This window comes from Streptomyces sp. NPDC005925 (assembly GCF_040638805.1).
In the GTDB taxonomy this organism is placed as follows: Bacteria; Actinomycetota; Actinomycetes; order Streptomycetales; family Streptomycetaceae; genus Streptomyces.
On record NZ_JBEXVL010000016.1, the window covers coordinates 1 to 57,671 of the forward strand.

At 71.2% G+C, this 57,671-nt stretch carries 38 protein-coding genes and 3 pseudogenes; 20 read left to right on the forward strand and 21 right to left on the reverse strand.

The annotated features are described in order from the left end of the window. The 9 genes from ABZ354_RS19265 to ABZ354_RS19305 form a co-directional block, all read left to right on the forward strand. A partial coding sequence (locus tag ABZ354_RS19265; protein WP_358658219.1) for an acyltransferase domain-containing protein occupies window positions 1–3,777 on the forward strand: 3,777 nt, incomplete at its 5' end. A 51-nt stretch (window positions 3,778–3,828) separates the two neighbouring features. Next, a complete protein-coding gene (locus ABZ354_RS19270) occupies window positions 3,829–14,916 on the forward strand; it encodes a type I polyketide synthase (protein WP_358658221.1) in 11,088 nt (3,695 codons plus the stop codon). Between the two features lie 89 nt (window positions 14,917–15,005). Then, window positions 15,006–15,899 (forward strand): arylamine N-acetyltransferase, encoded by an 894-nt coding sequence (locus tag ABZ354_RS19275; RefSeq protein WP_358658223.1) that lies wholly within the window; start codon window positions 15,006–15,008, stop codon window positions 15,897–15,899. 190 nt (window positions 15,900–16,089) lie between these two features. Beyond that, window positions 16,090–17,136: a 3-dehydroquinate synthase family protein gene (locus ABZ354_RS19280; protein WP_358658225.1), complete on the forward strand. Its 1,047-nt coding sequence runs from the start codon at window positions 16,090–16,092 to the stop codon at window positions 17,134–17,136. A 333-nt stretch (window positions 17,137–17,469) separates the two neighbouring features. Beyond that, a complete protein-coding gene (locus tag ABZ354_RS19285; protein WP_358658227.1) occupies window positions 17,470–18,312 on the forward strand; it encodes a shikimate dehydrogenase in 843 nt (280 codons plus the stop codon). A 360-nt stretch (window positions 18,313–18,672) separates the two neighbouring features. Then, window positions 18,673–19,908: a DegT/DnrJ/EryC1/StrS family aminotransferase gene (locus ABZ354_RS19290; RefSeq protein WP_358658228.1), complete on the forward strand. Its 1,236-nt coding sequence runs from the start codon at window positions 18,673–18,675 to the stop codon at window positions 19,906–19,908. Further along, window positions 19,905–21,017, forward strand: coding sequence for a Gfo/Idh/MocA family oxidoreductase (locus ABZ354_RS19295; RefSeq protein ID WP_358658229.1), 1,113 nt, complete (start codon window positions 19,905–19,907; stop codon window positions 21,015–21,017). Before ABZ354_RS19290 ends, ABZ354_RS19295 begins: the two co-directional genes overlap by 4 nt. 189 nt (window positions 21,018–21,206) lie before the next feature. Beyond that, entirely contained in the window at window positions 21,207–21,839 is a 633-nt protein-coding gene (locus tag ABZ354_RS19300; RefSeq protein ID WP_358658231.1) for an HAD-IA family hydrolase, read from the forward strand. Window positions 21,840–21,854: 15 nt separating this feature from the next. Then, window positions 21,855–22,757, forward strand: a complete 903-nt coding sequence (locus tag ABZ354_RS19305; RefSeq protein WP_358658233.1) for an ROK family protein — start codon at window positions 21,855–21,857, stop codon at window positions 22,755–22,757. Window positions 22,758–22,976: 219 nt separating this feature from the next. On the opposite strand, the gene ABZ354_RS19310 is transcribed toward ABZ354_RS19305, so the two are convergent. Next, a complete protein-coding gene (locus ABZ354_RS19310) occupies window positions 22,977–23,867 on the reverse strand; it encodes a S1 family peptidase (RefSeq protein ID WP_358658235.1) in 891 nt (296 codons plus the stop codon). 698 nt (window positions 23,868–24,565) lie between these two features. Here ABZ354_RS19310 and ABZ354_RS19315 point away from each other — a divergent pair. After that, window positions 24,566–25,810 carry a cytochrome P450 gene (locus ABZ354_RS19315; protein ID WP_358658237.1) on the forward strand — a complete coding sequence of 415 codons (1,245 nt, stop codon included), beginning with the start codon at window positions 24,566–24,568 and terminating at the stop codon, window positions 25,808–25,810. Window positions 25,811–25,971: 161 nt separating this feature from the next. Here the strand turns inward: ABZ354_RS19315 and ABZ354_RS19320 are convergent, their stop codons facing one another. Further along, window positions 25,972–27,756, reverse strand: coding sequence for a bifunctional 3-(3-hydroxy-phenyl)propionate/3-hydroxycinnamic acid hydroxylase (locus ABZ354_RS19320; RefSeq protein WP_358658238.1), 1,785 nt, complete (start codon window positions 27,754–27,756; stop codon window positions 25,972–25,974). A gap of 318 nt (window positions 27,757–28,074) precedes the next feature. Here ABZ354_RS19320 and ABZ354_RS19325 point away from each other — a divergent pair, with 318 nt between their 5' ends. After that, on the forward strand, window positions 28,075–29,349 hold the full coding sequence (locus tag ABZ354_RS19325; protein WP_358658240.1) for a cytochrome P450: 1,275 nt from the start codon (window positions 28,075–28,077) through the stop codon (window positions 29,347–29,349). Window positions 29,350–29,628: 279 nt separating this feature from the next. On the opposite strand, the gene ABZ354_RS19330 is transcribed toward ABZ354_RS19325, so the two are convergent. The 3 genes from ABZ354_RS19330 to ABZ354_RS19340 all read right to left on the reverse strand — a co-directional run bounded on the left by ABZ354_RS19330 (window position 29,629) and on the right by ABZ354_RS19340 (window position 32,089). Next, window positions 29,629–30,699: a methyltransferase gene (locus ABZ354_RS19330; protein ID WP_358658244.1), complete on the reverse strand. Its 1,071-nt coding sequence runs from the start codon at window positions 30,697–30,699 to the stop codon at window positions 29,629–29,631. A gap of 176 nt (window positions 30,700–30,875) precedes the next feature. Continuing rightward, a complete protein-coding gene (locus tag ABZ354_RS19335; RefSeq protein ID WP_358658247.1) occupies window positions 30,876–31,679 on the reverse strand; it encodes a methyltransferase domain-containing protein in 804 nt (267 codons plus the stop codon). A gap of 212 nt (window positions 31,680–31,891) precedes the next feature. Then, the gene (locus tag ABZ354_RS19340) at window positions 31,892–32,089 is read right to left on the reverse strand and encodes a ferredoxin (RefSeq protein WP_358658249.1); all 198 of its coding nucleotides are present in this window, start codon (window positions 32,087–32,089) and stop codon (window positions 31,892–31,894) included. A gap of 215 nt (window positions 32,090–32,304) precedes the next feature. On the opposite strand from ABZ354_RS19340, the gene ABZ354_RS19345 reads away from it, so the two are divergent. Then, entirely contained in the window at window positions 32,305–33,060 is a 756-nt protein-coding gene (locus ABZ354_RS19345) for an alpha/beta fold hydrolase (protein ID WP_358658251.1), read from the forward strand. Here ABZ354_RS19345 and ABZ354_RS19350 read toward each other — a convergent pair. Then, window positions 33,054–34,352, reverse strand: coding sequence for a LuxR C-terminal-related transcriptional regulator (locus ABZ354_RS19350; protein ID WP_358658253.1), 1,299 nt, complete (start codon window positions 34,350–34,352; stop codon window positions 33,054–33,056). The genes ABZ354_RS19345 and ABZ354_RS19350 overlap by 7 nt on opposite strands. Before the next feature lie 968 nt (window positions 34,353–35,320). Between ABZ354_RS19350 and ABZ354_RS19355 the strand changes: the two genes are divergently transcribed. Next, window positions 35,321–36,028: a response regulator transcription factor gene (locus tag ABZ354_RS19355; protein WP_358658255.1), complete on the forward strand. Its 708-nt coding sequence runs from the start codon at window positions 35,321–35,323 to the stop codon at window positions 36,026–36,028. A 4-nt stretch (window positions 36,029–36,032) separates the two neighbouring features. Here the strand turns inward: ABZ354_RS19355 and ABZ354_RS19360 are convergent, their stop codons facing one another. The 4 genes from ABZ354_RS19360 to ABZ354_RS19375 all read right to left on the reverse strand — a co-directional run bounded on the left by ABZ354_RS19360 (window position 36,033) and on the right by ABZ354_RS19375 (window position 41,156). Then, entirely contained in the window at window positions 36,033–36,521 is a 489-nt protein-coding gene (locus tag ABZ354_RS19360) for a type II 3-dehydroquinate dehydratase (RefSeq protein ID WP_358658257.1), read from the reverse strand. Window positions 36,522–36,630: 109 nt separating this feature from the next. Continuing rightward, on the reverse strand, window positions 36,631–38,682 hold the full coding sequence (locus tag ABZ354_RS19365; RefSeq protein ID WP_358658365.1) for an AAA family ATPase: 2,052 nt from the start codon (window positions 38,680–38,682) through the stop codon (window positions 36,631–36,633). Window positions 38,683–39,275: 593 nt separating this feature from the next. Then, window positions 39,276–39,605 (reverse strand): hypothetical protein, encoded by a 330-nt coding sequence (locus tag ABZ354_RS19370; protein ID WP_358658259.1) that lies wholly within the window; start codon window positions 39,603–39,605, stop codon window positions 39,276–39,278. Window positions 39,606–39,869: 264 nt separating this feature from the next. Beyond that, window positions 39,870–41,156 (reverse strand): MFS transporter, encoded by a 1,287-nt coding sequence (locus ABZ354_RS19375; RefSeq protein ID WP_358658261.1) that lies wholly within the window; start codon window positions 41,154–41,156, stop codon window positions 39,870–39,872. 462 nt (window positions 41,157–41,618) lie between these two features. Here ABZ354_RS19375 and ABZ354_RS19380 point away from each other — a divergent pair, with 462 nt between their 5' ends. Together ABZ354_RS19380 and ABZ354_RS19385 are read left to right on the forward strand one after the other, a co-directional pair. Further along, on the forward strand, window positions 41,619–43,310 hold the full coding sequence (locus ABZ354_RS19380) for an ISAzo13 family transposase (protein ID WP_358658367.1): 1,692 nt from the start codon (window positions 41,619–41,621) through the stop codon (window positions 43,308–43,310). A 96-nt stretch (window positions 43,311–43,406) separates the two neighbouring features. Further along, window positions 43,407–43,742, forward strand: a complete 336-nt coding sequence (locus ABZ354_RS19385; RefSeq protein WP_358658376.1) for a hypothetical protein — start codon at window positions 43,407–43,409, stop codon at window positions 43,740–43,742. Window positions 43,743–43,751: 9 nt separating this feature from the next. On the opposite strand, the pseudogene ABZ354_RS19390 reads toward ABZ354_RS19385, so the two are convergent. The 5 genes and pseudogenes from ABZ354_RS19390 to ABZ354_RS19410 all read right to left on the reverse strand — a co-directional run. Then, a pseudogene (locus ABZ354_RS19390) lies at window positions 43,752–44,169 on the reverse strand (transposase); the annotation flags it as partial. A 48-nt stretch (window positions 44,170–44,217) separates the two neighbouring features. Then, complete coding sequence (locus ABZ354_RS19395; protein ID WP_358658263.1) at window positions 44,218–44,622, reverse strand: recombinase family protein; 405 nt, start codon at window positions 44,620–44,622, stop codon at window positions 44,218–44,220. 82 nt (window positions 44,623–44,704) lie between these two features. Continuing rightward, a complete protein-coding gene (locus tag ABZ354_RS19400; protein WP_358658265.1) occupies window positions 44,705–46,099 on the reverse strand; it encodes a tannase/feruloyl esterase family alpha/beta hydrolase in 1,395 nt (464 codons plus the stop codon). Window positions 46,100–46,894: 795 nt separating this feature from the next. Further along, window positions 46,895–47,782, reverse strand: coding sequence for a hypothetical protein (locus ABZ354_RS19405; RefSeq protein ID WP_358658267.1), 888 nt, complete (start codon window positions 47,780–47,782; stop codon window positions 46,895–46,897). A 148-nt stretch (window positions 47,783–47,930) separates the two neighbouring features. Then, entirely contained in the window at window positions 47,931–48,224 is a 294-nt protein-coding gene (locus ABZ354_RS19410; RefSeq protein WP_358658268.1) for a hypothetical protein, read from the reverse strand. Window positions 48,225–48,326: 102 nt separating this feature from the next. Between ABZ354_RS19410 and ABZ354_RS19415 the strand changes: the two genes are divergently transcribed. Beyond that, the gene (locus ABZ354_RS19415) at window positions 48,327–49,223 is read left to right on the forward strand and encodes an oxygenase MpaB family protein (RefSeq protein ID WP_358658270.1); all 897 of its coding nucleotides are present in this window, start codon (window positions 48,327–48,329) and stop codon (window positions 49,221–49,223) included. A gap of 208 nt (window positions 49,224–49,431) precedes the next feature. Here ABZ354_RS19415 and ABZ354_RS19420 read toward each other — a convergent pair whose 3' ends face one another. Next, window positions 49,432–50,031 carry a methyltransferase domain-containing protein gene (locus ABZ354_RS19420; protein WP_358658369.1) on the reverse strand — a complete coding sequence of 200 codons (600 nt, stop codon included), beginning with the start codon at window positions 50,029–50,031 and terminating at the stop codon, window positions 49,432–49,434. Window positions 50,032–50,337: 306 nt separating this feature from the next. Next, window positions 50,338–50,737: pseudogene (locus ABZ354_RS19425) on the reverse strand (pyridoxamine 5'-phosphate oxidase family protein); the annotation flags it as partial. A gap of 109 nt (window positions 50,738–50,846) precedes the next feature. Here ABZ354_RS19425 and ABZ354_RS19430 point away from each other — a divergent pair. From ABZ354_RS19430 to ABZ354_RS19440, 3 genes and pseudogenes are all read left to right on the forward strand, one after another. Continuing rightward, window positions 50,847–51,260 (forward strand): roadblock/LC7 domain-containing protein, encoded by a 414-nt coding sequence (locus tag ABZ354_RS19430; protein ID WP_358658272.1) that lies wholly within the window; start codon window positions 50,847–50,849, stop codon window positions 51,258–51,260. Then, window positions 51,257–51,598 carry a hypothetical protein gene (locus ABZ354_RS19435; RefSeq protein WP_358658378.1) on the forward strand — a complete coding sequence of 114 codons (342 nt, stop codon included), beginning with the start codon at window positions 51,257–51,259 and terminating at the stop codon, window positions 51,596–51,598. The genes ABZ354_RS19430 and ABZ354_RS19435 overlap by 4 nt, the downstream gene beginning before the upstream one ends. Further along, a pseudogene (locus ABZ354_RS19440) lies at window positions 51,579–51,830 on the forward strand (DUF6397 family protein); the annotation flags it as partial. The gene ABZ354_RS19435 and the pseudogene ABZ354_RS19440, both read left to right, overlap by 20 nt. 128 nt (window positions 51,831–51,958) lie before the next feature. Here the strand turns inward: ABZ354_RS19440 and ABZ354_RS19445 are convergent. Further along, window positions 51,959–52,825: an acyl-CoA thioesterase II gene (locus ABZ354_RS19445; protein ID WP_358658274.1), complete on the reverse strand. Its 867-nt coding sequence runs from the start codon at window positions 52,823–52,825 to the stop codon at window positions 51,959–51,961. Between the two features lie 37 nt (window positions 52,826–52,862). Then, the gene (locus tag ABZ354_RS19450) at window positions 52,863–55,376 is read right to left on the reverse strand and encodes a DUF3516 domain-containing protein (protein WP_358658276.1); all 2,514 of its coding nucleotides are present in this window, start codon (window positions 55,374–55,376) and stop codon (window positions 52,863–52,865) included. 145 nt (window positions 55,377–55,521) lie between these two features. Here ABZ354_RS19450 and ABZ354_RS19455 point away from each other — a divergent pair, with 145 nt between their 5' ends. Next, a complete protein-coding gene (locus tag ABZ354_RS19455) occupies window positions 55,522–56,316 on the forward strand; it encodes a metal-dependent hydrolase (RefSeq protein WP_358658278.1) in 795 nt (264 codons plus the stop codon). Window positions 56,317–56,444: 128 nt separating this feature from the next. Here ABZ354_RS19455 and ABZ354_RS19460 read toward each other — a convergent pair whose 3' ends face one another. Both ABZ354_RS19460 and ABZ354_RS19465 read right to left on the reverse strand, forming a co-directional pair. Next, window positions 56,445–56,708 (reverse strand): type B 50S ribosomal protein L31, encoded by a 264-nt coding sequence (locus ABZ354_RS19460; RefSeq protein WP_358658280.1) that lies wholly within the window; start codon window positions 56,706–56,708, stop codon window positions 56,445–56,447. Between the two features lie 111 nt (window positions 56,709–56,819). Next, window positions 56,820–57,290 carry a DUF5709 domain-containing protein gene (locus ABZ354_RS19465; protein ID WP_358658282.1) on the reverse strand — a complete coding sequence of 157 codons (471 nt, stop codon included), beginning with the start codon at window positions 57,288–57,290 and terminating at the stop codon, window positions 56,820–56,822. Between the last annotated feature and the right edge of the window lie 381 nt (window positions 57,291–57,671).

Below are 57,671 nucleotides of genomic sequence, written 5' to 3' on the forward strand. Positions count from 1 at the left end.
GACCAGTGGGTGGACTGGTCGCTGCTGGAGGTGTTGCGGGGCGAGTGCGATCCGGGGTTGTTGGCTCGGGTTGATGTGGTGCAGCCGGCGAGTTTCGCGGTGATGGTGGGGCTGGCGGCTGTGTGGGGTTCGGTCGGTGTCCGGCCGGATGCGGTGCTGGGGCACTCACAGGGGGAGATCGCGGCGGCGTGTGTGGCGGGTGCGTTGTCGCTGGAGGACGCGGCGCGGGTGGTTGCGCTGCGCAGCCAGGCCATCGCGGCGCGACTGTCGGGGCGTGGAGGTATGGCGTCCGTCGCGCTGAGTGAGGAAGAGACTGTCCGGCGGCTGGAGCCGTGGGCGGGCCGGGTGGAGGTCGCCGCGGTCAATGGTCCGTCGTCGGTGGTGATCGCCGGTGATGCGCAGGCGCTGGACGAGGCGCTGGGGGCGCTGTCCGGTGACGGGGTTCGGGTGCGGCGGGTGGCGGTGGACTACGCCTCCCACACCCGGCATGTGGAGGACATCCGGGACACCCTCGCCGAGGTGCTCGCACCCATCAACGCGCAAGCTCCGACGGTGCCGTTCTACTCGACCGTGACGGGCGGCTGGGTGGAGGACGCGGGCGTGCTGGATGCCGCGTACTGGTATCGCAACCTGCGTCATCAGGTGCGCTTCGGCCCGGCTGTGACGGAGCTCCTGGGCGGCGGGCATGGAGTGTTTGTCGAGGTCAGCGCCCATCCGGTGCTGGTCCAGCCGGTCACCGAGATCGTTGACGACGCTGGCGCTGATGCTGTGGTGACCGGGACGTTGCGCCGGGAGGATGGTGGCCTGCGGCGGCTGTTGGCCTCGATGGCGGAGCTGTTCGTCCGAGGGGTCCGTGTGGACTGGGCGGCCGTGTTGCCCCCCGGCGCCGGAGCCGCTCGGGTCGAGTTGCCGACGTATGCCTTCGACCACCAGCACTACTGGCTTCAGCCGGCCGAGTCGACCTCTGACGCGGCCTCGTTGGGGCAGACGGCGGCTGATCATCCGTTGTTGGGTGCGGTGGTGCGGTTGCCGCAGTCGGACGGGTTGGTGTTCACGTCGCGGTTGTCGTTGCGGTCGCATCCGTGGCTGGCCGATCACGCGATCGGTGGGGTGGTGGTCGTGCCGGGGACGGTGTATGTCGACGTGGCGGTGCGGGCCGGGGACGAGTTCGGCTGTGGTGTGCTGGAAGAGCTGGTGATCGAGGCGCCGTTGGTGCTGCCGGAGCGTGGCGGCGTACGGCTGCAGGTGTCGGTCGGCGGTGCGGGTGAGGACGGGTCGCGCACGGTGGAGGTGTACTCGCTGCGCGAGGACGCTGCCGGTGAGGGTGATGAGGCGTGGACGCGGCACGCCACCGGCCTGCTGTCGGCGGCCACGGTTCCGGCGGGTGGTGACGCGGGCTTCGATTTCGCCGCCTGGCCGCCGTCGGGTGCACGGCCGGTCGAGGTCGGGGACTTCTACGGTGGCCTCTCCGAGCGGGGTTATGACTATGGTCCGGCCTTCCAAGGCATCCGGGCCGTGTGGCAGCGCGGGGAGGAGACGTTCGCCGAGGTTGTCCTGCCGGAGGAGCAGCGGGGGGAGGCCGGCAGGTTCGGCATTCATCCCGCCTTGCTGGATGCGGCTCTGCAGGCCGGGACGATTGGTGCCGGGCCGGACAGGGGGGCCGGGGAGTCCGGTGAGGCCACGTTGGCGTTCGCGTGGAACGGGCTGGTGCTGCATGCCGCGGGTGCTTCGGCGTTGCGGGTGAGGGTCGCACCGTCCGGTCCGGACGCGCTGTCGTTTCAGGCGGCGGACGCGACCGGTGGCCTGGTCCTGACGCTGGACTCGTTGGTGTCCCGGGCGGTGTCGGCGGAGCAGTTGGGGTCGGCGGGGGCGGCGGACGCGGTCGTCGCCGACTCGCTGTTCCGCGTCGACTGGACCGAGCTGCCTCCGGGACAACAAGAGGTTGCCCCTTCGCCCTCATGGGTGTCGGTGACTACTGCCGACGACGTGACCGCTCTGGCGGGGAGCGGCGACGCACCGGAAATGGCCGTCCTGGAGGCCGTACAACACGGGGGAGAGGGTGCCGTACTGGCGTTGTCCTCCCAGGTGCTGGGCGTCGTACAGGCGTGGCTGTCGGAACCCGGGCTGGAGGAGTCGCGGCTGGTCGTGGTGACCCGGGGTGCCGTGCCCGCCGGCGGTGACGGCGCGGTGACCGATCCGGCCGGGTCGGCGGTGTGGGGTCTGGTCCGTGCCGCCCAAGCGGAGCACCCGGACCGGATCGTTCTGATGGATGCCGATCCTGCCGCCGAAGTCAGTGCCGGAGACGGAGGCTTGGGGCCGTTTCCGGGCGCCGCGGTGGTCGGTGAGGAGCCGCAGCTCGCCGTACGCGGAACGACCCTCTTCGTCCCCCGGCTCGCCCGCGTCACCGATGAGGCGTCGGACGCGCCGCACGCGTTCGGGCCGGAGGGCACGGTCCTGGTCACGGGCGGCGGGTCGTTGGGTGCGCTGGCGGCCCGGCACCTCGTGGTCCGGTATGGGGTGCGGCATGTAGTGCTGGCGAGTCGGCGTGGTCGGGATGCCGTGGGTGTGGCGGAGTTGGCCGTCGAACTGGCCGAGCACGGGGCCGTTGTGTCGGCGGTGGCCTGTGATCTGTCCGATCGTGACCAGGTGCGGGTTCTGCTGGGGTCGGTGTCGGAGGAGCGTCGGCTGAGCGGTGTGGTGCACACGGCCGGGGTGTTCGATGCGGGTGTGATCGGGGCGTTGACGCGGGAGCGGCTGGGCAGGGTGTTCGCGCCGAAGGTGGACGCGGTGCGGCATCTCGATGAGCTGACCCGTGGCCTGGACCTGGACGCTTTCGTCGTGTACTCGTCCGCGTCGTCCGTGTTCCTGGGCGCCGGGAGTGGTGGTTACGCGGCGGCGAACGCGTACCTGGACGGGTTGATGGCGCGTCGCCGTGCGGCGGGCCTGCCGGGACTGTCGCTGGCCTGGGGCACATGGAAGTACGCGACCAACATGACCGGTCACCTCAGCGGCGTGGACCAGGAGCGCATGAGCCGGCGCGCGAACCGTGACGGGGTCGTGGTGCTCGAACCCGCCGAGGGCATGGCGCTGTTCGATGCCGCTCTGGGGTCCGGCGAGGCGTTGCTGGTGCCGGTCAAGCTGGACCTGCGGGCGCTGCGCGGTCAGGCGGTGACCGGGGGCGGGGTGCCGCATCTGCTGCGCGGCCTGGTCCCGGTGGGCCGGCAGCTCGCGCACACGACGGACGCCGGGGGTGAGCATCGGCGACTGTCGGAGAGGCTTGCCGGACTCGACACGTCGGAACAGGAATCACTCCTGCTCGACCTGGTCCGTACGCAGGCCGCGGCCGTGCTGGGGCACAACGGGCCGGACGGTGTGCGGGCGGAGACGGCGTTCAGGGACGCCGGGTTCGACTCGCTGACGTCGGTGGAGCTGCGCAACCGGATGCGTGCGGCGACCGGTCTGAGACTTCCCGCCACGCTGGTCTTCGACCACCCGACCCCGCGGGCCCTCGCCGCCCACCTCCTCGGCGAGCTCGGGGTCACCGACGACGTGCTGTCCCGTGTGCACGCGAAACTGGAGGACGTCGAGTCGCTCATCGCGGTGCTGAATCTCGACGATTCCATGAAATCCAGTATCGCGCTCCGCCTTCAGGCTCTGGTGGCGAGGTGTAACGGAATGATCGACCGGACGGACCTTTCCACGGTGGCGGACCAGTTGGAATCCGCGTCGGCCGACGAGGTTTTCGAATTCATCGACGACGAACTCGGGCTCGTTTGATTTTCAGTTCGGGTAGTGACGTTTCCGGCACACTTTCGTGAGGACTGAAGAATGGCCACGGACGAGAAACTCCTCAAGTACCTCAAGCGCGTCACGACCGAGTTGCACAACCTGCGGAAGCAGGGTTCGCGGCATGCCGACGAGCCGGTGGCCATCGTCGGAATGGCGTGCCGTCTGCCGGGTGGGGTGGCGGGGCCGGAGGATCTGTGGCGGCTGGTGTCCGAGGGCCGGGACGCGGTGTCGGGATTTCCCGAGGACCGGGGCTGGGATCTGGAGAACCTGTTCCACCCGGACCCCGACCACGCGGGTACTTCGTACGCCGACGAAGGCGGATTCCTTCACGAGGCCGGTCGGTTCGACGCCGGACTCTTCGGGATCTCACCGCGTGAGGCGCTGGCGATGGACCCTCAGCAGCGGCTCCTGCTGGAGACGTCCTGGGAGGCTCTGGAACGCACGGGCGTCGACCCGGTCTCCTTGAAGGGCACCGATGTCGGGGTGTTCGCCGGGGTGTCCGGTCTGGGTTACGGGGCCGGTGCGGGCGCGCTGGCGCCCGAGCTGGAGAGTTTCGCGGGCACCGGGGTGGCGCCGAGTGTGGCGTCCGGACGGGTGTCGTACGTCTTCGGCTTCGAGGGTCCCGCCGTCACCGTGGACACGGCCTGTTCGACGTCCCTCGTCGCCATCCACCTGGCGGCGCAGGCGCTGCGGCAGGGCGAGTGCTCGATGGCGCTGGCCGGCGGTGCCACCGTGATGTCGTCCCCCGGCACCTTTGTGGCGTTCTCCCGCCAGCGGGGGATGGCCGCGGACGGCCGGTGCAAGGCGTACGCGGACGGCGCGGACGGAATGGGGCTGGCCGAGGGCGTCGGCGTGGTGGTGCTGGAGCGGCTGTCGGTGGCGCGGGAGCGCGGGCATCGGGTGCTGGCGGTGCTGCGGGGCAGCGCCGTGAACCAGGACGGTGCGTCGAACGGGTTGACGGCTCCGAACGGTCCGTCGCAGCAGCGCGTGATCCGCAAGGCGCTGGCCAGTGCCGGGCTGGTCGCGGCCGATGTGGACGTCGTGGAAGGGCACGGGACCGGTACGGCCCTCGGGGACCCGATCGAGGCGCAGGCGCTGCTGGCGACGTACGGACAGGGCCGGGAAGCCGGACACGCCCTCTGGCTGGGCTCGTTGAAGTCGAACATCGGTCACGCCCAGGCGGCGGCGGGCGTGTCCAGCGTGATCAAGATGGTGCAGGCACTGCGGTACGGCGTCATGCCCCCCACACTGCACGCGCGGCAGCCCACGACGGAGGTGGACTGGTCGGCGGGCGAGGTGAAGCTGCTGACCGAGGCCCGGGACTGGCCGCAGCACGGCCGTCCCCGCCGGGCCGGTGTCTCGTCGTTCGGCATCAGTGGCACGAACGCGCACCTGATCCTGGAGGAAGCACCCGCCGAGGACCAGGACCGGCGGCAGGACCAGGACAAGAACCAGGGTCAGGACCAGGACCGGGAGCTGGAGCGGGATCCGGGGCTGGACGGGGATCGGGAGTGGGACGTGGCCCCCGGCGGGGCACCTTCCGCCGGTGTGGTGGTGCCGCTGGTGGTGTCGGCGCGGAGTACGGCGTCCCTGGCGGGCCAGGCCGAGCGGCTGGCGGCGTACCTCAAGAGGTCGGGCATCGAGGGGCCGGACATCGAGGAGGGGCCGGGCAGGGAGGGGACGGGCGCCGAGGGCCCAGCCTTGGAGAGGCCGGGCGTCGCGGGGCCGGGCATCGAGAACGCGGACGGCAAGGGCGCCGGTGGGGTGTCGCCGGCGGCTGTGGCCGGGGCGTTGCTGTCGGGCCGTGCGGTGCTGGGTGAGCGTGCGGTGGTGGTGGCCGGTTCGCGGGGGGAGGCGCTGGCCGGTCTGACGGCGCTGGCGCGGGGGGAGAGGGCTCCGAACCTGGTGTCCGGCAGTGCGGCCGGTTCGGGCGGGCCTGGCAAGGTGGTGTGGGTATTCCCTGGGCAGGGCTCGCAGCGGGTGGGGACGGGACGGGAACTGTACGACCGGTACCCGGTGTTCGCACAGGCCCTGGACGAGGCGTGTGAGCGGCTGGACGCGTGCCTGGCCGGGTGGGTGGACCACTCGGTACGGGACGTGCTTCTGGGCCTGGTGCCCCGAAGCGCCGAACTCCTGGACCAGACGGTGTTCACACAGACCGGCCTGTTCGCCGTACAGAGCGCCCTGTTCCGGCTGGTGGAGTCCTGGGGCGTACGGCCCGGCATGGTGATCGGGCACTCGGTGGGCGAGATCACCGCCGCGTACGCGGCGGGCGCGTTGTCGTTGCGGGACGCGGCACGGGTGGTCGCGGCCCGGGGCCGGCTGATGCAGGCCCTGCCCCCGGGCGGGGCGATGGTGGCGGTCGCCGCCGGCGAGGAGGAGATCGCCGGGCTGATGGGCGAGAGCGTCGAGATCGCCGCGGTCAACGGCCCGTCCGCGGTGGTGCTCTCCGGCGAGCGGGACGCGGTGCTCGCGGCAGCTGCCCGGCTGCGGGAGCGGGGACACCAGACGAAACGGCTGACGGTCTCGCACGCGTTCCACTCCCGGCGCATGGAACCCATGACGGCCGAGTTCACCGCAGAGCTGGACGGCGTGGAGTGGCGGCAGCCGGTGATCCCGGTGATCTCGAACGTGACCGGCCGTCCGGCCGGTCACGGTGAGCTCGCCGACCCGCGGTACTGGGCCGAGCACGTACGCCGGCCGGTGCGGTTCGCCGAGGGGATCGCCGCAGCGGTGGAGTGCGGCGGCACGCTGTTCGTGGAACTGGGCCCGGGCGCGGCCCTGACCGGACTGGTCGCCGAGACCGTCGACGGGGCGGTCGAGGCGGGCGGTACGAGCGGCACGGCTGACACAGCCACTGCGGTCGGTCCGGTCGGTCCGGTCGGTCCGGTCGGCCCGGTCGGCCCGGCGGCGTGCTTCGCGGCGCTGCGGGACGGCCGTCCGGAGGAACAGACATTGCTGGCCGCGATGGCGGAGCTGTTCGTGCGGGGCGTCGCCGTGGACTGGGCCAGGGCCCTCCCCGTGGCCGCCACGCCCATACCGGTGGACCTGCCGGACCTGCCGACGTACGCCTTCGACCACCGGCGCTACTGGCTGGAGCCCGCCGGCGCGGTGACCGACGCGGCGTCGCTGGGGCAGGAGGCCGCCGACCATCCGCTGCTCGGTGCGGTGGTGCGGTTGCCGCAGTCGGGCGGGATGGTGTTCACGTCGCGGTTGGCGCTTCGGTCGCATCCGTGGCTGGCGGACCACCGGGTCGGTGGCGTGGTGCTCGTCCCCGGCACCGCGTTGGTGGAGTTGGCGGTGCGGGCCGGCGACGAGGCCGGGTGCGGGGTGCTGGAGGAGCTCGTCATCGGGGCGCCGCTGGTGCTGCCCGAGCGCGGCGGGGTGCGGTTGCAGGTCGCGGTGGGCGGCCCGGGTGAGGACGGGTCGCGCACGGTGGAGGTGTACTCGCTGCGCGAAGACGCCGGGGGAGGTGACGAGGTGTGGACGCGGCACGCCACCGGCCTGCTGTCGGCGGTCACGGTTCGGACGGCTGATGACACGGGCTTCGACTTCGCCGCCTGGCCGCCGCCCGGTGCGCAGCCGATGGACAGGGACCCCGGAGACTTCTACGGCGACCTGCTCGAGCGTGGTTACGGCTACGGCCCGGCGTTCCAGGGCGTACGGGCGGTGTGGCGGCGCGGCGAGGAACTCTTCGCCGAGGTCGCCCTGCCCGAGGAGCAGCGGGTGCAGGCCGGGAGGTTCGACCTCCACCCCGCGCTGCTGGACGCCGCCCTGCACACCGGGATGTTCGGTGCCGACGCGGACTCCCATGCGGAGGAGCCCGGCGAGGCGGTGCTGCCGTTCGCGTGGAACGGGCTGGTGCTGCATGCCGCGGGTGCCGCGGCGCTGCGGGTACGGCTGGTGTCCGACGGACCCGGCGCGGTATCGCTGCAGGCGGCGGACGAGGCCGGTCGCCCGGTCCTGACGCTGGATTCGTTGGTGTCCCGGGCAGTGTCGGCGGAGCAGTTGGGGTCGGCGGGGGCGGCGGGCGCGGTGGCCGCCGACTCGCTGTTCCGGGTCGACTGGACCGAGCTGCCTGCACCACGGGAGGTCGCGCTCTCGCCTGCCTGGGCGGCGGTGGCCACGGCGGAGGACGTGACGGCTCTGGCCGGTGGCGCCGAGGTCCCGGCGGTGGCGGTGATGGAAGCCGTCGGCTCGGACGAGCAGCCGGATGCCGTCCTGGCCCTGTCCTCGCGGGTGTTGGGGGTCGTGCAGGCGTGGCTGTCCGGGGCGGGGCTGGAGGAGTCGCGGCTGGTGGTGGTGACGCGGGGTGCGGTGCCCGCGGGCGGTGACGGCGCGGTGACCGATCCGGCCGGGTCGGCGGTGTGGGGTCTGGTCCGTGCCGCCCAGTCCGAGAACCCCGACCGGATCGTCCTGCTCGACATTGACCCGACCACCGACGCCGAGTGGGGACCCGTACTGGGTGCGGTGCTGGGTGGAGACGAGCCGCAGCTCGCGGTGCGGGGGACGGCTCTGTTCGCGCCGCGGCTGGTGCGTGCGCGGGGTGAGGTTCCGGAGGGGCCGGTTGTGTTGCGGCCGGGTGGGACTGTGCTGGTCACGGGTGGTACCGGGTCGTTGGGTGCGTTGGTGGCCCGTCACCTTGTCGCTCGGTACGGGGTGCGGCGTTTGGTGCTGGCGAGTCGGCGGGGTCCGGATGCCGAGGGTGTGGCGGAGTTGGTGGCCGAGCTGACCGGGCTGGGTGTTGCGGTGTCGGTGGTGGCGTGTGATGTGTCCGAGCGTGCGCAGGTGGAGGCGTTGCTGGGGTCGGTGCCGGACGCGTATCCGCTGTCCGGTGTGGTGCACATGGCGGGTGTGCTGGACGACGGTGTGATCGGGGCGTTGACGCCGGAGCGGCTTGCGAGGGTGTTCGGGCCGAAGGTGGACGCGGTGCGGCATCTGGACGAGCTGACGCGGGGTCTCGATCTCGACGCGTTCCTCGTCTTCTCGTCCGCCTCTGGAGTGTTCGGATCTGCCGGTCAGGGCAACTACGCGGCGGCGAACGCGTACCTGGACGGGCTGATGGCGAATCGCCGTGCGACCGGCCTGCCCGGACAGTCGCTGGCCTGGGGCCTGTGGGAGCAGACCGCCGGCATGACCGCCCACCTCGACGGGGTCGACCAGGCGCGTGCCGGCCGCAGTGGAGTGCTGGCGATCACGCCCACGGAGGGTATGGCGTTGTTCGACGCCGCTGTGGGGTCGGGCGAGGCGTTGTTGGTGCCGGTCAAGCTGGACCTGCGGGCGTTGCGTACTCAGGCCGTGTCCGGGGGTGGGGCTGTTCCGCATGTGTTGCGGGGTCTGGTGCGGGTGGGTCGGCAGTCGGTCCGAGAGGCCGGCGCCGGAGGTGGCGGGTTGGCCCGTCGGCTGGCCGGGCTTGCGGTGGGGGAGCGGGAGGCGTTGCTCTTGGACGTGGTGCGTACGGAGGCTGCGGCTGTGCTGGGGTACGGCGGGCCGGAGGGGGTGCGGGCGGATACGGCGTTCAAGGACGCCGGGTTCGACTCGCTGACGTCGGTGGAGCTGCGCAACCGGATGCGTGAGGCGACCGGCCTGAAACTCCCCGCCACGCTCGTCTTCGACTACCCCACCCCGCTGGCGCTCGCCCGTCACCTGCGTGACGAGCTGGGTGACGCGGCGGTCGCCGCACCTGCACCGGTGGTGACCGTTGTCGCCGACCCGGACGAACCGATCGCGATCGTCGGGATGGCGTGCCGGTTGCCGGGTGGTGTGGCCGGGCCGGAGGATCTGTGGCGGATGGTGTGTGAGGGCCGCGAGGGAATGTCCGCGTTCCCCGACGACCGGGGCTGGAATCTGGAGGACCTGTTCGACTCCGACCCCGACCGCAACGGGACCTCCTACACCGATCAGGGTGGTTTCCTGCGAGGCGCTGGCCTCTTCGACGCGGGCTTCTTCGGCATCTCGCCTCGCGAGGCGCTGGCCATGGATCCCCAACAACGGCTGCTGCTCGAGACCTCCTGGGAAGCGCTCGAACGCACCGGCATCGACCCCGCCTCGCTGAAGGGCACCGACGTCGGCGTCTTCGCCGGAGTGTCCAGCCAGGGCTACGGGACCGGCGTGGTCGCGCCGGACCTGGAGGGTTTCGCCAGCACGGGTACGGCGTCGAGTGTGGCGTCGGGCCGGGTGTCGTACGTCTTCGGCTTCGAGGGCCCTGCGGTCACGGTGGACACGGCGTGTTCGTCGTCGCTGGTGGCGATGCATCTGGCGGCGCAGTCGCTGCGGCAGGGCGAATGCTCGATGGCGTTGGCAGGCGGCGTGACGGTGATGGCCACGCCCGTGACCTTCGTCGAGTTCTCCCGGCAGCGGGGCCTGGCGGGCGACGGTCGGTGCAAGGCGTACGCGGACGGTGCCGACGGCACGGGCTGGTCCGAGGGCGTGGGTGTCGTCGTGCTGGAACGGTTGTCGGTGGCGCGGGAGCGTGGGCACCGGGTGCTGGCGGTGGTGCGTGGGTCGGCGGTGAATCAGGACGGTGCGTCGAACGGTCTGACGGCTCCGAACGGTCCGTCGCAGCAGCGGGTGATTCGCCGGGCGTTGGCGAGTGCCGGTCTTTCGCCGTCGGACGTGGATGTGGTGGAGGGCCACGGCACGGGCACGGTGCTGGGTGATCCGATCGAGGCGCAGGCGTTGCTGGCGACGTACGGGCAGGGGCGGGAGTCCGGGCGGCCTTTGTGGCTGGGGTCGCTGAAGTCGAACATCGGGCACACCCAGGCGGCTGCGGGTGTGGCCAGTGTGATCAAGACGGTGCAGGCGTTGCGACATGGTGTGATGCCGCCCACTTTGCACGTGGAGGAGCCCACGCGGCAGGTGGACTGGTCGGTGGGTGCGGTGGAGTTGTTGACCGAGGCGCGGGAGTGGGTGCGGGGGGATCGTCCTCGGCGGGCGGGGGTTTCGTCGTTCGGTGTCAGTGGCACGAACGCGCACCTGATCCTCGAGGAGGCACCTGTTGAGGAGGTGCAGCGGGCACCTGTGTCCGTGGGCGTCGTGCCGTTGGTGGTGTCGGCGCGCAGTGCGGGGTCGTTGGCGGGGCAGGCGGGTCGGCTCGCGGCCTACGTCGAGAGTCCGGACGGAGTGTCGCTGGGGGATGTCGCCGGGGTGTTGGTGACCGGTCGTGCGGTGCTGGACCGGCGGGCTGTGGTGGTGGCGGGTTCGGAGGGGGAGGCGCTGGCGGGGCTGGGGGCGTTGGCGCGGGGTGAGGGTGCGGCCGGTGTGGTGTCCGGACGTGTCGCTGTTGCGGGGGTGCCGGGCAAGACCGTGTGGGTGTTTCCGGGTCAGGGTTCGCAGTGGGTGGGGATGGGGCGTGAGCTGCTGGACTCTTCGCCGGTCTTCGCCGGCCGGATCCAGGAGTGTGCGGCGGCGTTGGGGCGGTGGATGGACTGGTCGCTGTTGGAGGTGTTGAGGGGCGAGTGCGGTCCCGACTTGCTGGATCGTGTTGATGTGGTGCAGTCGGCGAGTTTCGCGGTGATGGTGGGGCTGGCGGCTGTGTGGGGTTCGGTCGGTGTCCGGCCGGATGCGGTGCTGGGGCACTCACAGGGGGAGATCGCGGCGGCGTGCGTCGCGGGTGCGCTGTCGCTGGAGGACGCTGCACGGGTGGTGGCGCTGCGCAGCCAGGCCATCGCCGCGCGGCTGTCGGGGCGTGGGGGTATGGCGTCCGTCGCGTTGAGCGAGGAGGAGGCGAGCGTACGGCTGGAGCCGTGGGCGGGCCGGGTGGAGGTCGCCGCGGACAACGGTCCGTCGTCGGTCGTGATCGCGGGTGACGCGGCTGCCCTGGAGGAGGCGCTGGAGTCGCTGTCCGCCGACGGTGTGCGGGTGCGGCGGGTTGCGGTGGATTACGCCTCCCACACCCGGCATGTGGAGGACATCCGGGACACCCTCGCCGAAGCACTGGCCGGCGTGACGGCGCAGGCGCCGACGGTGCCGTTCTACTCGACCGTGACGGGTGGCTGGGTGGAGGACGCCGGGGTGCTGGATGCCGGCTACTGGTATAGGAACCTGCGGCAGCAGGTGAGCTTCGGCCCGGCCGTGGAAGACCTTCTCGGCCGCGGACACGGGGTGTTCGTGGAGGTCAGCGCCCATCCGGTGCTCGTCCAGCCGATCACCGAGATCGTGGACGGTGCGCAGGCTGACGCGCTTGTGACCGGGACGTTGCGCCGTGATGACGGTGGCCTGCGGCGGCTGTTGGCCTCGATGGCGGAGCTGTTCGTCCGAGGGGTCGGTGTGGACTGGGCGGCCATGCTGCCCGCCGGAGCCGGAGCCGGAGCCGGAGCCGGAGCCGGAGCCGGAGCCGGAACCGCTCCTGTCGAGTTGCCGACGTATGCCTTCGACCACCAGCACTACTGGCTTCAGCCCTCCGCGCCGGACGCTGACGCGGCGTCGATGGGGCTGGCCGGTGCCGATCACCCGATGCTGGGCGCGGTGGTGCGGTTGCCGCACTCCGACGGGTTGGTGTTCACCTCGCGGCTGTCGCTGCGGTCGCATCCGTGGCTGGCCGATCACCGGGTCGGCGGTGTGGTGCTGGTCCCGGGCACCGGACTGGTGGAGCTGGCGGTGCGGGCGGGAGACGAGTGCGGCTGCGGGGTGCTGGAAGAGCTGGTGATCGAGGCGCCCTTGGTGGTTCCCGAGCGTGGCGGGGTGCGGGTGCAGATCGTGGTCGGCGGCCCGGGAGGGACCGGATCGCGCACGGTGGACGTGTACTCGCTGCGTGAGGACGCAGCCGATGACGGCGGCGCGGACGCGTGGACGCGGCACGCCACCGGCATGCTGTCGACCGTGGTACGGCCGGCCGATGGGACCACCGGGTTCGACTTCGCCGCTTGGCCACCGCCCGGTGCGCAGCCGGTGGACATCGACGGTGGCTACGGGCTGCTCGCGGAAGGCGGTTACGGGTACGGCCCGGCGTTCCGGGGCGTACGGGCGGTCTGGCGTCGCGGGGACGACATCTTCGCCGAGGTCGCCCTGCCCGAGCAGGAACGCGGAGAGGCCGCCAGGTTCGGTATCCATCCCGCCCTGCTGGACGCGGCCCTGCACTCGACCTTGCTCGACGCCATGGCGGCTCTCACAGCGGCGGACGGCGACGGCGACGGGAACAACAGCGGCAAGGGCGAAGCGGACGACGGGCTGGAGCTCCGGCTGCCGTTTGCGTGGAACGGGCTGGCACTGCACGCGGCCGGTGCCTCGGTGTTGCGCGTGCGCGTCGGACGGCCCGAGCCGGACGCCCTGTCGCTCGAGGCGGTGGACGAGGCGGGCGGTCTGGTCGTGACGATGGACTCGCTGGTGGGCCGGGCGGTGTCCACGGAGCAGTTGGAGACGGCTGCCGCCGCTCGTGCCGACTCGCTGTTCCGGGTGGAGTGGACCGAACTGCCCCCTGTTCAGGGACCCCCGCCGTCCTGGGTGGCGGTGTCCACCGCGGAAGAGGTGGCGACTCTGGCCGACGACGTGCTCTCGGGCGCCGACGCTCCGGCCCTGGCTGTCCTGAAGGCCGTCGGAAGCGGGGACTCCGAGGGCGACGAGGACGCCGTACTGGCCCTGGCCACCCGCGTGTTGGATGTGGTGCAGTGCTGGCTGGCCGGGGCCGGGCTGGAGGAGTCGCGGCTGGTGGTCGTGACCCGGGGCGCGGTACCCGCCGGCGGTGACGGCACGTTGACGGACCCCGCCGGGGCGGCGGTGTGGGGTCTGGTCCGTGCGGCCCAAGCAGAGCACCCGGATCGGATCGTCCTGCTGGACATCGATCCCGCTGCTGAAGACAGTGCCGGGGACAGTGCCGCCGACGGGGACGGGGACGGGGACGGGGACGGGGACGGGGATGGGGACGGAAGCCTGGAGGCGGTGCTAAGCGCGGCGATGGCCGGCGACGAACCGCAGCTCGCGGTCCGCGGTACGGCTCTGTTCCTGCCCCGCCTCGCCCGCGCCACCGTCCAGGCCCCGGACGCGGCATCCACGGTGTTCGGACCGGAGGGCACGGTCCTGGTCTCGGGTGCCGGTTCGCTGGGTGCCCTGGCGGCCCGGCATCTGGTCACGGGGCACGGGGTACGCCACCTGCTGCTGGCCAGCCGGCGCGGTCCGGACGCCGAGGGCGTACCGGAGCTGATCGCCGAACTGGCCGAGCACGGTGCCGTGGTGTCGGCGGTGGCCTGCGATCTGTCCGACCGCGATCAGGTGCGGGGGCTGCTGGCGTCGGTGCCGGGGGAGCACCCCCTGACCGGTGTGGTGCACACGGCAGGCGTGACGGACGACGGCGTGATCGGGACGCTGACCCCGGAGCGGTTGGCGAGGGTGTTCGCGCCGAAGGTGGACGCGGTGCGGCACCTCGACGATCTCACGCGGGGCCTGGACCTGAAGGCGTTCGTCGTCTACTCCTCCGTCTCGGCGGTGTTCATGGGCGCCGGGAGCGGCAGTTATGCGGCGGCGAACGCGTTCCTGGACGGGGTGATGGCGCGTCGCCGTGCGGCGGGTCTGCCCGGGCTGTCGCTGGCCTGGGGACTGTGGGAGCAGACGAGGGGTATGGCGGCCGGCACCGACGAGCTGACCAGGGCCCGGATGAACCGGCGCGGCGGTCTGCGGGCCATGTCACCGGCGGAGGGCATGGAGCTCTTCGACGCCGCTGTCGCGTCCGGCCGGGCCCTGTTGGTGCCGGCCAAGCTGGACCTGCGGGGCGTGCGTGCCGACGCGGCCGCCGGTGGTGGAGTCCCGCACCTGTTGCGCGGCCTCGTACGGGCAGGCCGACAGCAGGCGCACACGGGCGGCAGCGGTGACGAGCACCCCCGGCTGCACGAGCGGCTGGCCGGACTGTCGGCCGAGGAGCAGGCGAAGGTCCTGCTGGACCTGGTGCGGGCCCAGGTGGCCGCCGTCCTGGGCTACGGGGCGACGTACCAGATCGACGCGGACCAGGGGCTTTTCGAGATCGGCTTCGACTCCCTCACCGCCATCGAGTTGCGCAACCGGCTCCGCAACATCACCGAACGGAAACTCTCCCCCAGCCTGGTGTTCGACTGCCCGACGCCCGGAATGCTCGCCGCGCATCTGCGGGAACTGCTGTGCGTGGAACAGTCCGCGAATCCCTTGGCAATGTCCGTGTGAATGACATGAATGACATGAATGACATGAGTGCACATGACGGCACGTGACGGCATATGAATGTTCGCATTCGCCTGAAAGAGAGTGATGACGTGTTCGACGTGGGAACCTACCTCGAGCGGATCGGCTGCGGCGGAGAGACCGCTGTGAATGTCGCGACGTTGCGGAAGCTGCACAAGAACCATCTCATGAACATTCCGTACAACGGGGCCGGCCAGGATCTCCGTGACGGAATACGCCTCGTCGGCCTCGACGAGCATGCCCTGTTCGAGACGCGCATCGTGGGCGGCCAGGGCGGCACCTGCTTCGAACTGGCCCGGCTGTTCAACCGACTGCTCCGCGAACTGGGCTACGACGTCACCCTGCTGGCGGGCAGCACCGCCGAAGGCCGGGAGAACTTCGGACTCGACGTGGAGCACATGTTCAACCGCGTCGCCCTGAACGGTCAGGAGTGGCTCGTGGACGTCGGTTATCCGGGCCCCAACTACATCGAGCCCCTGCTCGTCTCGGACGAGGTGCAGACCCAGTACGGATGCCAGTACCGCCTGGTCGAGCAGCGCCGGCCGGAGTCCGGGCAGAGGCCCGGGCCAGGGGCCGGGTTCGCCCTGCAGCGCCGGGGGCGGGTCAGCCGTTGGAGCGTCGTCTACACCTTCACGACGAAGCCCCGGCAGTGGAGTGACTGGCAGGAACTCGAGGACCACCTGAACCGGGAGTACGCGTCGGAGGCGTCCGTCGAGTCCCCGGAATCCGAAGCGTGCCCGATAGCCCGGGGGACGGACCGTCTCTTCCGGGAGATCGAGGAGGACACGCGGAAGCACAACGGTCAGGACGTGCTGTGCGGCCGGGCTCTGGAGAACGGCCAGGTCGTCATGAAAGGGCGCCGGTATCTGACGGTCCGCGACGGGCGTGAGGAAGTGCACACCATCACGGACGACGACGAGCAGCGGAATCTGATCGACCGCATTCTTTCCGGCACATTCGGCTGAATCCCCGGCCCCAAAGCCACGTGCTGCACGCCATCGCGCCCCGGCCCACCGCGCTCCATGCCACAGCCTCACACCCCCAGGCCTCATGCCGATCACGCGGTTCCGTCTCACACAGCCCCACCCCGCAGAGCCCGGTTGCGCACAACCCCGTTCCGCATTCGCACTGATCCATTCCTGTAAGGGGGAAAAGATGGGCGGACCTGCGACGGCCTCCGTTCCGTTGCGGCTCGGAAATCACTCCTACGACGTGCTCATCGGGCCGGGGGTGCGCACGTCGCTTCCCGGCATCGTCCGGCGGCTGGGCGCCGGGCGGGCCGTCGTCGTGTCGGCCCGCCCGGCGGAATGGGTGCCCGACACCGGTGTGGAAACCCTGCTGCTGCCCGCCCGGGACGGTGAGCGGGACAAGACCCTCGCCACGGTCGAGGCCCTGTGCGGCGAGTTCGTCCGGTTCGGGCTCACCCGGTCCGACGTCGTCGTCTCCTGCGGCGGCGGAACCACGACGGACGTGGTGGGGCTGGCCGCGGCGCTGTACCACCGGGGTGTCGCCGTGGTCCATCTCCCCACGTCGCTGCTCGCTCAGGTGGATGCCGGCGTGGGCGGGAAGACGGCGGTGAACCTGCCGGCCGGCAAGAACCTGGTCGGCGCGTACTGGCAGCCCAGCGCGGTGCTGTGCGACACGGACTACCTGTCGACCCTGCCGCCCAGGGAACTGCGGAACGGCCTCGGTGAGATCGCCCGCTGCCACTTCATCGGCGCGCCGGACCTGCGCGGGCTGCCGCTGGCGGAACAGATCACCGCCGGAGTGTCGCTCAAGGCCCGCGTCGTGGAGCGGGACGAGCGGGACACCGGCGCGCGCCACATCCTCAACTACGGCCACACGCTGGGCCATGCCCTGGAGCAGGCGACCGGCTTCGCCCTGCGCCACGGCGAGGCGGTGGCGATCGGCACGGTCTTCGCGGGGCGGCTCGCCGGCGCTCTGGGCCGTATCGATCAGGCGCGGGTGGCCGAACACCTGGAGGTCGTCCGGCACTACGGTCTGCCCACCTCGCTGCCCGACGGAGTCGAGCCCGAGGCACTCGTGCGGCTGATGCGGCACGACAAGAAGGCGTTCGACGGCCTCGCGTTCGTACTGGACGGCCCGAGGGGTGCGGAACTGGTGAGCGACGTACCGCACGACGTGGTCATCCGCGTCCTGGACGGGATGCCCCGCGCGCACCTGGCCGAGCTCGTCGGCTAGACCGCACCCGCACCCACCCCGCACCAACCCCTAATGCGCACCAACCCCCGAATCCGCGCCCGCCCTCAATCCGCACCAACCCCCGAATCCGCGCCCGCCCTCAATCCGCACCAACCCCCGAATCCGCACCCATCCCCGAATCCGCGCCCGCCCCCGAATCCGTGCCCGCTCCCGGACCCGCCCCTGGGTCCGGGGTGCCCACCGTGCTCGTAGGAGGGAGGCCCGCAGTCTCGCACTCGCCCGCTCCGTCGCGCAGATGCCGGCGGCCGGCTCACAGACCGTTCCACAGACCGAGGGGACGCACCGTCCCGGGACCAGTGAGGTAGCCCTGCGATGACGCACGAAGACCCGACCGGACACCCGCCCGCCGGACACCCGCCCGGCATCCCCATCTCGGGCACCACTCGCCTGTACGCCGTCCTGGGGGACCCCGTCGCGCAGGTCCAGGCACCCGCGCTGATGAATCCCGTCTTCGCGAGCCTGCACATCGACGCGGTGCTCGTTCCCGTGCACGCGCGGCCCCAGCACCTGGAACGGGTCGTACGCGGCCTGCAGAGCGTGGCGAACCTGGACGGCATGTTCGTCACCGTGCCGCACAAGGTGGCCGTCCGCCGACTGGCCGACCGGCGCAGCCCGACCGTGGAGATCGTCGGAAGCGCGAACGTCCTGCGACGCGAAGCCGACGGCAGCTGGCTCGCGGAGAACTTCGACGGCTCGGGCTTCGTGGCCGGCCTCGTCGGAGCGGGGCACGACCCGGAGGGCCGGCGGGTGACCCTCGTCGGCGCCGGCGGTGCGGGCAGTGCCGTCGCCGCCGCGCTGCTCACGGCCGGTGTCGACCGGCTCTGCGTGTACGACTCCGACACGGCGAAGCTCGACGCGCTGACCGCCCGCCTCGACACCCGCTGGCCCGGCCGGGTGTGTTCCCTGCCCGGACCGCAGTTCGGGGACGCGGACATCGCCGTGAACGCCACGCCGCTCGGCCTGCGCGCCGACGATCCGCTGCCGTTCCCGCTGGACCAGCTGCCGCAGGGCGCCGTCGTGGCCGACATCGTCATGAAACCCCGCGAGACCCGGCTCTTGCGTGAGGCCGCCGCACGAGGGCACCGCGTCCATCACGGCAATCACATGCTCGACGGCCAACTGGACTCCTACCGGGACTTCTTCGGCCTGAAGTGATCCACGGTGGCGATCGACGCCGGCCGACGCCGGACTACCGAACCGGGGGATGCGGGGCCGTCGGCAGGCCCCTACCTTGGATCTGTTGGTCAGTGATCACTTTTCTCTCCGACTGCGCATGACGCCGTACGGGCGGCCTGTGCGTGTCTTCTGCTTCCGCGAACTCGACGACGAGTGCCCGCGTGCGAGCGGTCGTGCGAGCGGCCCGCGTGCGAGCGGCGGGTGTGCGCGCGGTCCGCGTGCGTGTCCAGGTGCGTGTCCGCGCGCCCGGGTGCGCGTGCCCGTGTTTCCTCCGCGCCACGCCGCCCGCCCCGCCCGTCGCGTACCTCGCGTCGAGTCTGATCCATTCCTTGGAGAAACATGAACGTGCGACAGGCACCGGAATTCCCCGAGTGGCCCCAGTACGACGCGGACGAGCGGGAAGGCCTCATCCGCGCTCTCGAGCAGGGCCAGTGGTGGCGGATGGGCGGGAGCGAAGTCGACTCCTTCGAGGAGGAGTTCGCCGATCATCACGGTGCCGCCCACGCGCTCGCCGTCACGAACGGAACCCACGCCCTCGAACTCGCCCTGCAGTGCATGGGGGTAGGGCCGGGCACAGAAGTGATCGTCCCGGCCTTCACCTTCATCTCCTCCTCCCAGGCCGTGCAGCGCCTCGGCGCCGTCGCCGTGCCCGCCGACGTCGACAGGCACACCTACTGCATCGACGTCGCCTCGGCCGCCGCCGCCGTCACCCCCCGCACCCGGGCGATCATGCCGGTGCACATGGCGGGGTTCATGGCCGACATGGACGCGCTGGACAAGCTCTCCGCCGACACGGGCGTCCCCGTGCTCCAGGACGCCGCGCACGCCCACGGCGCCCGCTGGCGGGGCAAGCGGGTCGGCGAGCTGGGCTCCGTCGCCACGTTCAGTTTCCAGAACGGCAAGCTGATGACCGCCGGCGAGGGCGGCGCCGTACTGTTCCCGGACACGGAGATGTACGAGGCGGCGTTCCTGCGGCACAGCTGCGGCCGTCCCCGCGCCGACCGGCGCTACCTGCATGAGGTCGCCGGCTCCAACCTGCGGCTCAACGAGTTCTCGGCGGCCGTACTCCGTGCCCAGCTGCGTCGCCTGGAGGAGCAGACGGTCACCCGGCAGCAGCGCTGGGCCCTGCTGTCCGGGCTGCTGGACTCGATCGACGGGGTGGTCGCCCAGCGGTGCGACCCGCGCACCGACTTCCCCTCCCACTACATGGCCATGTTCCGCGTCCCGGGCATCGGGGAGGAACGCCGCAACGAACTGGTCGACCGGCTCGTCGCGGCCGGCCTGCCGGCGTTCGCGGGTTTCCGCGCGATCTACCGCACCGACGCCTTCTGGGAGATGTGCGCGCCCGACGCAACCCTGGACGAAATCGCCGGGCGCTGCCCCGTCACCGAGGCCATCAGCGAGGACTGCGTCTGGCTGCACCACCGCGTGCTGCTCGCCGGCGAGCCCGTCATACGGCGCACGGCCGAGATCATCGCGGACACCCTGGCCGCCGTGACCGCCGCGCCTGCCGGCACCGCGGCCAACGCCGCCCCGCCGGCGACCGCCGTCACGGCCGCAGCGACCGACGTATGAGCGTGCGCGTGGCCGTCGTCGGGCTCGGCTGGGCGGGGCGGGAGCTGTGGCTGCCCCGGCTCAGCGAGCACCCCCACTTCGAGGTGGTGGCCGTCGTCGACCCCGAACCGGCGGCGCGCACCGCGTGGGGCGAAACGCCGGGCAGTGTGACCGCGCGCCCGCCCGTGACCGCGTACCCGACGGTGGACGCGCTCACCGCCGGGGAGGTCGACCTCGCCGTCGTCGCCGTACCGAACCACCTGCACGCCGCGGTGGCCGCCGTCCTCCTCGGCAAGGGCGTCTCCGTCTTCCTGGAGAAGCCGGTGTGCCTGACCTCCGAGGAGGCCGGCATGCTGGCCGCCGCCGAACGGGACGGCGGCGGCATGCTCCTGGCGGGCAGCGCCGCCCCCCACCGCGGTGACGTGGCGGCCCTGGCGCGGCTGCTGCCGGACCTGGGGCGGGTCCGGCACGTCGACCTGGCCTGGGTCAGGGCACGCGGCGTTCCCCGGGCCGGCGGCTGGTTCGTCCGGCGCAGCAAGGCCGGCGGCGGTGTGCTGCTCGACCTCGGCTGGCACCTGCTCGACACCCTCGCCTCCCTGCTGGGCCCGGCCGGCTTCACGCAGGTCGTCGGCGTGACGTCGGACGACTTCGTGAACGCCGGTGCCTGGCAGGCGGCATGGCGCCGGGACCGGCACGCCGACGGCGACGACGGCGACGTCGAGGACACCGCCCGGGGCTTCCTCGTCCGCCACGACGGGGTCTCCGTCTCCCTGCGCACCAGCTGGGCCTCCCACGAAGCGCGGGACGTGTCCCGGATCCAGGTCGTGGGCAGTGCCGGAACCGCAGACCTGAGGTGCACCTTCGGCTTCAGCCCCAACCGCCACCCCCACTCGGTGCTGACCCTCACCCGCGAAGGCACCACCACGTCGGTCCCGGTGCCGGACGAGCCGGTCGGCACCGAGTACCGGCGGCAACTGGACGGCCTGCCGGCGGCCCTGGCGGACCCGGGCAACCGCGGCAGGGCCATCGGCGAGGCCCGTACGACGGTCCGCGTCATCGAGGACTTCTACGCCTCGGCCCGCTCCGCGTGCGCCCTGCGGCACGACGCGCCCGCCCCTCGACAGCCCTGAGGAACCGGCCGCGAGGAAGCCGCCACCGGCCTCGACGGAACAGCGGACACAGGCACACACGTAGGCACCGACACCGACAACGTCACCGGCACCAATACCAACACCTACGCACGGGATGGGCGGCACGTGACAGTCCCAGCAGCAGGACCGCCGACGGCGACGCAGACGCTCCCACCGGCCAGGCGTGCCGTGATCTTCGATCTGGACGGCGTGCTCGTCAACAGCTTCGCGGTGATGAACGAGGCGTTCGCCGCCGCCTACCGGGAGGTCGTCGGTGCGGGCCCGGCGCCGTTCGAGGAGTACCGACGGCATCAGGGGCGCTACTTCCCGGACATCATGCGGATCATGGGCCTGCCGCTGGAGATGGAGGGGCCGTTCGTCCGCGAGAGCTACCGGCTCGCCCACCGCGTGCCGGTCTTCGACGGCGTGGTGGAACTGCTGCTGACACTGCGGGCGAGGGGGTTCGGGCTGGCGGTGGCCACCGGCAAGAGCGGGGAACGGGCGCGCTCCCTGCTCGAGACGCTGGGCCTGCTTCCGTTCTTCGCCCACGTGATCGGCTCGGACGAGGTCGCCCGGCCCAAACCGGCCCCCGACATCGTGGAACGCGCCCTGACGCTGCTGGGGCTGCCGGCCGGGCAGGCCATCATGGTCGGCGACGCGCCGACCGACCTCGCCAGTGCCCACGGCGCCGGCGTGGCGTCGGCCGCCGCGCTGTGGGCCGTGTCCGACGACGAGGACGCGCTCCTCGCCGGGCGGCCGTCCGCCGTGCTGCGCCGCCCGTCCGACCTGCTGGCCCTGTGCCCGTCCGTGCCACGCGGCTGAGGGGCACCGAAGGGTATGGAGCGGCCCCATTACCTCGGTGTCGACGTAGGGGGGACCAAGGTCGCCTTCCGGGTGGAGACCGGTACGGAGTGCGTGGACGAGACCATGTTCTCCTGGGCACCCCGGCACAGCGCCGCCCACGATCTCGCCCAACTGGCGTATTACGCACGCGAGTTGAGGGGCAGGTCCATGGTGTCCTTCCGGGCCGTCGGCGTCGCGATGCCCGCCACGGTCGGGCCGGACGGCCGGATCACCGCCTGGCCCAGTCGGCCGGAGTGGACCGGGACGGACCTGAGCGCGTCATTGCGCGCCCTGTTCCCCGAAGCGGCCGTCGCCTGGGCCGACGACGGTGACCTCGGCGCACTCGCCGAGGCCCGGGAAGCGTGCTGCGACGACCTCCTCTACCTGGGCGTGGGCACCGGCGTCGGCGGCGGACTCGTCCTGCGGGGCGAGCCGTGCCCGGGACTCGGGCGTGGATCCTTCGAGATCGGACACATGGTCGTAGGGATGCGAGGGCCGCGGTGCGTCTGCGGGCGCCGAGGATGCCTCCAGGCGATCGCCTCGGGCCCCGCCACCCTGCGCCGTGCGACGCGACTGCGCGGGAGGGCGGTCACCTACGACGTACTGCGGCAGGCATGGGGCGACGGACAGCCGTGGGCCGTGTCCGCGCTGCGGCGGACCTGCCGGGCCCTGGCCGTCGCGGCGGCAGGTGTGCAGGAACTGCTCCACCCGCGACTCGTCCTCATCGGGGGCGGCTTCGCCGACGGCATTCCGGGCTTCGCCGGGCTGGTGTCCGACCACCTCGCGGACCTGGCCCGCCCCGGCGGGCACCCGCTGCCGGTGCGACCGGCCACGCTGGGCGGGCTGTCCTCACTGCGGGGCGCGGTGTCACTGGCCCGCCTGATCGACCCGGCGTAGAAACGGGACACCGGCCACCCCGGCCACACCGGCCACTGGCCACACCGGACCACGCTCCAGTCTTGCCGCCCCCGGCCCCCCTGCGCACGGCCCGTCGGGGACGAACGCCGGGGCGCCGTCGTGGCTGGACGAGCACGAACGAGCACTGCCCCCGCCCGGAGAACCGGACGGGGACAGTGGTCAGGGTCGGCGGAGAACCCACCCCAGTGGGAGGAGGACTCAGATGATGCTCACGCCGTAGGCGCTGAGCGCCTCGGTGACGGGCTGGAAGAACGTGGTGCCACCGGAGGAGCAGTTGCCGCTGCCGCCGGAAGTCAGGCCGAGCGCGGTGGTGCCGGAGAACAGCGAGCCACCGCTGTCGCCGGGCTCGGCGCAGACGTTGGTCTGGATCAGACCGTAGACGATGCCGTCGGCACCGTAGTTGACGGTGGCGTTGAGGGCGGTGACGGTGCCGCCGTGCACGCCGGTGGTGCTGCCGCTGCGCTTGACGGACTGGCCGACGTAGGCGTTCCCGGCGCCGGTGATCTCCTGGTACGTGCCGTTGTAGAGGTAGACGCGACCGTCGGCGGCAGCGCCGTTGGAGTGCCTGATGATGCCGTAGTCGTTGCCGGGGAAGCTGGACCCGGCGGTGGTGCCGATGGACCACGAGCTGCCGATGTTGGTGCAGTGACCGGCGGTCAGCGCGTACTTGGTGCCCGCGCTGTTTTGCACGTTGAAGCCGAGGGAGCACCGGGCCCCACCCGTGGTGATGGCCTCGCCACCGGCGATGAGCTTGGAGAACTTGCCGGGGGTGTGCTTGATCACGAGAGCGTCGGCGTTCGCGCCGGCCTCGTTCTTGATCTTGGCGATCTCGGCCTTGCTGACCGTGCTGTCAACCGTGACGACGACCTTGCCCGACTTGGTGTCGGTGTACCACGCGGTGCCGCCGATGTCGGCGTTGCGCACGGAGTCCGTCGTCTGGTGGAGCTCGGCGGCGCTGAACGCCTTCGGCGCCGGCTGGGCCGACGCGGTGGCGGCGGGGGCCGCCAGCGCCGCGGTGGCCGCAAGACCGGTGGCCACGGCGATCAGCCGTGCGCGTCTCGAGAGGTTGCGGGGGTGAGAGAGTCGCACTGTCGTCCTCCAGGTTGTGGGGAACCGGGGAGGGGGCGTTGGGTGGACGCCCCCTGACACGTCATCGGGAACACGCCGCACTGCTGGCGTGCCCCTGACAAGCGCTGGGCTAATGCTGGACAGGTCGGCGCGTCTGCGCAAGACCCCGGGGGCGGGGACTGGCCACGTAGCGGTCGCCCCACCTGCTCCGATACGCCACCAAACCGGTGGATTGACGGCCATGGGGGAGAAGGGGCATGACGGAAGCCGGGACGCACCCCCCTTGGGGGCACGGGGTGCCGCCCAGTTGCTCCAGTCTTCTTTCTTTGCGGCGCATTCGCGGTCACCGGCCGTCGTCGGCCGCCGCCTTGCGGGCGTATGACCTCCGTCGGCCGGACCACCCGCCGGAACAACACCCCCAACTCGTCCGGCGGCAACCGTTCCACCAGATCCGTCACGCACGGCTCGACGAATCATCACGCCATCAGAAACGGTGTCCTTATCAGGTCGGGGGATGCCCGCCGGTCCGGCCCTCGCCTATCGTCGCGAAGAGTCGGGCCGGCCGCACCACCGGCACGGATCCGGCCGCCGATCGACGGCGCGCCCCGGCCCCGGGGTCCGCCGGTTCCTCTGCCTCACGGGCACAGCCCGCCGCCCCTGCGCGTGTCGTACGGGCGTGGGCCGGCCCCCTGTTGCCCCGACACCGAAGGGGGAGACCCATGACCGCCGCCGCCGAGAATCCGGCCGCCCCGATCGACCTGCTCTCGCCGGACCTCAACGCCGACCCCTTCGCCCAGTACGCGCGGATGCGCGAGCAGTCGCCGATCCTGGCCGGTACGGTCATGGGCTCGCCGATGTGGCTGGTCACCCGCTACGACGACGTGCGCCAGGTCCTCACCGACCCGCGGTTCGTCACCGACGTGGCCTCGGTGACGGGCGCCGACCCGGACGCCCAGCACGCGATTCTGAAGCAGCTCAACATCCCGTCCGACGTGGTCGACCTCATCGAGAAGGCGATGATGAATCTCGACGGCGCCGCACACACCCGGCTGCGCGCCCTGGTCTCCCGGGCGTTCACCGCACGCCGGGTGGCCGAGATGCGCCCGCGGATCGAGGAGATCACCGCGAGACTCCTCGACGGGATGGCCGAGGCGGGACGCGACGGCACGCCGGTCGACCTCGTGAAGGCGTACTGCTACCCCGTGCCGATCGCCGTGATCTGCGAACTGGTCGGTATCGACGAGGACGACCGCCCCCAGTGGCACGCGTGGGGACGCGTGTTGTCCCTGATGCAGGTCGAGCACCTCCCCGTCATCCTGCGCGAGTGCGCCGACCACGTGACAGAGGTGATCGCGCGTCGGCGCGCCGAGCCGCGCGACGACCTGATCTCCGCGCTCATCGAGGTCCAGGAGGACAACGGCGACCGTCTCACCGACCGCGAGATGGTCACGCTCGTCTTCACCCTGGTGACCGCCGGACACGAGTCGACCACGTATCTGCTCGGCAACTCGGTGCTCGCCCTGTTCGAGAACCCGGACCAGCTCGCCCTGCTGCGCGCCGATCCGTCCCGGTGGCAGCCGGCCGTGCGCGAGCTCATGCGCCTCGGGCCCTCCCAGTTCGCACAGCCCCGCTACGCGGCGCGGGAGATGGAGCTGGGCGGCGTGAAGATCCCGGCGGGTTCGGCGGTCACCCCCCTGCTGCTGGCCGCCAATACCGACCCGCGCAAGTACGACGCACCGGAACGGCTGGACGTCGGCCGGGGCGCGGGAAACCACCTCGGATTCGGCATGGGGCCGCACTACTGCCTGGGCGCGCCGCTGGCCTACCTGGAGGCGGAAGTGTCCCTGCGGGCACTGTTCGACCGTTTCCCGGACCTGTCCCTCGCGGTGCCCCGCGAGGAACTCCCCTGGGCACTGCGGCCGGGGTTCACCCGGGTCGAGGAACTCCCCCTTCGCCTGACCTGAGCGCCGCCGACCCCGCTGCCCGCGCCCCCGGGCCGCGCGGTGAGCGCCGTCGCCTGCGCCCGCCGCGAACGTGGCCGCGGGCACGTCCGTGTCGCCGCGCAGACGCAGGACGGTGGCCCCACGGGTCCGCGGGTCGGCGTTGAGGCATACGCCGTGAACCGTCAGCCGGCGCCGTACGGGGCCGCCGACGGCGCCACGGCGCGCAACTGCTCCCGCAGGTCGTCGACCAGCACCCTGATGCCGTCCGGGCCGCCGGCCGCGCCGAACACGTGGTGGTCCGGTCGGACGAGCAGCCAGGTCGCCGTGAACCGGGCCAGATACGGCCGGTAGACGTCGTCCACGTCCACCACCTCGATCACACCGGCCGAGCAGCCGCCGGGTGACGCCGGCCCCGAGGCCGCGGAGCCCGTAGAAATCCCGGAAACCCTGGAGGTCCCGGAAGCCGTTGAGGTCCGGGAGGCCCTTGAGGTCCCGGACGGCAGCAGCCGTACCACGTGGGTGTCCAGGCCGGTGAGGAAGGCGAACCGGTCGGCGTCGAGCGCGGCGTGCGGCTCGTCGTCGGTGGTCAACAGGACGAAACCACGGCCCACGACATCGTCGAACCACCCACACTCACTGAGGCCCTGCCGACTCACCCGTCCCTGCGGGACGACCGCGCCCACCGGCGACTCCACCGCCGGTGCCGCCGCCGACGCCACGGCTTCCGCTCCCGTCCTGCGGCGTTGGAGCAGCCCGCCGGTGAGCGGCTTCGCGGGCTCCGGCCGGGTCGACGGCCGACCGCGTCGGCCCGCCAGTACCGTGGCGTCCCGCTCGGCCGCCGCCGCCGGGTCCGTCACGCAGATCAGCCGGCCCAGCTGGACGGACGCCAGGACGGCCTCCTCGGCCTGCGCCCGCCGCTCCTCGGCGTACGTGTCCAGGAAGGACGCGGCCGCGAGACCGCGCAGCGCCAGGTCCAGCTTCCAGGCCAGGTTGACGACGTCCCGGACACCGGAGCACATGCCCTGCCCGGCGAACGGCGGCATGAGGTGGGCGGCGTCACCGGCCAGCAGGACGCGGCCCACGCGCCACCTCTCGGCCCAACCGGCCTGGAAGATGTACGTGGTGCTGCGCAGCAGGGTCGCCGTGCCGGGGGTGACGCCGAACGGTGCCAGCAGCCGCCACGCCGTCTCCTCCCGGTTGAGCTCGGTGGTGCTCTCGCCCGGCAGGCGCATGAACTCCCAGCGGCGGCGCCCGGGTCCACTGCCCACCAGGGTCGTCGGCCGGGCCGGGTCACAGATCTGCACGTTGGTGGGGGTGAACTCGCGGGGCCGGCGCAACTCGACGTCGCAGAGCAGCCACTCGTAGGAGAAGCCGAGGTCGGTGACGGGGACGTCGAGGTGTTCGCGGACGAAGCTGTTGGCGCCGTCGCACCCCACGACCCACCTGGCGGTCAGCACATGGCTCGCCCCGTCGTCCGTGGCGGCGGTCACCTCCACCCGGTGCTCGCCGTCGGAGATCCCGACGACCTCGTGCCCCCGCAGCACCGTGAGGTGGGGCAACGCCGCCGCCCGAGCCGCGATCAACTCCTCCAGCGCGGGCTGGTGCATCGTGCTGGCGTCCGGCCAGCCGTAGGGACCGGTCGGAGTGAACGCGATGTCCAGCAGTGCCGCGCCGGAGGCGGTCTGCCACTGGTAGCCGTTGGCCGGTTCCGTGATCCGGCCGAGGTCGGGGCCGATCCCGGTGGCGGCCAGCAGCCGGGCGGTCTCCCCGTCGAAACTCGTCGCCCGGGGGAGCGGGTACGGCCTGCGGCGGCGTTCGAGCACGGTCACGCGCCAGCCGCGCCGGGCCAGCAGCACCGACAACGTGGCGCCGATCGGACCGTTGCCCACGACGACGACATCCGCGTCCGTCGGTGGTTCGGCCGACGGTGTCGGCGGTTCGGCCAGCGCTTCGGAAAACGACGTCAAGGAAAACCTCGCAAGTACGCGCTGTTTGTCGAGCTGGATTATCGAATTCTGTCACGCCGAAAATGGTCGGGACAATATCCCGTGCCCCCATACGTTTCAAGATCGAAAAATCTTACCAGGTTGAGGGATGCTCACCCGGCCATCACCGGGCCTACTCTGCCGAGGGGTCGTACGGTCATCGGTTTCGTCCGGCCGCGGACAACGAGATTCTTCGAAGTTTCCGCATTGCTCCATTGCCCCGTTTCCGAATTGCCGAATTGCCGCATCGGCGCCCTGCGACTTTGACACTCTGACGTTCAGACACGGAAGGGGAGGCCTATGACCACCACCGCCGGAAACCCGGCCGAGCCGGTCGAACTGCTCTCACCGGACCTGGTGGCCGACCCGTTCGGCGGGTACGCGCGGATGCGTGAGCAGGCGCCGATGCTGACCGGCACGATGATGGGAAGCCGGCCGATGTGGCTGGTCACCCGCTACGACGACGTACGGCGCGTCCTCACCGATCCGCGGTTCCTCAACAACCCCGCGTCGGTGCCCGAAGCCCCGGACACCCGCACCACCGTCATGAAGACCCTCAACATCCCGTCCGACCTGGTCGACTACCTCGACGACAAGCTCATGCAGATCGACGGCGCCCACCACCGCAGGCTGCGCACCCTGGTCTCCCGCGCGTTCACCGCGCGCCGGGTGGCCGCGATGCGCCCCCGGGTGGAGGAGATCACCGCCACGCTGCTCGACCGGATGGCGGAGGCCGGGCGCGACGGCACGCCCGTCGACCTCATGACGTCGTTCTGCTACCCCCTGCCGTTCACCGTGATCTGCGAGCTGGTCGGCATCGACGAGACCGACCGCCCCGGGTGGTACGAGTGGGGAATGTGTCTGTCCTCTCCCTCGGAGCACATCGAGCGCATCCCGACCGTGATGCGCGAGTGCGTCGACCAGATGAAGGCGGTGATCGCGCGCCGGCGCGCCGAGCCGCGCGACGACCTGATCTCCGCGCTCATCCAGGCCCAGGAGGACAACGGCGACCGTCTCACCGACCGCGAGATGGTCACCCTGGTCTTCACCCTGGTGATCACCGGGCACGAGACGACGACGCATCTGCTCGCCAACTCGGTGCTCGCCCTGCTCGAGAACCCGGACCAGCTCGCCCTGCTGCGCGCCGACCCGTCCCGGTGGCCGCAGGCGGTGGACGAGTTCATGCGCCTGGGGCCCACCCAGTGGGGGCTGCCCCGCTACGCGGCCGAGGAGATGGAACTGGGCGGTGTGCGGATCCCGGCGGGTGCCACGGTCATGCCGCTGATCCTGCCCGCCAACACCGACCCGCGGAAGTTCCGGGACCCCGAGCGGCTCGACATCGGCCGGGACACCGGGGGGAGCGAGGCGCACCTCGGGTTCGGGCGGGGGGCGCACTACTGCCTCGGCGCACCGCTGGCCGTGCAGGAGGCGGAGGTGGCGCTGAACGAGTTGTTCGCCCGCTTCCCGGACCTCTCGCTGGCGGTGACCCGCGAGGAGGTCCCGTGGTCGCTGCGCCCCGGAGTCACCCGGGTCGACCGACTCCCGCTGCTGCTCACCCGCCCCGACGCCACCTGATCGGCAGCCATCGGCACCACCGGCACGGGCGCCCCTGAATGACCGCTCCCTGAATCTCCGCACCTGGATCACTGTCACGCGGGTTCTGTCCGTGGAGGTCCCCCCACCGTCCGGCGGGGCGGACCCTCCACGGCCGACGCGCGCCCGGAGACGCGCCCCGGAGACGCGCCCCGGAGACGCGCCTGGAGACCCGCGCCCAGGAACGCCTGCCCGGAGAAGCTCCCCGAGCCCTCGCCGTACGGTCCGGCGCTCGTACGGCGGCCTGCGCCCCCGGCTCGCTCAGGCGGCGGTCTTCGTCGCGCAGAGGACGCCGTGCCCGATCAGCGCGCCCGGCGTTCTGGTGAGGTCCTGGGCAAGCGTCTTCGTGACCCTGAACCCGCATTCCTCGATCCAGCTCCGGTATGTCGACAGCTTCTGCGGCCCGCCCTGACCCATGGCACAGCCGAGGAAATAGGCGGGGAACATGTCCACGCCGGCACTGCTCGGGTCCTTGACGTCCTCCGGGTAGATCGGCACCAGGATGTTGACCTGCCCGCCGGCTTCCAGCGCCGTGCCGACGCCGGTGAGGATCCTGATGACGTCCTTCTTGTCGAACATGTCCAGGAAATGTTTGATCAGGACGACGTCGAAACCCTTCGGGATGCCGGCGAAGACGTCACCGCCGAGGAAGGAACAGTGTTCCTCCACGCCTTGGGCCCGGAAATTCTCCAGGCATTCCGCTTCCTTCTCGGGCAGGTCGAACGTGGTGACGCGAAGCCCGGGCGACTTCTTCAGCCGGTACGCCAGAATCGCTCCGAGGCCCGTGTTCCCGGCGAGGTCGAGTACCCGTGCGCCGGCCGGGACGCGGATGTTGCGCAGAAACCAGGGATCTATGTGGGCGGTGACGTCGTCCATCATCGTCGCCCAGGATTCCCGCAGGTCCCGGTGCTCGGCCACGGCCTCGTACAGGTTCCCCTCGAAGCCGTAGACCTCGTCCAGGCCGACGGGCGTGCCGGTCCGGACGCTCTCGGTGAGGTGGAACATCTGCCGGAGCATCACCACTTTGATCATGTTCATGGCCGGGAGGACGCGCTGGAGGTCGTCGTCCGACACGCCCGCGAACGCGTCGAGGCGGTAGCCGCCCGAGTGCTTGTCGTACGCGACGAAGCCTTCCTTGACCGTCAGGTGCAGCAGTTGTTCCACGGCATCCGGTGTGGTGCCGACGGTCTCGGCCAGCCCGGCGGCGGTCATGCCGGGTTTCTTCCGGAGCGCGTCGATGATGCCGAGTTCGAAACAGGACAGCAGGATCGCGAACCTCGCGGGCCCCACCATGTACTCGCGAAGTCGCATGAACGTGGCTGCGGCATTCATCGCGTCACTTCCTTCGGGTCGGTTGCTCCTCCGGCACCACGCGCCGCTCCGGCACGGCGCCCGCTTCCCGCGGACTCGGCTGGTCGGCCGGCCGCTTTCCGCGAACCGGGCCTACGGCCGAAAGCCGTGCTCAGGGGAAGGGCCGAGCGTCCTGCTCCCCGGGCCGCGAAGGGCGCTCAGGCCGGCCGGCGGGCGACGATTCTGGCGTGGCGGGGGTCGGTCCGGCCCGCCTCGATCATGGTGCGCAGCACCTCGTCGACGAACTCGTCGGCGCGGTTGCCCAGCGCGGCGGCCTGCGTGGCGAACCCGGCCAGCTTGTACCGGCGTCGCAGATCGGGCAGGTCCGCCAGGGTCGGGCCGGCGCCCTTGGCGCTCAACGGGTGGCCGAGCTCGGGGTCGTAGTGGGTGATCTCCAGCCCGGTGTCCTCGAGCACCGCCGACACCTCGTCGGCCGGGTACTCGTACACCGTCGGCTGCGCCCCCGCGAGCAGGTCCTTCCACGTCGAACTTTCCGAGATCTCCCGCAGGATTCCGAACATCCCGGCGCCCTCACTGCGCAGGTGGGCGCCGGTCCACTGCAATACGGCGTACCCGCCCGGGCGGAGCGCGCGGGCCATCCGGCGCAGCGGCTCCTCGACCTCCGTCAGCCAGTGCAGCACCCACGAGGAGTGGACCACGGTGAAGTGGTCCGGCGGCAGATCCAGGTTCTCCGCGGGGCAGACGTCCGCCCGCACGGGGAGCCCGGCGCACAGCTTCCGGGTGGCCTCCACCATGGACGGTGACGCGTCGACCGCCCGGACCTCGAAGCCCCGTTCGGCGGCGGTACGCGCGATTTCCCCGGTGCCGCAGCCGATGTCGGCGAACGCGCCGCCCTGGTGCAGGGCATCGCCCGTGAGAGAGAGCGCGGCCAGTGCCGTCCTGATGTGCGGCGCGTTCACCTGTGCGTATTCCTCGGCCAGCCAGGCTTGGGTTGCGGTCATCGACGGGGCCCTTTCTCTGCCGGGAAGACCACGGTGGTCACCGCGCGAACTGTGGGTCGACCGACGATCGAGGGCGGGTCCCGTTCCGGTCCCGCGACGCGCACAGCCTTTCCGAAGACTAGGACCGGGCACGACCGGCTGGGCATCCCCCGACCTGATAGGTCACCTCGTGCAGGTCACCCGGTCCGACTGGCACAGGCGGCCCCTCCGGCTCATTCGACGAGCGAAAGGGCCTGGCTGGGACAGGTGCGGACGACCCTGCGGGCCTTCTGCACGAGGAGTTCGTGCTCGAGTTCGGCGTTGAGTACGACGACCGTGCCGTCCTCCTCCCGCTGGTCGAACAGGTCGGGCTCGGTGAGCGCGCACAGGCCCGCGCCCACGCACTTTCCGGTGTCCGCGGCGATCTTCATGGCGAATGGCCTCCATGCCGGGGTGACCGGCAAGCAGTCGACAATGGTGCCCGAGCAGTAGGGGAAAGGGTTGCCGCCACGTTAGCCATCCGCCTCGCCGCGGGGCAATGAGAGGGAAGCCGGACAGGTGACGGCATATCAGGTCGGGGGATGCCCCGGCCCGTCGCGCCTGCCCTACGCTTCGGACGTACCGCTACCTGAAAGGTCATGTGACCGTGCCCGAACCCGCGGAACGACTCGACACCTGGGTCCGCCGCTTTCACCCGGCACCGCACAGCGGAGTCCGCCTCCTGTGCTTTCCGCACGCCGGCGGTTCGGCGAGCTTCTTCTTTCCGGTGTCGAAGGCGCTCACGCCCGCGGTGGAGGTGCTGGCGGTCCAGTACCCGGGACGGCAGGACCGGCGACACGAGGCGAACGTCTCCCACCTTCCCGACCTGGCCGACCGGATCTTCGCGGCGCTGCGCCAACTCGACGACCGCCCGCTGGCGTTGTTCGGACACAGCATGGGCGCCGTCCTCGCCTACGAGGTCGCGCTGCGCATGCGGGACGCCGGCCTGCCCCCGCCCGTGCGGCTCTTCGCCTCCGGCCGACGGGCGCCGTCCCGCCACCGTGACGAGCGGGTCCACCTGGAGCCGGACGCCCGGATCGTGGCGGAGCTGCGCATGCTGAGCGGCACCGACGCGGCCGTACTGGCCGACCCGGAAGTGCTCGACATGATCATGCCCGCCGTCCGCAGCGACTACCGCGCCGTCGAGACGTACCGGTACGAGCCCGGCCGGAAGCTGGACTGCCCGGTGACGGTCCTCACCGGCGACAGCGACCCCCGGGTCTCGTTCGACGAGGCGGCGGCCTGGACGGAGCACACCACCGGTCCGACGGACGTCGAGGTCTACCCGGGCGGACACTTCTTCCTCGTCGAGCACAGCGGCCGCGTCGTCGGACTCGTGGCGCGGAAACTGGCGGCTCAGTAGTCGCTGCTCGGGGCCCGGCTCCACGTGCGGGTCAGTTCGACCCGGGAGGCCACGTTCATCTTGCGGAAGATCTTCTTCAGGTGGAACGCCACGGTGTGGCCCGAGATGAACAGGCGCTCGCCGACCTGGGAGTTGGTGAATCCCTGGCTGACCAGTTCGGCCACGGCGACCTCGGTGTTCGTGAGAGAGCCGATGTGCGTCTGGTCGTGGCCGGCGTATTTCGGATAGCGGCCGCGCCGCACGCCGAGCGACCGGAGCCTGCTCACGACCCGGCGGGCATCGCGCGAGGCGGCGGAATCCGCGTACCGGTCGAAGGCCCGCTCGAGAACCTCGACGGCCCGGTCCCGTTCCTGGTGCGCCGCGGAGAGCAGTTTCCCGGCGTCCTCGTACGCGGACGCGCTGGCCCACGGGTCCAGATGCGCGTCGGCTGCCGCCACGAGCCTCTCGGGATTCCCTTCGCGGAGCGCGTCGGCGTGCATCCGTGCCGCCCCGAGGGAACGGAGCCCGACGTTGCGCGCGGCGAGTGCGGAAGCCCCGACGACCACGCGCCCGACGAGCGTTTCGTCGCCCAGCTTCCTCGCGGCCCGCACGAGCCATGCCGCGGCGGCAGGCTGCGAGGCCAGGAGTTCCATGACGAGCCGGTCGTTCGCGATGATGCCCACGACGAGATGGACCGCGCTCGCCGCACCGCCTTGGGCCTCCAGCAGCTGGGCGGCGACCCAGGCGCACTGACTGGGTCGGTGGACGGTCTGGCCGAGAAGGGCGTCGTCCCGCAGCTGATCGGCGAAATCCAGGCTCGCGCTCAGGTTGCCCCGCCGGAGCGCGCCGAGCGCCATCACGGTGTGGGCGTCGGGCAGCAGACAGTCGAGGCCGGCCTGCCGTGCTTTGGGAACGCCCTTGTCCGCCAGTTCCACGGCGGTTTCGACATCCCCCCGGGTGAAGGCGAGATCCGCCGCGCAGATCAGGGCGGCCGCGGCCAGCCCGCCGTTGTCCCGACCGCCCGCCACGAGTTCCTCCACGCCGGCGAGCACACGCGCCGCGGAGGCGAGTTCACGGGTTTTGACCAGTAGTCCGGAGTGCCAGACCTGCGCCAGCCCCACGCAGTCCCCGGTGCACGCGGCATTCACTGTCCCGGCGGCCACCGCGAGGCGTATGCCTTCCGTGAGATCCCCGTGCGACCAGGCGGAAAAGGAAAGCGCGGACAGTCGAACAGTCTCGCAAGAACTGCTGTCACAGGTGTGGGCGGCCGAAAAGGACGGTGGCAGCAGCAAGCGAAACCGGGAATCGAGCATCGCATCTCCTGTCATGGGGGGCGCCAGGGAAGCCGAGCTGTCCGAGTGGTGTACCGGCAGCGGAGGGCCACGACGGTTTTCACAGGAACGGTGAGGAGTGATGAGTGACGACAGGCAGCGTGCCTGCGGTGAGTTCCGCGGAAATGCGGCCTCGTGGACCGTCGTGCGTCGCCGGTTCGCCGGCTGGATGAGGCAGCCAGGCGTGTACGACGCAGGCAGCGCGGATGCTGTCGGAGCAAAGGGGGGCGGACGGACAACGAGCGAGACCGAGTCGTACTCGTCGCAGCGTTGCCCCCACCTTAGGCCCCACAAGTGCAGGAGCACTTCAGCGGAAATGAAGCATAACTTCAAAATCACCACCGAGAAGGCGGGAAGAGTCTCGTCATCGGCGATTTTGCTGGAGCCTGCCCCATAATCACTGATGCATGCGGTACGCCATCTTTCCATGGGATATGTGCACGGTCGGCACGGTGAGGCCCGGCGACGCAAGACCGGTATACACCGCACGTTCACCGCCTCGGACCGGCAGCCGTACGCACTGCCATTCCTCCCTCCCGCGCACTCGCGCAGAGCGACGGCCGGGAGCGCCCACCGTTTCACCGAGAGAGGCGCCGGGTAGATCTCGGGGCGGTCACAGTGTCTGGTGATCTTGGGTGCATGCCGGTCAGCTGAGTCCGAGGAGGCGGTGTGTGCGAAGGGGGACCGGCGCCGCGCGGTTGTCGAAGCCGCATACGTGCGGGGTGGCGTCGCAGCCGTGCCGACGGCGGCTTCGGCGACCTGGCCGCACTCCCTGCCGGGGACCTGGCGCCCGTCGCCGCCCTCGACGCCGCCGCGGCAGCGGCCGTATCCCTCACTGCGCGGTGAACCGGGCCGCCGCACTGCCGGGCGCGATCCGCGCGTCGACCGGCGCGGGGTCTGGGCGAGGTCTTCAGAAGTACGGGAGGGGAAGCCTGTTGGGGGAGTTATCCGTGCGTGTTCTGCTGATAAGCAATGACGCGCGTCTGACCATCGCCCTGCACAACACCCCACTCTCCGTGAAATACACCATTGTCTCGGTGCCGGAGGCCCTGGACCACTTCGGTGATGTCGACCTGCTGCTCCTGGACTCCTCCACGCCGGGCCTCCACAGCCATGAGCTGTGCAAGAAAGTCCGCGCCGAGACGTCCGTGCCGATCATCATCCTGAGCCCCAGTGTCAGCGAGATCGACCGCGTGCTCGCGCTGAACGCCGGAGCGGACTACTGCGTGGTCAAATCGCAGTCCCTGCACGAATTGCAGGCCAGCATGGATGCCGTGATGCGGCGATCGTTGTACTTCCTGGCCGACCGGCACGTGTGCAGGCCGCCCGAGCCGCCCGGAGAAATCCTCGTAGCCGGGCCGCTACGTCTGAATGTGCGCAACCGGGACGTCACCCTGGACGGCCGGCCGATCCAGCTGACCCCCAAGGAGTTCGATCTGCTGCTCATGCTCATGGAGGAGCCCGACACGCTTCACACGCGCAAGGCCATCATCTCCCGGGTCTGGAACGACCACTGGTTCGGATCGACGCGGACGCTTGACGTCCACATAGGGGCGCTGCGCCAGAAGCTGGGGTCCTACGGATGGATCGAGACCAGGCGAGGAATCGGCTTCAGGCTGGGCTCTCCGCCGTCACCGAGCGCGCGGGAGCCGGTGTGAACGATCAGTTCGCCCGCCCGCTTCCCGCACCGGGCGATCCGATCGGACCGTCCGGCGCCACCCGGGACAGATGCAGCAGGGCGCGGGCGGCCAGACGATAACCGAAGGCTCCCAGTCCGACCACCACACCGCTTGCCAGCGGGGCGATCACCGACTCGTGCCGGAACTGCTCGCGAGCCCATACGTTGCTGAGATGGACTTCGACCCAGGGCGGTGCATAACTGGCCAGCGCGTCCCGCAGACTCCATCCGGCGATCATCAGCGCTCCGGGATTGACGATCGCACCGACCGTGCTGCCGGAATGCCGGTGAATCGCTCGGACGAGGTCCCCTTCCGAGTCGTGCTGGACGGAAAGCACCTCCCACCCCTGGACGCCCACTTCCTCGGCGACCGCCGCTTCGATGTCGGCCAGTGTGTCGGTGCCGTATATCTCCGGTTCGCGTCGCCCGAGAATTCCCAGATTGGGGCCGTTCAGAAGAAGCACGACACTCACAGGGGCCACCTCGCTCTTCATTCCGTACGCATGCGACCGGCGAGATCCGGACCCCTTCCATCCTGTCGACGCCTTTCACGATGCGCCACCATCAGGGTTGATAGTTCCCTCAGGGAGTGACTTCCGGGCTCTCGGGCCGGACCGTGATAGTGCGAAGCCTCTTGGTGGCCCGGGTCAGCGCGACGTAGAGATCCCTCTCCCCGCCGGGACGGGCCGCGACGATCTCGTCCGGATCCACGACGACGACCCCGTCGAACTCCAGCCCGCGCGCCTCCGACGCCGGTACGAGGCGCGCATGCTCCGCGATCCCCGCCGCCGTCAGCCGATCCAGCCTCGTGTCCGCACAGATCACCCCGAGGAGCTCACCCGGACACGCGGCGGCCTGGACACGCAACTCCCGGACGACGGCGTCGGCCACCGCATCCGGCTGCGCCGGCACGGTGCGCGGAGTCTCCCCGTGGCGCAGCGACCGGGTCGGCGTCTGTTCCGGCGCGATCCGTGCCAGGAGCTCGCGGGTGCTCTCCAGGATCTCCTGCGTGGTGCGGTAACTGACGGTCAGGCTGTGGAGGCGGAAGCGAGGGCCGACCTGCGCGCCCAATGCCTCCTTCCAGTCACGCGCCGTCGTGACGGGACCGGCCTGGGCGAAGTCGCCCACCAGCGTCATCGCCCTGCCCGGGCATCGCCGTACGACCATCCGCCACTGCATGGCGGTCAGTTCCTGCGCCTCGTCGACGACGACGTACCCGTACGTGCGCTGCGGCGGGCCGTCGACCAGGCTCGCGGCCTCGTCCAGGAGGGGCACATCGGCGTCGGTCCACGCGTCGTCCGGGCCGCGCAGCAGGCGTACGCGCTCGGCCGCGGTGAGGGAGGGCAGGTGCTCGGCGAGCGTGTCGGGGTCTGACAGGAGGGCACGTACGAGCTCTTCGGGCACCAGTAGCGGCCACAGCGCGTCCACAGCCCGGTCGACGTGCGCGTCGTCCAACAGCCCGGCCCGTACGGCGTCCGCGTCGAACTCGTCGGCCGGTCCCGTCGCGGATGCGTCGTCGTGACCGAGGCGGCGCAGGTCGGCCGCCGCCACCCGGTCGAGGTCCATCCCCGTCAGCGTGGCGACCTCGGCGTCGATCTGTTCCAGGATGTCGCCCGTGCTGCGCTCCAGCGCGTCGGTGAGGGCGTCGACCAGGAGCCCCTTGAACACCTGACGTGCGGGGTTGTGGCCCAGTCCGGTGGCCACGGCGGTGTCCCGCGCCGTGGCGACCGCCTCGGCGCCGAGCCCGACCGATTCGTGTCCGATCCGCACGGTGAAGCCGCCGTCGGGTGCCCGGCGACGGCGCACCAGACCGGCCAGCGCCTCGGCCATCACCGAGCTGCCCTTGACACGCGCCACATCGAGCGGTCCCGCCGTGTCCGGGAAGACCCCGGCCAGCTCCTGGCAGGTCGCCAGGACGACGTCGTTCTCGCCGAGGGACGGCAGGACCTGGGAGATGTATGCGAGGAACCGCGCGTTCGGGCCGACGACCAGGACGCCTTGCTCGGCCGCGCGCGGGTACGCGTACAGGACGTACGCCGCCCGGTGCAGGGCGACCACCGTCTTGCCCGTGCCGGGGCCGCCCTGGACCACCGACACCCCGCGGTGCGCGGAGCGGACGATCTCGTCCTGCTCGGCCTGCAACGTCGCGGCCGCCGCCCGCATCCGACCCGTACGCCGTGCCGAGAGCGCCTCCATCAGGGGCCCGTCGCCCACGACATCGCGAGCGGTGGGAGCGGAGCCGTCCAGCAACTCGTCGCTCACCGCTGCCACCGCGCGCCCCTCCAGGCGAAGGTGCCGGCGCCGCCGCAGGCCCATGGGGTGGACCGGAGTCGCCTCGTAGAAGGCCCGCGCCGCGTCCGCCCGCCAGTCCACCAGCAGGGGCAGTTCCTCCTGGTCCGTCTGCAGCCCGAGCCGGCCGATCCGCAGGGTGGTGCCGTCCGTCCGGTCGATCCGGCCGAAGACCAGCCCGTGCTCTGCTCCCTCCAGTCTGCCGATGTCCTTCGCGAGGCGTTCGGCGGTGACCTCGCGCTCGTGCGCCTCGCCCGCGCTCTCGGCCGGGGTCTTGAGTACGTCCGCCAGACGGGCACGCGTCTCGGAGAGCCGCTCGGTGAGCACCTCGTAGAGGGTGGTCACGTGGGCCTGCTCCGACTCCGACTCCGACCGGCTCGCGGTGGGGTCTTGGACGTTGACCTGCGACAACAAGAGGCTCCTTCAGACGGCGGACCGGGTGTGCACCCGACGGCGTGGCAGCCGGGCGGGGGGCGGTTGCGTCAGTCGTGTCGGCCATGTCGGCCATGTCGGTCGTGTCGCTGATGCCGGCGCAACGGTGAATGCGCGGCGGTGACGACGACACATTGCTCAAGCTTGACTAGTGGACGGAGCCGCCGACAGTACAGCACGGAACGCGGTCGCCCCGCATGAGACGGGCGTGAGGTGGATCACTGCGCGGGAGTGCCGAGGGTGTGCCCCACGGGCTCACCTCGGAGCGTCCTGGCGTGACCTGGACGGGCGCCCGAGGGGCCGTCAGAATTCGTCCTGCATGGGCGAATCGGGATCGGAGCCGGGTCGGGCTTACGGCTCGGAACCGGGCGGAGCGCGCAGCCGTTCTTCAGACTGAGAGGGGCAACTGAGAGGGGCAGGGGCCGCGAAGGAGGCGACGCTCATGTCGAAGAACGCCGCGAACGCCTGAACGCTGAGATCGCCGCGGGGGCGTGGCTGCGGCCGGCTCACTCTGCCGATCGCTCGGCGAGTTGCTGCCCGAGGGCAGCGATGAAGACGCGGACACCGCATGGCGCGCGCAGCTGATCGAATGGAAGCGGGAGCTCTCCGGTAGCGCGGACGAGCACCTGGGGGAGCTGGAGGTGCTGCTGGACGAGATGTACGGGCACGTCGCCGAGAACCTGCCCGGCTACGCGGCTGTCGACATCGTGGACGGCAAGATCAGGATGGACCGGCTGGGGGCGGAGCCCGAGCCGGCCGGATGCAAGCCGTTGCACGACGCGGTGCAGGCGATGCTGCCCGGGATCGACTATCCGGAGCTGCTGCTCGAAGTCCACGCCCGGACCGGCATGTGCGACTGCTTCGAGCACATCGGCAGCAAGGTCGCCCGCCCCGCCGACCTCGACCTCACCCGCAATGGCCTACTGGTCCACAAGTCCACGAACATCGGTCTGGAGCCGGTCATCAAGCCCGGCGAGAAGGCGCTCACCCGGTCGATGTCGATGTCGCCCCGGCGGCCGACCGGCAGTCGATACCTCCGCTTTCCCTCACGGTTGCCCGGCCGTTCCGTGAGGGCGCAGGTGAGCATGTTCTTGACAGGGTCAGTGCGTGAGGCCGGGAGTGTCCTCGTGGGCCGTGTCCGGTTCGACGAACTTTGGTGCCTTCTCTGTGCGTGTTACACCGATAGCCCAGATGACCGCGTAGACAACGGCGAGCCCTGCCAGAAGCCGAGTGGTGTCAGGCATGCCGACGGACGCGGCCAGAGGTGCCACCGCGAGAGACGACACACCCTGGAAAGCGGAGGAGAGACCGAAGACGAGGACCATGACACGGCCGCGGATGTGGTCGGGGGTCGCGAGTTGAAGGCCGTTGACGGCGAGGATCGCGCACGCGCCCACTCCGATGTGGCCGATCAACGCTGCGGCCATGCCGGGACCGAGGGCTGTGACCTGGGCCAGGACAAGATAGCCGAACCCAAAGAGCGCCAGAGCGGCCCCGGCCGCGTGCAGTCTCCGGCGCATCGACCCAGCGACGAGCCGTCGGCCGACGAAGGGACCGAGTACGGCACCGAGCCCCTGTGCCAGATACAGGATCCCGACGCCGGCATCGCCGACGTGAAAGCGGTCGAGGGCGTACACAGGCAACAGGCCGACCATGCCGTAGCAGAGGCGCAGTCCCACGGTCAGCCACAGAAAGGCGGACACCACCGGGGTGGACCGTACGAAGGTCCAGAGTTCGGCCGTATCAGCCCGCATCCGGATCCGACGGGTCGTCATCGCCTTGGAGAGCGGCTGCCTGATCCTCGCGATGAGGAGCGCGGAGACGGCGAAGGACGCGCCGTCGATGACGAGGGTCGCCGAGGCACCCCATGTCGCGGAGACGACACCTCCCAGGCCGGCTCCCACCAGTAGGCCCGCCGAGTACAGGCTTCCGAGCGCGGTCTGTGCCAGCGGGAGTTCACGGGAGGTGACGAGGTTCGGCAGGGCGGCCTCGGGGATGGGACTCGCCATGGCGGCGGCGACGGAGAGCCCTGCCAGGCAGCCGAGGGCCAGTGGGACGGACTGGGTGTGAAGGGCGGCCAGCAGGCCAGCGACCGAAAGGATCGCGCCCAGGTCGCACGCAATGCGCAGGCGTTGCCGGTCGAACCTGTCGGTGAGCGGACCGATCAGCGGCAGCAGCAAGACCCCGGGTAGGGAGTTGACGGCGAACAGCAGCGCTGTCCAGCCCGCCGAGCCCGTATGGCGGTAGACGAAGCTGCTGAGGGCGACGAAAGTGAACCAGTCCCCGGTCAGGCTGAGAGCGGAAGCACAGAAGAGGCGTCGGAAGTCGGCGTTGTCACGCAGGAGCGCGACAAGACCTCCGTGAGGGCGGCGTCGAGCGAAGAACACCAATGACTCCAGCAGTGTGACGTCCCGAACGAAGACCGGGACGAACGACGGAATGACGCCGTGTGTGCCCCGCGGCCTGCAGAGGGCCACGGAACGATCGCTGGTCAATCACAGAGGTGCTGCATGACAGGCATCGTATGGGTGATGCCTCCGTTCACGGCCGGAGACGGCCAGAATGCGCTCCGTGGACGCCCTGCAGCCCGTGGCCGACGCCGGCGGTGCTGGACGTCTGTCCGGCACGTAGCGGTATCCCATACGTGTGGGCTCCCCGAAAAGACAACGCCAAGGGGCAAGCCCCAGGTCAAGCCCTGGGCTCCAGCGGGGTTGCGGCTGTCTGCTCGTCGTGTTCGCGCAGCATCCGAATGACGGTGGCGGGTGAGGGATGCTGTCCCCTCGTACAGCGGCTAAGGGCGTGCAGATCTTTAACTGGTGGCTTTCCGCTCGATGGCTCGTTGGTCCGGCATGGGTGGGTTGGATGGGCAACGGGCCGTGCTGGCAGCCAAGTTCGAGGCGATTCTGCCGCACCTCGACGAGCGGCAGCGTCGCCTGCTGATAGGGGCGGAGGCCCAGTCTCTCGGCCGCGGCGGGATCAGAGCAGTCGCCCGTGCCGCCGGTGTCCGTGAGGCCACTGTGTCTGCCGGAGTGAGAGAACTCGACTCTGGAGAGGCTCCGTTGGGACGCATCCGCCGGCCCGGTGCTGGCCGCAAACGCGTCGTCGACCGGAACCCAGCCGTTCGGGCGGCACTCCTCGCGCTGGTTGAGCCCGACGTCCGCGGAGATCCCATGTCGCCGCTGCGCTGGACCACCAAATCCACCCGCAAGCTCGCCGAGCAGCTGACCCGGCAGGGCCACAGGATCTCCGCGGACACGGTGGGCGACCTGCTGCGCGAGGAGGGCTTCAGCCTGCAGAGCAATGCCAAGACGCTGGAAGGCAAGCAGCACCCCGACCGGGACGCACAATTCCACTACCTCAACGAGCAGGCCCGCGACCACCAGGACGGCGGGGCTCCGGTGATCAGTGTGGACACGAAGAAGAAGGAACTGGTCGGCCCGTTCAAGAACAACGGCCGTGAATGGGAGCCGAGAGGCGAGCCGGTGCGGGTCGACACCCACGACTTCCCCGACCGCGTGCTGGGCAGGGCGGTGCCCTACGGCATCTACGACGTCGCCGCGAACACCGGCTGGGTCAACGTCGGCACCGACCACGACACCGCCGCGTTCGCCGTCGAGTCGATCCGCCGCTGGTGGAACGGAGCCGGGCGGGCCACCTACCCGACGGCCGACCGGCTGCTGATCACCGCCGATGCCGGCGGCTCCAACGGGTATCGCACCCGCACGTGGAAGACCGAACTCGCCCGGTTCGCCGCTGAGGCCGGCCTCACGATCACCGTCTGCCACCTGCCTCCCGGGACTTCGAAGTGGAACCGGATCGAGCACCGGCTGTTCTCCCACATCACCATGAACTGGCGTGGAAGGCCCCTGACCAGCCACGAAGTCATCGTCCAGAGCATCGCGGCGACCACCACCAAAACCGGCCTGACCGTGCACGCCGAACTCGACACCAACCCGTACCCCACAGGCATCCAGGTCAGCGACGACGAGCTCGCCGCCCTGCCCATCACCCGTCACCGCTTCCACGGCGACTGGAACTACAGCCTCCACCCCCAGCATCCGATGGACGCGGCCACGACCGACAGCACGTCGGACCAGGCCCCGTCGAGCAGACCGCCTCGCCTCACGCGGCGATCGCTGCAGGACCCTGAACTGACCGGGATGACCCGTCAGCAGCTCAGCGAGCTCATCGACGCGCTGACTCCAGCGCTGGAGGTTCAACGCGAGCAAGTGCTCCGCACACGTCGCGGTCATGAGCGCCTGGTGGCCCCTGGCACAGGTGCCAAGGCCAAACTCACCACAGCCGACCGGATCCTGGTCACCGTGCTCCACCTGCGCAAACTCGCGACCATGGACCTCCTCGGCCAACTCTTCGGCGTCACCGCCATGACCATCAGCCGCGCGAAACAGGACGTCCGCCCGCTCCTGGAAGCACACGGCCACCACATCAACGCTTCTACCGCCCGCCTTCGCACACCAGCCGACGTCGTGACGTTCCTCGATCCCCACTCCACCCAGACCAAGGTCAAAACGACGAGTTAAAGATCTGCACGCCCTAAGAACCCCTAACGGAATGCTCTACGCGGACTTGAGAGCGTGCCCGGGGTCGTGAACGAACGTGGTTGCTACTGTCCGGACGTGACCCTGACTGACCTCAACAACGGCTTTCGTGATGATGAGCAGCGGCGGCGCGTCCAGAGGGTCATTCATGATCGCCTCGCAGACGATCGTGACCCGCAGGAATGCCGCTTCCTCATGCGGTTCTGGTGGCAGCTGGTCATGTCGTACCAAGAGGTGTCGCTGGACGAGATCGGCCTGAACGTCGGCAAGCCGAAGCTGGACGTGATCGAGGCGCTGATCAGCGCCATCAGGTCGTCTCATGCCGACATCGACGCCTGGATCACCAGCACACAACAAGTCTTCCCGGTGATCCAAGATCGCGGCTTCAGGGCCGCCCAGGACACCGACGGTTAACGCGACCGGAGCTTTTTTCAGCCGTGGCCAGCAGATGATGCTGCAACCGAGGCTGAGGAAAGCTTCGTGGATGTCATCGCGTATCTCCCAGCGGGTGCGCAGGCGACGGAACCAGTGCAGGTGGGCGAACGCGCGCTCGACGACCCAGCGTTGGGTGCGGCCACACGCCGGCCTCGGTCCACTCGGCCAGGCGGCGCCAGCAGGTCGTGCCCGACCCGGAGCCGAGTTCCTGCGGCAGGTGTTCCCAGGCCATCCCGGTGTGCAGGACGAACAGGATGCCCTGGAACACCAGCCGGTCCGGATGCCGCTTGCGACCTGGGTGGCGGGTCCGTCGCTCGACCTTGGGCAGCAGCGGCTCGATCACCGCCCACAACTCGTCGTCGACTTCCCACGGCTTCGGCCGCGCCACCTCGCACCCCCGGATCATCGGTCCCGGAGTGATCCAACCACCTCGAAGAGCATTTCGTTAGGAGTTCTAACACAATGAGCCGAGTTGTTGGTGGGTGATGAGGCAGCAGCGTATGTGTTCGTGGACGTCGAGGGTGACGGAAACGACGGAGGAACGGATCTCTCCGGCGAGCTTGACGGCGGCCTCCAGTTCGGGGCGCTTGGTGGCGCGTGTGGAGATCTTCTCGGAGAAGATGCGGGCGCATCCGGCTTCGGTGAGGGAGTCGAACTGTGCGTCCAGGGACTGCCGGGCGGTCGAGGCGCGGGCGTACCCGAGGCGTACGTGTACGACCGGCTCGGCGCCGGCGCTCGCGGGCCGGGGCAGTTCGGTCCGGACCGCGCCAGGCTTGCGTACGGCGGGGGTCGGCACGCTGAGTGTTTCGGCGAGTTGGGGCACGAGGCGGAAGCGGGCGGTGTGGTACTGGACGGCCACCTTGCCCTTGCCGGTGCGGCGGGGCGAGCCCGCGGGGGCGACACAGATGGGCCGCTGACGCGCGGAGCACGGCCACAGAGGCTCAGCGTCGCGCCGACTCGGCGCCGTCCAGGGAGCAGGAGTTCACCACGTCGCCGGTCGCGGGCCGGCCGACCGTGTGGTCCGGGGGCGGCGGGGTGCCCCGCTCCACCCAGGCGGTCAGCGCGTCGAACGCCGACCGCTGGCAGGGCAGGATGGGCCGCAGCCGGTCGGGATACGTGTCGTACAGTCCGTCGACGTGCGTCCCGCCCTCGACGCCGTAGTAGCGGTGCAGCTTGCCCCGCCCGCTCGCGTCGATCATGCGCGCGTACACGTCGGAATCGGCCGCCTTGGGCAGCAGCGCGTCCATGTCGCCGTGCAGCGTGATCAGCGGCCTGCCGATGCGCCCCGTCAGCGCGACGCGGGCCACGGCACGGTGTACGGCGCCGGGACGTGAGGCGTAGTCGTACGTCGCGTCCGAGGCGCACGGCGCGAGGATCTCCTCCACCGTGCCCCCGGCGGACGCACCGGGACAGGCGGGGTCGTACGCCGGGTCGAACTCGGCCCGGTAGATCTTCTGGGTGAGGCCCCAGTAGGCCTTCTCGTGGTACGGCCACAGGAACTCCGAACCGCGCGCGAAGCCCACCGCGTACAGGTCCTCGTCCCGCGCCGTGCCCCGCATCCGCGCCACCGTCGCCGGCAGCGAGGTGAGCAGGCTGGGGCCCCGCGTGGTCCACAGGGCTCCCTCCCAGTCCACGCCGCCGTCGTACAGCTCCGGGTGGTTCTCCAACTGCCAGCGGGTGAGGTAACCGCCGTTGGATACACCGGTGATGTACGTCCGTCGCGGGGCGTGCCCGTAGCGCCGGGCCACCACCCGGCGGGCCGCCCGAGTGAGCTCCGTGGTGCGGGTGTTCCACTCGGCGACGGCGTCCCCCGGCCGGTCGCCGTCCCGGTAGAAGTCCGTCCCGCTGTTCCCCTTGTCGGTCGCGGCGTAGGCGTAGCCGCGTGCGAGGACCTGGTCGGAGATCGCCTTGTCCGTCGCGTACTGCTTGCGTGTGCCCGGCGCGCCGGTGACGACGAGCCCGCCGTTCCAGTGCTCGGGCAGCCGGATCACGAACTGCGCGTCGTGCCGCCAGCCGTGCGTGGCGTTGACGTGCGAGGTGTCGGGGAAGTAGCCGTCGATCTGTATTCCCGGTATCCCGGACGGAAGGCGCGTTCCGGCGGCCGTGAGGCCTGCCTGGTCGGCCGGGTCGGTGTAGGGCGTGCCGGCGAGGCCCGTGGTGGTCAGATCGGCCAGGCAGGCGCTCTGCTGGCGGGCGGCGCCCGGGACGCGCAGGCGTTCGTGGAGGGCGCAGGAGGCGTCGTCGGCGGCGGGTGCGGCGGAGGCGGGCACCGGACCGGTGAGAGCCGCCGCGGTGAGGACGGCGGCGGCGAACGGAACACCTGGGGACAGACGCATCTGGGCCTCCGGAAGGGGACAGGACAGTCGGAAGAGGGGGAGGTGGGCGACGGGGAAGGGAGAGGGGAACGACGGCTGCCCCATGGTGCGGTTCCTCCACCGCCTCATCCATGGGCTGGGGCCACATGGAATCGCGTCGCCACATAGCGGCCCGTCACAGCGAGTCGGCCGTGCCTGGAGCCGGCACGTGTACCGCGCGCACACGCGGCACGGGACTCCTCGGGGAGAGGACCGAACTCGACGCCATGGAATGGCTCTGAGTCGATCCGATTCCGATCCGGGAAGGGCACGCCGGCGGGAAGCGGGCGCGTGCAGGGGGCGCGCGGTTCCTGGGCGTGGAGGTTCCGGAGAGGGTGGATCACACGCGGTTGCCCCAAGACCCCGCATCCGGCGAACATGCCGTCCTCGAAGCGCGGAACGGAGGTTCAGCAGCAGCGCGGTGAGCGTGCCGGCCCGACACGGGCGTCCCCGACGCCGCCCCGGCCGTCCGACACCCGGACCGCGCCCCTGACTCCGGTCTGGCTGAAGGCCCCCTTCGACCTGCTGCCCCTCCCGGCACGGATGAAGTGCCCCAACCCGCTACGGCCGCACGCGCACCCCGCCCGCCTGCGAGACGCTGCGCCACGCCCTCGACACCGGTGACGCGGGCGAACGGCACACCGCCCTGTTCCCGGCCGTCGTACGCCGCGGGCCTCGCCGGGTGAGCCGGGCCCTCGGCGATCCGCTCCTCGGCCGCCGCGCCCGAGCGTGGAGACGCTGCTCCCCGACTCCGGCGACGGCCGCTGCGGGGGAAGGTCAGCTGGGGCGCACCGCCATCCTGTCGAGGGCCTCCAGCAGACCGGGCAGTTCCTGGCCGCGGCCCACCGGCAGGACCTCCCCGGGTTCCTCGTCCAGCAGCACGAACGCGATGTCGTCGGTCCTGGCCACCAGCGACCAGCCGGGACCGTCGGCGCGCAGCGTCCGCGCCTCGCCCGGCGCGAACGACGACCGGACCCGGCCGAGGGGCGGCGGGTCCTCGACATAGGACCTGGCCTCGGCGAGGACCCGCCGGACCCCGCCGTGCCCCTTGGCCTCGGGCGCGCCCTGCCCGCCCCCGCCCGGCGCCTCGAACGTCCGCCGGGCGCCCTCGGAGCCCGCCGCGGCTCCCTCCGTGACACCCTCCGGGCCCGCCGCGCCGGCGAACTCGGCGTCGTCGATCTGCTCGCGCCACACCGCCCACTGCAGCGCGATCTCGTCGGCTCCCAGACGGCGCTGCGCCGGACCCCAGACCGAGGTGTCCGGCGGCGACAGCGGGTCCTGCTCCGCGATCTCGGGGGCGGGATCGTGCGGCGCGGGCACGTTCGGCGCCGCGACGGCGACCGCGAGGGGCCAGCCGGGCAGGGCGGCGACGACGCTGCGCTCGTCGGGTGACAGGTCGTACTCCATGCCGCAGTCCCACGAGGCGATGGCCACCGCGACCAGCGACACGTCGTCCACGACCACGGTCCACCGGGCGCCGTCGCCGTCCTGGCCGAGCACCAGGCCGTAGCCGTCGGCGAGCGGGGCAAGACCGAGCGCGGCGCACGCCTCCGGATAGTCGTCGCCCAGCACACTCGGGAACTTCGCCGGCGTCAGCAGTACCGCCGTGAGCACATAGAGCGCGTCGTCCTCGGCGGCGACGGTGTCCTCATCCGTCCCGGCCATCCCAGCCTCCCCATCGGTTTGTCCAACGGCGCGCACCCTAATCTGCCGGGAACGCCCTTGTCACGACTCCCACTGCCATCCGGAGCTGCGGCTTTCCGGCCGGAAGGCCGCCGGGGAGAGCAAACCGACCGCGCGCCGGGCCGCTGGGTCAGGCCGGCGGAAGCCCCAGGAGGGCACGCGCCACGGCCTGCGGCGACTCGCCGCGTTCGCGGGCCAGTGCGATGACGGCCCGCCGCGCGAGTTCGCCGACACCGAACGACAGGGCCTCCGGGGACACCCATTCCGCGGCCTCGTCCATCCGGTCCCGGTCATCCTCCGCCGACGCCGCGACATGGACTGCGGCGGCCTCGAAAAGATTGTGTGTGCGTTCGTCGCGGCTGCCCTTCTCCGCCCGCCTTGCACGGGCCCGTCCCGCCCAGGACTCGCGAAGCCTGTCGAACACGCCGACCACCATCCTCACTCGTACCGCCCACCGTCACCGACCGTACAGCTCCTGCTGCACACCGTAGAGTTGACGGACCGGCAGCAGAAGGGGGACGGCGCAGTGCAGCGCTACGCACGGCTGGAGCAGATCCGGCGGATGGACCCGTTCGAAGACGCCTCCGAGATCTACCGGCTCTCCGCGGCCTACGAGTTCCCGTGGGACTTCACCCGCGCCCTCGAACTGGCCCTCTACCGCACCTACGCGGTGCCCTCCATCGGTCGCCTGCTGGCCGAGACGGCGGAGCTGACCGACCACACCCAGAAGCGGTACGACGACACCTCGCTCCTTCTCGACGCCGTCGTGGAGCACGGTTTCGGCAGCCCGCAGGGCACCACCGCGATCCGCCGCATCAACCAGATGCACCGCGGCTACGACATCACCAACGACGACATGCGGTACGTGCTCTGCACGTTCGTCGTCGTGCCCAAGAGGTGGATCGACGCCTACGGATGGCGCAGGTTCTCCCGCCACGAGACCATCGCCTCCGCCGTCCACTACCGCACCCTGGGCCGGCACATGGGCATCAAGGACATCCCCGGCACCTACGAGGAGTTCGCCGACTGCCTCGACCGCTACGAGGAAGCCCACTTCGCGTGGGACGAGGGCGCCCGGAAGGTGTCGGACGCCACGCTCGCCCTGATGGCTTCCTGGTATCCCCGTCCCGTGCGTCCGCTGCTGCGCACCGCGACGCTCGCCCTGCTCGACGAACCGCTGCTGCGCGCCTTCCGCTACACCCCGCCCGGGCACGGCACGCGCGCGTGGGCGCGCCGTGCGGTGCGACTGCGGGGACGCGCGGTCCGGCTGCTGCCGCCACGGCGCCAACCGCACCACGCGCGCCAGAACTGGGAGATCAAGAGCTACCCCGACGGCTACCTGCTCGACGACCTGGGCACCCGCCCGGTCCCCGGCCTCCGCGGCTGTCCCGTCCGGCACCTCGGCGAGCCCGTCCCCGAATGAGCGTCACCCGCCCGGCAGCCACACGGGGCGGGGCGACATTCTGCGCGGCTACCGTCGGTGGTCGGCGGCCGGTGCCCGGTGGCCAGTCGCCGGCCATCAGCGCGCAACGGTCAGGGGTCGGGCGTCAGGCGTCAGCGGTCAGCGCTCAGCCGTCAACGGTCCGCCGCCCGCCGCCCGCCGCTTGCCGCCCGCCGTCCGCCGTCCGCAGTCAGTTGCTTCGGACCGCCAGTGCCAGGAACCTGGCGTCCTCGTCGGCGTACGAGGTCAGTCGCCACCCCGAGGCCGACAGCAGTGAGCGGAGGTTCGGCTCGGCGCGCAGGTCGTCCGGGGTGATCCGACGGCCGTGGCGTGCCGCGAGCGCGGCTCTGCCGATCGGGTGGAACAGTGCGAGTACGCCACCTGGGCGCACCACGCGCGCGAGCTCGCGCAGGTTGTCCTCCGGCTGCGGCAGGTGCGCGATCAGCCCCGCCGCGAACACGGCGTCCAGCGACTCCGAACACAGCGGCAGCGCCGCCACGTCCGTGAGCAGCAGCCGCCCTTCGCGGCCCCGCCCGGCCCGTACGGCGGCCTCCAGCATGGCCGGCGTCAGATCCGCGCCGAGGACCACTCCCGAGGGTCCGACTGCGGCTCGAAGCGGCGGCAGTGCCCGTCCGGTGCCGCAGCCCGCGTCGAGCACGCGGTCGCCCTCGCGGAGCCCGAGGTCGGCGACGGCGGCCTCGTAGGCGGGGCCGTCGTCGGGAAACCTGGTGTCCCAGCCGGCGGCGCGGGCGGCGAAGAACTCTTGCACGTGCGCGTGGTCGTCACTCATGCCCCGCATGATCCCGCAGAACGACCGTACGGCGCGGACGGGCGGACGCCCCGGAGACGCCCCTCCGGGACGCCCGCCGGCGGCCGGGGCCGTCTTCCGGAGTCCGGCCGGGTCACGCCCGGCCGTTCCGTGCCGCCCGGGCGGCTCCCCGACGAACGGATCCCGCACGAGGCGATCGCGGGGCTCCGTGGTGGAGCGTGGCCCGAGGGCCGTCGGCCACGACGCGGTACCGGGCAGCACCCTGCCGACGTTCACGCCGGCCGAGCCCCGCAGGCGCCGCATCCACAAGGCGCCCAGCCTGCGCGAGGTGACGCGGACGGGAAGCTCTCGCGGAACGCCGTCACGCGGGCCGAACGCCTCGACGCGCTCCTCGCCCAGGGGCCGCGCCCCGGTCCGCGCCGCCCGGGGACGAAGCCCCGAGGGGTTCTCCGGGATCCTGGCCCGGCCGCGGCACGACGCGGTCGAACGGCGGCCGGTCGAACGGCGGCCGGACGTCGCGCACACAGGAAATGTCACCATCACGGGCGAGATCGCGCCCTTTTACGGCCGGCTTGCCGGTGTTGATCACCACCTCGTCACCGTCCAGCAGAAACCAGACCGGCGTCACCTCGGGGCTGCCGTCTGCCCGAACAGGGGAGAGTCCTGCGGTGCGGGTCCCGTGGGGGACGAACGCCCGCCGCTCGTCACCGGTCATCTTCCGGGCCATACCTCCCTCGCCCCTCCTTGCCCGCGACCGGACCGTGGGGAAGGCTGGCGGGGGCAGATGCTCCGGACATGGGAGACATCGCACGGGCAGAACACGGGGGAACCGGACCATGGCGCACACCAAAGGGCTCGGCTGGCTGCTGGACGACCTGACCGAGCGGGTCGGACATGTGCGGCACGCGCTGGTGCTGTCCAACGACGGACTGGTGACGGGGGCGAGTACGGGACTGCGGCGCGAGGACGCGGAACATCTCGCCGCCGTGTCGTCCGGGCTGCACAGCCTCGCCAAGGGCTCCGGCCGGCACTTCGGCGCGGGCGGCGTGCGCCAGACGATGATCGAGTTCGACGACGCGGTGCTGTTCGTCACGGCCGCCGGCACGGGCAGCTGCCTGTGCGTGCTGAGTGGCGCGGAAGCCGACATCGGCCGGATCGCCTACGAGATGACCCTGCTCGTCAACCGGGTCGGGGAGCACCTCGACGTGGACGCCCGCTTCCCCGAGCGGAAGCCGAGAAGCCACCCGTGACCTGGTGCTTTGCTGGACCTCGCGGAGTTATCCACAGGCTCGCCACCCTTTGGGCCGAAGCGGCTACGGTTTTTCTCCGGGGCCGCCACGACCGCGCGGGCCGTCCATTCCACGGGGGAGACCGACATGACCGGCAACACCGCCACACCACCGACGATCGCCGCCACATCCTCGACGACCGCCACCACATCGCCGACGATCGCAGCCACATCCTCGACGACCGCCACCACACCACCGACGACCGCCACCAAACCACCGACGACCGCCGCCACATCCTCGACGACCGTCCGCGCGGCATCGGCGACCACCACGCTCACACTGAGCCGAGCCGTGCGTGAACTGAGCCTGAAACGCGGCGAGCTCGACCTCGCCGTCCGCCTCGGACGCGTCACGACCGTTCACGACACGGGCGGTGGACGCGTCGCCCGCGAGGAGATCGAGCGTCTGCGTGCCGAGGAGGGTTTCCCCGACGGGCTGCGCGAGCGCGTCGAAGCCGTCGGCACGAAGGACGGGGCGGCAGTCCTCCAGGTGCCCGAGAGCAGGTTCACCCGCCTCGCCCGCCTGAGCCTCAGGACCGCCAACGGGCCGGTGTGCCGGCGGGCCGGCACCGGATACCACCGCACCGGACCAGAGCGCGAACGCCGCGGACAGGCAGCGCGGCCTGCGCGGCCGGCTGCGCCGCAGGGGGACGGGAGCGCTTACAGCGCCCTGAACAGCCCTTCCTGGACGACGGACACGAGCAGGCGTCCCTCGACGTCGTAGATCCGGCCACGGGCCAGACCCCGCCCGCCCGTCGCGATCGGCGATTCCTGGTCGTACAGGAACCACTCGTCCGCGCGGAACGGCCGGTGGAACCACATCGCGTGGTCCAGCGACGCCATGTCGAACCCCCGCGGACCCCACAGCGGTTCGACGGGGATACGCACGGCGTCCAGCAGGGTCATGTCGCTGGCGTAGGTCAGCGCGCACGTGTGCACCAGCGGATCGTCGCCCAGCGGGCCCACCGCGCGCATCCACACGGCGCTGCGCGGATCGGCGCCCCTGACCTCGTCGGCGGTCCAGCGCAGCCGGTCGACATAGCGGATGTCGAAGGGCTGACGCCGGGCCATCCGCTCCAACTGCTCCGGCAGCGCGCCCAGATGCTCCCGGATCTCGTCCACGACCGTCGGCAGGGATTCCGGGGACGGAAGCTCACGGCCCGGCGGCAGCTGGTGCTCGAAACTCCCCGGTTCGGGTTTGTGAAAGGAGGCGGTGAGGTTGAAGATCGTGCGGCCCTGCTGCACCGCGGTGACCCGGCGCGTCGTGAACGACCGCCCGTCCCGCACCCGCTCCACCTGGTACACGATCGGCACACCCGGCCGGCCGGGCCGCAGGAAGTACGCGTGCAGCGAGTGCACGGGACGGCCGCTCTCCGTGGTCCGCCCGGCCGCGACCAGCGCCTGCCCGGCCACCTGGCCCCCGAAGACCCGCTGCAGGGATTCCTGCGGGCTGCGTCCACGGAAGATGTTGACCTCGATCTGCTCCAGGTCGAGCAGGTCGACGAGGCTCTCGGCCGGGTTCGTCATGGGTGGTGTTCTCCTGTGCTCACAACGCAACGGCGTCTTACAGCTGACCGACGTCGGTGACCCGCACGATCGCCCGGCCCTCCGCGTCGGACGCGGTCAGATCGACCTCCGCGCTGATGCCCCAGTCATGGTCGCCGTTCGGGTCGTCGAAGATCTGACGGACACGCCACAGAGCGTTCTGCGGCTCCTCCTCGATCACCAGCAGCTTGGGACCGCGGGCGTCGGGGCCGGTGCCCAGGTCCTCGTACTCGTCCCAGTACTTGTCCATCGCCTCGCCCCACGCCTCCGCGTCCCAGCCGGCCTCGGCGTCCATCTCGCCCAGCTCCCCGACCTGGTCGAGGGCGGCGAGCTCCACCCGGCGGAACAAGGCGTTGCGGACCAGGACACGGAAGGCGCGCGCGTTGGTGGTGACGGGCTTGACCTCGTCGGCCTTCTCCTGGGCCTCCTCGGCGGTCATCTCCTCCGGGTTGGCCAGCTGCTCCCACTCGTCCAGCAGACTGGAGTCGACCTGGCGGACCATCTCGCCCAGCCACTCGATCAGGTCCTGCAGGTCCTCCGACTTGAGGTCGTCGGGGATGGTGTGATCGAGGGCCTTGTAGGCACCGGCGAGGTAGCGCAGCACGATGCCCTCGGTGCGGGCCAGCTCGTAGAACGACACCAGCTCCGTGAACGACATCGCCCGCTCGTACATGTCGCGGACGACCGACTTCGGCGACAGCGGATGGTCACCGACCCAGGGGTGACTCTTGCGGTACGTGTTGTACGCGTGGAAGAGCAGCTCCTCCAGCGGCTTCGGGTACGAGATGTCCTGGAGCCGCTCCATGCGCTCCTCGTACTCGATCCCGTCCGCCTTCATGGCGGCCACGGCCTCGCCGCGCGCCTTGTTCTGCTGGGCGGCCAGGATCTGCCGCGGGTCGTCCAGCGTGGACTCCACGACGGACACCATGTCCAGGGCGTACGACGGCGACTCCGGGTCCAGCAGCTCGAAGGCGGCCAGCGCGAACGTGGACAGCGGCTGGTTCAGCGCGAAGTCCTGCTGCAGGTCCACCGTGAGGCGCACGACGCGGCCCTCGGTGTCCGGCTCGTCCAGCTTCTCCACGATGCCGCCGTCCAGCAGCGACCGGTAGATCGCGATGGCCCGCCGGATGTGCCGCAGCTGCTGCTTGCGCGACTCGTGGTTGTCCTCCAGCAGGTGCCGCATCGCCCGGAACGCGTCGCCCGGCCGGGCGATCACCGACAGCAGCATCGTGTGCGTCACCCGGAAACGGGACGTCAGCGGTTCCGGCTCGGATCCGATGAGCTTCTCGAAGGTCTGCTCCGTCCACCCGACGAAACCCTCGGGCGCCTTCTTGCGGACGACCTTGCGGCGTTTCTTCGGGTCGTCGCCGGCCTTGGCGAGGGCCTTCTCGTTCTCGACGACGTGCTCGGGGGCCTGGGCGACGACGAAGCCCTCCGTGTCGAAGCCCGCCCGGCCGGCCCGGCCCGCGATCTGGTGGAACTCCCGTGCCCGCAGCGTGCGCACCCGGGTGCCGTCGTACTTGGTCAGCGCGGTGAACAGCACCGTGCGGATGGGGACGTTGACCCCCACGCCGAGCGTGTCCGTGCCGCAGATGACCTTCAGCAGACCCGCCTGCGCGAGCTTCTCCACCAGCCGCCGGTACTTCGGCAGCATGCCGGCGTGGTGCACACCGATGCCGTGCCGGACGTAACGCGAGAGATTGCGGCCGAACTTGGTGGTGAAGCGGAAGTTGCCGATCAGCTCGGCGATCCGGTCCTTCTCCTCACGCGTGCACATGTTGATGCTCATCAGTGCCTGCGCCCGCTCCACGGCCTGCGCCTGCGTGAAGTGCACGATGTAGACGGGGGCCTGCCGTGCCGCCAGCAGCTCGGTGAGCGTCTCGGTGAGCGGTGTGTAGCGGTACTCGTAGGACAGCGGCACCGGACGGGTCGCCGAGCGGACCACGGACGTGGGGCGGCCCGTGCGGCGCGTGAGGTCCTGCTCGAAGAAGGAGACGTCGCCGAGCGTGGCCGACATGAGGACGAACTGCGCCTGCGGCAGTTCCAGCAGGGGGATCTGCCAGGCCCAGCCGCGGTCCGGCTCCGCGTAGAAGTGGAACTCGTCCATGACGACCTGGCCGACGTCCGCGTGCTTCCCGTCGCGCAACGCGATGGAGGCGAGCACCTCGGCGGTGCAGCAGATCACCGGGGCGTCGGCGTTCACGGAGGCGTCGCCCGTGAGCATGCCGACGTTCTCCGTGCCGAACAGCTTGCACAGCTCGAAGAACTTCTCCGACACCAGCGCCTTGATCGGTGCCGTGTAAAACGTGACCTGGTCGCGTGCGAGAGCGGCGAAATGGGCACCCGCCGCGATCATGCTCTTGCCGGAGCCGGTGGGTGTCGACACGATCACGTTCGCACCGGAGACCACCTCGATCAGCGCCTCCTCCTGGTGGGGATAGAGCGTGAGACCGCGCTCCCGGGCCCAGGACTCGAAGGCGTCGTACAGGGCGTCGGGGTCGGCGGTCGGCGGCAGCTGATCGATGAGGGTCACGCCCCCATCTTGCCTGGCCCCCGGTCCGATGCGGGAATCGGAGGATCCGCCGAAGATCGCGAACGCTACGCTGTGTCGCCGACGGCGCGTCAGCGCCCCGGGGCAACGGGACAGCTGCACACGAGGAATGGGGCGGGCAACGGCCATGATGGGACCAGCACACTCACTGTCCGGCGCGGCCGCCTGGCTCGGCGTCGGAGCGGCGGCCGCCGCTGCCGGACACCCCATGCCCTGGCCCGTTCTGCTGGTGGGTGCGCTGATCTGCGCCGGCGCGGCGCTCGCGCCCGACCTCGACCACAAGGCGGCCACCATCTCGCGGGCCTTCGGGCCACTCTCCCGAGGGCTGTGCGAGATAGTCGACAAGTTGTCCTACGCCGTCTACAAGGCGACGAAGAAACAGGGCGACCCGCGCCGCTCGGGCGGACACCGCACGCTCACCCACACCTGGCTGTGGGCCGTGATGATCGGTGGGGGCACCTCGGTGCTGGCGATCACCGGGGGCCGCTGGGCCGTGCTGGCGATCCTCTTCGTGCACCTGGTGCTGGCCATCGAGGGCCTGCTGTGGCGGGCGGCCCGCGGCTCCAGCAGCGACATCCTGGTCTGGCTGCTGGCGGCGGCCAGCGCCTGGATCCTGGCCGGCGTCCTGGACGAGCCGGGCAACGGCGCGGCCTGGCTGTTCACGGCTCCGGGTCAGGAGTACCTGTGGCTGGGCCTGCCGGTCGTGCTGGGCGCACTGGTGCACGACCTCGGCGACGCGCTGACGGTGTCCGGCTGTCCGATCCTGTGGCCGATTCCCCTGGGCCGCAAGCGGTGGTACCCGATCGGCCCGCCGAAGGCCTTGCGGTTCCGGGCCGGCAGCTGGATCGAGCTCAAGGTGCTGATGCCGGCGTTCATGCTGCTCGGCGGGGTGGGCTGCGCGGCGGCGCTCAACGTCATCTGACGGCCGGGGCGGCGCCGGGGGGCGGCGCCGCCGGGACGCTCCTCGTTGCGTCGGCGTCCGGTGCCGGTGGCCGTCCACCGGGCCCGGCCCGGTCGGCGGCAGTACGCGTTCGGCAGGGTGCCGGTTCCTCAGCCGGTGTCCTTGCCGGCCCCGCCGCCGTACCGACGCGCGAAACGGGCGACGCGGCCCTCGGAGTCCACCGTGCGGGCCGTGCCGGTGTAGAACGGGTGGCTCTCCGAGGAGATCTCCACATCCACGACCGGGTAGGTCTCGCCGTCGTCCCACTCGATGGTCCGGTCGCTGGTCGCGGTCGACCGGGTCAGAAAGGCGTACCCGGCGGCGCGGTCACGGAAGACGACGGCGTGGTAGGCGGGGTGCTTGTTCTGCTGCATGGCTGCTCCTCGTGCGGAGGCGGTGGTGGCGCGGTCGGCGGCGGTGCGGTGGGACGGGTCCGCCGGGGGCCGACGTGGTGGGCCGCGCGGTGGCCGACGCGGTGGGTGGCGTCAGCCGGGCAGGACGTCCTCGTCGACGATGTGCACGGCGGCCTCCTCGGCGGAGGCGGCGGCTCCGTCGATGCCCACGTCCATGGCGACGAGCGCGCCTTCCTCGTCCTCGTGTGCCCCCTCGTCGGGTGCGACGAGACGGCCGGAGCGGATGTCGCCGACCTCGTTGTCCAGGAGTTCCCCGTCGGTGTTCTGGGAGTCGCCCAGCCCGTCGCCGGCCGAGGGCGCGAGGTCCGGTGCCTCTTCGGCGAGGCGCTGCTCGAGCGTTTCGCCGAGGTGGCGCTCCGCGGCCGTCACACCGACGTGTTCCACCGCGAGGGGCCGTTCCGGCGGGGACCAGCCGCGGTCGAGCGGATCGTCCACACCGTCGTACTCGAGGGTGTCCTCCGCGTCGAGCAGCCCCGTGTCCTCCCGTTGCTCGGACCCGTCGGGCTGGTAGACGTCGTCTCCCCAACCGTCGGCGCTGTTCACGGATACCTCCAGGGGGTGAGGACGGGCCCCTCCCCGTCGCGGATCACGGTGGGCCACGCCTGCCGGAGGCACAGGCGCCGCCCGTCGCCGCATCGCGTGGTTCCCGGGCGTTCCCCGAGCCGGTGCCTGCCTCCAGCCTTCCACCCTGCTTCGGGACCGCGCAACGGCACCGGGGAGCAGTCCCTGACAGCCCGGCCCCGGCCTGCCGCCCACCTCGCGGCTCCACCCCGACGGCGGCCCGCGCCCGAGACTGGGCCGAGGCACTGGCCGGTCACCGGCGGCGCGGTCGCGCCGGCTCGCACACCCGCCCGGGGCGCCACCCCGGCGGATGAAGTCGTCCCGGCCGCCCCGGCCGTCGGGGTCGTCGCCGTGGCCACCCCG

Coding starts and splice junctions, on each gene's coding strand:
- ABZ354_RS19445 (WP_358658274.1), bottom strand. CDS start 52,825: ATGACGAACCCGGCCGAGAGCCTCGTCGACCTGCTCGACCTGGAGCAG.
- ABZ354_RS19350 (WP_358658253.1), bottom strand. CDS start 34,352: ATGCTCGATTCCCGGTTTCGCTTGCTGCTGCCACCGTCCTTTTCGGCC.
- ABZ354_RS19335 (WP_358658247.1), bottom strand. CDS start 31,679: ATGACCGCAACCCAAGCCTGGCTGGCCGAGGAATACGCACAGGTGAAC.
- ABZ354_RS19290 (WP_358658228.1), top strand. CDS start 18,673: ATGAACGTGCGACAGGCACCGGAATTCCCCGAGTGGCCCCAGTACGAC.
- ABZ354_RS19330 (WP_358658244.1), bottom strand. CDS start 30,699: ATGAATGCCGCAGCCACGTTCATGCGACTTCGCGAGTACATGGTGGGG.
- ABZ354_RS19285 (WP_358658227.1), top strand. CDS start 17,470: ATGACGCACGAAGACCCGACCGGACACCCGCCCGCCGGACACCCGCCC.
- ABZ354_RS19280 (WP_358658225.1), top strand. CDS start 16,090: ATGGGCGGACCTGCGACGGCCTCCGTTCCGTTGCGGCTCGGAAATCAC.
- ABZ354_RS19380 (WP_358658367.1), top strand. CDS start 41,619: ATGGGTGGGTTGGATGGGCAACGGGCCGTGCTGGCAGCCAAGTTCGAG.
- ABZ354_RS19340 (WP_358658249.1), bottom strand. CDS start 32,089: ATGAAGATCGCCGCGGACACCGGAAAGTGCGTGGGCGCGGGCCTGTGC.
- ABZ354_RS19460 (WP_358658280.1), bottom strand. CDS start 56,708: ATGCAGCAGAACAAGCACCCCGCCTACCACGCCGTCGTCTTCCGTGAC.
- ABZ354_RS19430 (WP_358658272.1), top strand. CDS start 50,847: ATGGCGCACACCAAAGGGCTCGGCTGGCTGCTGGACGACCTGACCGAG.
- ABZ354_RS19295 (WP_358658229.1), top strand. CDS start 19,905: ATGAGCGTGCGCGTGGCCGTCGTCGGGCTCGGCTGGGCGGGGCGGGAG.
- ABZ354_RS19325 (WP_358658240.1), top strand. CDS start 28,075: ATGACCACCACCGCCGGAAACCCGGCCGAGCCGGTCGAACTGCTCTCA.
- ABZ354_RS19400 (WP_358658265.1), bottom strand. CDS start 46,099: ATGCGTCTGTCCCCAGGTGTTCCGTTCGCCGCCGCCGTCCTCACCGCG.
- ABZ354_RS19270 (WP_358658221.1), top strand. CDS start 3,829: ATGGCCACGGACGAGAAACTCCTCAAGTACCTCAAGCGCGTCACGACC.
- ABZ354_RS19420 (WP_358658369.1), bottom strand. CDS start 50,031: ATGAGTGACGACCACGCGCACGTGCAAGAGTTCTTCGCCGCCCGCGCC.
- ABZ354_RS19315 (WP_358658237.1), top strand. CDS start 24,566: ATGACCGCCGCCGCCGAGAATCCGGCCGCCCCGATCGACCTGCTCTCG.
- ABZ354_RS19405 (WP_358658267.1), bottom strand. CDS start 47,782: ATGGCCGGGACGGATGAGGACACCGTCGCCGCCGAGGACGACGCGCTC.
- ABZ354_RS19305 (WP_358658233.1), top strand. CDS start 21,855: ATGGAGCGGCCCCATTACCTCGGTGTCGACGTAGGGGGGACCAAGGTC.
- ABZ354_RS19455 (WP_358658278.1), top strand. CDS start 55,522: ATGATGGGACCAGCACACTCACTGTCCGGCGCGGCCGCCTGGCTCGGC.